Source organism: Verrucomicrobiia bacterium (assembly GCA_035629175.1).
Taxonomy (GTDB): domain Bacteria; phylum Verrucomicrobiota; class Verrucomicrobiia; order Limisphaerales; family DASXHY01; genus DASXHY01.
Genome location: DASPIL010000046.1, coordinates 1 through 57,671, shown reverse-complemented (window position 1 = coordinate 57,671; position 57,671 = coordinate 1). Strand labels below are relative to the sequence as shown.

53 protein-coding genes (1 of these 53 running past the window's edge) are annotated in these 57,671 nt (G+C 59.3%); 12 read left to right on the top strand and 41 right to left on the bottom strand.

The annotated features are described in order from the left end of the window. On the bottom strand, positions 1-328 hold the 5' portion of the coding sequence (locus tag VEH04_07805; GenBank protein ID HYG22669.1) for a bifunctional nuclease domain-containing protein. Its footprint begins 131 nt before the window's first position; only the first 328 of its 459 coding nucleotides appear in the window; its start codon is at positions 326-328; the stop codon falls past the left edge of the window. A gap of 120 nt (positions 329-448) precedes the next feature. Then, on the bottom strand, positions 449-1,864 hold the full coding sequence (locus tag VEH04_07800) for a dihydrolipoyl dehydrogenase (protein HYG22668.1): 1,416 nt from the start codon (positions 1,862-1,864) through the stop codon (positions 449-451). 112 nt (positions 1,865-1,976) lie between these two features. On the opposite strand from VEH04_07800, the gene VEH04_07795 reads away from it, so the two are divergent. Together VEH04_07795 and VEH04_07790 are read left to right on the top strand one after the other, a co-directional pair. After that, the gene (locus VEH04_07795; GenBank protein HYG22667.1) at positions 1,977-2,360 is read left to right on the top strand and encodes a hypothetical protein; all 384 of its coding nucleotides are present in this window, start codon (positions 1,977-1,979) and stop codon (positions 2,358-2,360) included. A 26-nt stretch (positions 2,361-2,386) separates the two neighbouring features. Beyond that, the gene (locus VEH04_07790; GenBank protein HYG22666.1) at positions 2,387-2,872 is read left to right on the top strand and encodes a GNAT family N-acetyltransferase; all 486 of its coding nucleotides are present in this window, start codon (positions 2,387-2,389) and stop codon (positions 2,870-2,872) included. Positions 2,873-2,893: 21 nt separating this feature from the next. Here VEH04_07790 and hisC read toward each other — a convergent pair whose 3' ends face one another. From hisC to VEH04_07770, 4 genes are all read right to left on the bottom strand, one after another. Continuing rightward, entirely contained in the window at positions 2,894-4,003 is a 1,110-nt protein-coding gene (gene hisC, locus VEH04_07785) for a histidinol-phosphate transaminase (GenBank protein HYG22665.1), read from the bottom strand. Further along, positions 3,981-5,174 (bottom strand): AAA family ATPase, encoded by a 1,194-nt coding sequence (locus tag VEH04_07780; protein HYG22664.1) that lies wholly within the window; start codon positions 5,172-5,174, stop codon positions 3,981-3,983. The genes hisC and VEH04_07780 overlap by 23 nt, the downstream gene beginning before the upstream one ends. Further along, complete coding sequence (locus tag VEH04_07775) at positions 5,122-6,174, bottom strand: phosphate acyltransferase (GenBank protein ID HYG22663.1); 1,053 nt, start codon at positions 6,172-6,174, stop codon at positions 5,122-5,124. The genes VEH04_07780 and VEH04_07775 overlap by 53 nt, the downstream gene beginning before the upstream one ends. A gap of 205 nt (positions 6,175-6,379) precedes the next feature. Further along, positions 6,380-7,519 carry a trypsin-like peptidase domain-containing protein gene (locus VEH04_07770; protein ID HYG22662.1) on the bottom strand — a complete coding sequence of 380 codons (1,140 nt, stop codon included), beginning with the start codon at positions 7,517-7,519 and terminating at the stop codon, positions 6,380-6,382. A gap of 107 nt (positions 7,520-7,626) precedes the next feature. On the opposite strand from VEH04_07770, the gene VEH04_07765 reads away from it, so the two are divergent. Both VEH04_07765 and VEH04_07760 read left to right on the top strand, forming a co-directional pair. Beyond that, positions 7,627-8,352 carry a glycosyltransferase gene (locus VEH04_07765; protein ID HYG22661.1) on the top strand — a complete coding sequence of 242 codons (726 nt, stop codon included), beginning with the start codon at positions 7,627-7,629 and terminating at the stop codon, positions 8,350-8,352. Positions 8,353-8,445: 93 nt separating this feature from the next. Next, positions 8,446-8,925 (top strand): redoxin domain-containing protein, encoded by a 480-nt coding sequence (locus VEH04_07760; protein HYG22660.1) that lies wholly within the window; start codon positions 8,446-8,448, stop codon positions 8,923-8,925. A 150-nt stretch (positions 8,926-9,075) separates the two neighbouring features. On the opposite strand, the gene VEH04_07755 is transcribed toward VEH04_07760, so the two are convergent. Together VEH04_07755 and VEH04_07750 are read right to left on the bottom strand one after the other, a co-directional pair. Beyond that, positions 9,076-9,246: a hypothetical protein gene (locus VEH04_07755; protein ID HYG22659.1), complete on the bottom strand. Its 171-nt coding sequence runs from the start codon at positions 9,244-9,246 to the stop codon at positions 9,076-9,078. Then, entirely contained in the window at positions 9,243-9,419 is a 177-nt protein-coding gene (locus tag VEH04_07750; GenBank protein ID HYG22658.1) for a hypothetical protein, read from the bottom strand. Before VEH04_07750 ends, VEH04_07755 begins: the two co-directional genes overlap by 4 nt. A 116-nt stretch (positions 9,420-9,535) precedes the next feature. Between VEH04_07750 and VEH04_07745 the strand changes: the two genes are divergently transcribed. Then, a complete protein-coding gene (locus VEH04_07745) occupies positions 9,536-10,249 on the top strand; it encodes a DUF2959 family protein (protein HYG22657.1) in 714 nt (237 codons plus the stop codon). Here VEH04_07745 and VEH04_07740 read toward each other — a convergent pair whose 3' ends face one another. Continuing rightward, positions 10,250-10,519: a hypothetical protein gene (locus VEH04_07740; protein HYG22656.1), complete on the bottom strand. Its 270-nt coding sequence runs from the start codon at positions 10,517-10,519 to the stop codon at positions 10,250-10,252. 168 nt (positions 10,520-10,687) lie between these two features. On the opposite strand from VEH04_07740, the gene VEH04_07735 reads away from it, so the two are divergent. The 3 genes from VEH04_07735 (at position 10,688) to VEH04_07725 (ending at position 17,050) form a co-directional block, all read left to right on the top strand. Further along, positions 10,688-11,497, top strand: coding sequence for a hypothetical protein (locus VEH04_07735; protein HYG22655.1), 810 nt, complete (start codon positions 10,688-10,690; stop codon positions 11,495-11,497). 222 nt (positions 11,498-11,719) lie between these two features. Next, a complete protein-coding gene (locus VEH04_07730) occupies positions 11,720-16,009 on the top strand; it encodes an EF-hand domain-containing protein (GenBank protein HYG22654.1) in 4,290 nt (1,429 codons plus the stop codon). Between the two features lie 282 nt (positions 16,010-16,291). Continuing rightward, on the top strand, positions 16,292-17,050 hold the full coding sequence (locus VEH04_07725) for a platelet-activating factor acetylhydrolase IB subunit (protein ID HYG22653.1): 759 nt from the start codon (positions 16,292-16,294) through the stop codon (positions 17,048-17,050). 67 nt (positions 17,051-17,117) lie between these two features. On the opposite strand, the gene VEH04_07720 is transcribed toward VEH04_07725, so the two are convergent. The 3 genes from VEH04_07720 to bioF are packed head-to-tail and all read right to left on the bottom strand — an operon-like array spanning position 17,118 to position 21,472. After that, entirely contained in the window at positions 17,118-18,842 is a 1,725-nt protein-coding gene (locus tag VEH04_07720; GenBank protein ID HYG22652.1) for a hypothetical protein, read from the bottom strand. Further along, positions 18,817-20,280: an aminotransferase class III-fold pyridoxal phosphate-dependent enzyme gene (locus VEH04_07715; GenBank protein ID HYG22651.1), complete on the bottom strand. Its 1,464-nt coding sequence runs from the start codon at positions 20,278-20,280 to the stop codon at positions 18,817-18,819. Before VEH04_07715 ends, VEH04_07720 begins: the two co-directional genes overlap by 26 nt. A 4-nt stretch (positions 20,281-20,284) precedes the next feature. Beyond that, complete coding sequence (gene bioF, locus VEH04_07710) at positions 20,285-21,472, bottom strand: 8-amino-7-oxononanoate synthase (GenBank protein ID HYG22650.1); 1,188 nt, start codon at positions 21,470-21,472, stop codon at positions 20,285-20,287. A gap of 218 nt (positions 21,473-21,690) precedes the next feature. Between bioF and VEH04_07705 the strand changes: the two genes are divergently transcribed. After that, a complete protein-coding gene (locus VEH04_07705; protein HYG22649.1) occupies positions 21,691-24,126 on the top strand; it encodes a DUF4339 domain-containing protein in 2,436 nt (811 codons plus the stop codon). A gap of 3 nt (positions 24,127-24,129) precedes the next feature. Here the strand turns inward: VEH04_07705 and VEH04_07700 are convergent, their stop codons facing one another. Further along, a complete protein-coding gene (locus tag VEH04_07700) occupies positions 24,130-24,741 on the bottom strand; it encodes a DUF4202 domain-containing protein (protein HYG22648.1) in 612 nt (203 codons plus the stop codon). A gap of 65 nt (positions 24,742-24,806) precedes the next feature. Between VEH04_07700 and VEH04_07695 the strand changes: the two genes are divergently transcribed. Further along, positions 24,807-26,354 (top strand): AAA family ATPase, encoded by a 1,548-nt coding sequence (locus VEH04_07695; protein ID HYG22647.1) that lies wholly within the window; start codon positions 24,807-24,809, stop codon positions 26,352-26,354. 112 nt (positions 26,355-26,466) lie between these two features. Here the strand turns inward: VEH04_07695 and VEH04_07690 are convergent, their stop codons facing one another. From VEH04_07690 to VEH04_07670, 5 genes are all read right to left on the bottom strand, one after another. Beyond that, the gene (locus tag VEH04_07690) at positions 26,467-27,231 is read right to left on the bottom strand and encodes a 2-phosphosulfolactate phosphatase (GenBank protein HYG22646.1); all 765 of its coding nucleotides are present in this window, start codon (positions 27,229-27,231) and stop codon (positions 26,467-26,469) included. Positions 27,232-27,248: 17 nt separating this feature from the next. After that, positions 27,249-28,100 carry a DNA glycosylase gene (locus VEH04_07685; GenBank protein ID HYG22645.1) on the bottom strand — a complete coding sequence of 284 codons (852 nt, stop codon included), beginning with the start codon at positions 28,098-28,100 and terminating at the stop codon, positions 27,249-27,251. Between the two features lie 82 nt (positions 28,101-28,182). Then, entirely contained in the window at positions 28,183-30,477 is a 2,295-nt protein-coding gene (locus VEH04_07680; GenBank protein HYG22644.1) for a glycosyltransferase family 39 protein, read from the bottom strand. Positions 30,478-30,502: 25 nt separating this feature from the next. After that, positions 30,503-31,036 (bottom strand): adenine phosphoribosyltransferase, encoded by a 534-nt coding sequence (locus tag VEH04_07675; GenBank protein HYG22643.1) that lies wholly within the window; start codon positions 31,034-31,036, stop codon positions 30,503-30,505. Between the two features lie 163 nt (positions 31,037-31,199). Beyond that, positions 31,200-35,003 carry a LamG-like jellyroll fold domain-containing protein gene (locus tag VEH04_07670; protein HYG22642.1) on the bottom strand — a complete coding sequence of 1,268 codons (3,804 nt, stop codon included), beginning with the start codon at positions 35,001-35,003 and terminating at the stop codon, positions 31,200-31,202. 355 nt (positions 35,004-35,358) lie between these two features. On the opposite strand from VEH04_07670, the gene VEH04_07665 reads away from it, so the two are divergent. Then, positions 35,359-35,643 (top strand): YhbY family RNA-binding protein, encoded by a 285-nt coding sequence (locus tag VEH04_07665; protein HYG22641.1) that lies wholly within the window; start codon positions 35,359-35,361, stop codon positions 35,641-35,643. Between the two features lie 22 nt (positions 35,644-35,665). On the opposite strand, the gene argA is transcribed toward VEH04_07665, so the two are convergent. From argA to VEH04_07605, 12 genes are all read right to left on the bottom strand, one after another. Beyond that, positions 35,666-36,976, bottom strand: coding sequence for an amino-acid N-acetyltransferase (gene argA, locus VEH04_07660; protein HYG22640.1), 1,311 nt, complete (start codon positions 36,974-36,976; stop codon positions 35,666-35,668). 72 nt (positions 36,977-37,048) lie between these two features. Next, on the bottom strand, positions 37,049-37,381 hold the full coding sequence (locus VEH04_07655) for an FKBP-type peptidyl-prolyl cis-trans isomerase (protein ID HYG22639.1): 333 nt from the start codon (positions 37,379-37,381) through the stop codon (positions 37,049-37,051). A gap of 63 nt (positions 37,382-37,444) precedes the next feature. Then, the gene (locus tag VEH04_07650) at positions 37,445-38,053 is read right to left on the bottom strand and encodes a DNA-3-methyladenine glycosylase 2 family protein (GenBank protein ID HYG22638.1); all 609 of its coding nucleotides are present in this window, start codon (positions 38,051-38,053) and stop codon (positions 37,445-37,447) included. Next, entirely contained in the window at positions 38,050-38,604 is a 555-nt protein-coding gene (locus VEH04_07645) for a hypothetical protein (protein HYG22637.1), read from the bottom strand. The genes VEH04_07650 and VEH04_07645 overlap by 4 nt, the downstream gene beginning before the upstream one ends. Then, entirely contained in the window at positions 38,565-39,128 is a 564-nt protein-coding gene (gene lepB, locus VEH04_07640; GenBank protein HYG22636.1) for a signal peptidase I, read from the bottom strand. The genes VEH04_07645 and lepB overlap by 40 nt, the downstream gene beginning before the upstream one ends. Before the next feature lie 630 nt (positions 39,129-39,758). Further along, positions 39,759-41,081, bottom strand: coding sequence for an aminopeptidase P family protein (locus tag VEH04_07635; GenBank protein HYG22635.1), 1,323 nt, complete (start codon positions 41,079-41,081; stop codon positions 39,759-39,761). Between the two features lie 85 nt (positions 41,082-41,166). Continuing rightward, a complete protein-coding gene (locus tag VEH04_07630; GenBank protein HYG22634.1) occupies positions 41,167-42,750 on the bottom strand; it encodes an aldehyde dehydrogenase (NADP(+)) in 1,584 nt (527 codons plus the stop codon). A gap of 57 nt (positions 42,751-42,807) precedes the next feature. Further along, positions 42,808-43,707 carry a dihydrodipicolinate synthase family protein gene (locus VEH04_07625; protein HYG22633.1) on the bottom strand — a complete coding sequence of 300 codons (900 nt, stop codon included), beginning with the start codon at positions 43,705-43,707 and terminating at the stop codon, positions 42,808-42,810. Beyond that, positions 43,704-44,954: an FAD/NAD(P)-binding oxidoreductase gene (locus VEH04_07620; GenBank protein HYG22632.1), complete on the bottom strand. Its 1,251-nt coding sequence runs from the start codon at positions 44,952-44,954 to the stop codon at positions 43,704-43,706. Before VEH04_07620 ends, VEH04_07625 begins: the two co-directional genes overlap by 4 nt. Beyond that, entirely contained in the window at positions 44,954-45,202 is a 249-nt protein-coding gene (locus VEH04_07615) for a (2Fe-2S)-binding protein (protein ID HYG22631.1), read from the bottom strand. The genes VEH04_07620 and VEH04_07615 overlap by 1 nt, the downstream gene beginning before the upstream one ends. Further along, positions 45,195-46,322, bottom strand: coding sequence for an FAD-dependent oxidoreductase (locus VEH04_07610; protein HYG22630.1), 1,128 nt, complete (start codon positions 46,320-46,322; stop codon positions 45,195-45,197). The genes VEH04_07615 and VEH04_07610 overlap by 8 nt, the downstream gene beginning before the upstream one ends. Positions 46,323-46,351: 29 nt before the next feature. After that, positions 46,352-47,281, bottom strand: coding sequence for a proline racemase family protein (locus VEH04_07605; GenBank protein HYG22629.1), 930 nt, complete (start codon positions 47,279-47,281; stop codon positions 46,352-46,354). 89 nt (positions 47,282-47,370) lie between these two features. Here VEH04_07605 and VEH04_07600 point away from each other — a divergent pair, with 89 nt between their 5' ends. Beyond that, positions 47,371-48,138, top strand: a complete 768-nt coding sequence (locus VEH04_07600) for an AraC family transcriptional regulator (protein HYG22628.1) — start codon at positions 47,371-47,373, stop codon at positions 48,136-48,138. Here VEH04_07600 and VEH04_07595 read toward each other — a convergent pair. From VEH04_07595 to metG, 11 genes are all read right to left on the bottom strand, one after another. Next, positions 48,121-49,257 (bottom strand): pyridoxal phosphate-dependent aminotransferase family protein, encoded by a 1,137-nt coding sequence (locus tag VEH04_07595; protein ID HYG22627.1) that lies wholly within the window; start codon positions 49,255-49,257, stop codon positions 48,121-48,123. The two genes, VEH04_07600 and VEH04_07595, sit on opposite strands and share 18 nt — an antisense overlap. After that, entirely contained in the window at positions 49,254-49,691 is a 438-nt protein-coding gene (locus VEH04_07590; protein ID HYG22626.1) for a hypothetical protein, read from the bottom strand. The genes VEH04_07595 and VEH04_07590 overlap by 4 nt, the downstream gene beginning before the upstream one ends. Next, a complete protein-coding gene (locus tag VEH04_07585; GenBank protein ID HYG22625.1) occupies positions 49,688-50,881 on the bottom strand; it encodes a PilT/PilU family type 4a pilus ATPase in 1,194 nt (397 codons plus the stop codon). Before VEH04_07585 ends, VEH04_07590 begins: the two co-directional genes overlap by 4 nt. A 9-nt stretch (positions 50,882-50,890) precedes the next feature. Beyond that, positions 50,891-51,373 carry a MogA/MoaB family molybdenum cofactor biosynthesis protein gene (locus tag VEH04_07580; protein HYG22624.1) on the bottom strand — a complete coding sequence of 161 codons (483 nt, stop codon included), beginning with the start codon at positions 51,371-51,373 and terminating at the stop codon, positions 50,891-50,893. Further along, the gene (gene moaC / locus VEH04_07575) at positions 51,370-51,828 is read right to left on the bottom strand and encodes a cyclic pyranopterin monophosphate synthase MoaC (protein HYG22623.1); all 459 of its coding nucleotides are present in this window, start codon (positions 51,826-51,828) and stop codon (positions 51,370-51,372) included. Before moaC ends, VEH04_07580 begins: the two co-directional genes overlap by 4 nt. Further along, complete coding sequence (gene panB, locus VEH04_07570) at positions 51,825-52,610, bottom strand: 3-methyl-2-oxobutanoate hydroxymethyltransferase (GenBank protein HYG22622.1); 786 nt, start codon at positions 52,608-52,610, stop codon at positions 51,825-51,827. The genes moaC and panB overlap by 4 nt, the downstream gene beginning before the upstream one ends. Further along, positions 52,607-53,623 carry a D-glycero-beta-D-manno-heptose-7-phosphate kinase gene (gene rfaE1, locus VEH04_07565; protein HYG22621.1) on the bottom strand — a complete coding sequence of 339 codons (1,017 nt, stop codon included), beginning with the start codon at positions 53,621-53,623 and terminating at the stop codon, positions 52,607-52,609. Before rfaE1 ends, panB begins: the two co-directional genes overlap by 4 nt. Positions 53,624-53,629: 6 nt before the next feature. After that, positions 53,630-54,418: a thiazole synthase gene (locus VEH04_07560; GenBank protein ID HYG22620.1), complete on the bottom strand. Its 789-nt coding sequence runs from the start codon at positions 54,416-54,418 to the stop codon at positions 53,630-53,632. Between the two features lie 98 nt (positions 54,419-54,516). After that, complete coding sequence (locus VEH04_07555; protein HYG22619.1) at positions 54,517-55,173, bottom strand: porin family protein; 657 nt, start codon at positions 55,171-55,173, stop codon at positions 54,517-54,519. A 147-nt stretch (positions 55,174-55,320) separates the two neighbouring features. Next, complete coding sequence (locus tag VEH04_07550) at positions 55,321-55,770, bottom strand: response regulator (GenBank protein HYG22618.1); 450 nt, start codon at positions 55,768-55,770, stop codon at positions 55,321-55,323. Positions 55,771-55,864: 94 nt separating this feature from the next. Further along, a complete protein-coding gene (gene metG, locus VEH04_07545; GenBank protein ID HYG22617.1) occupies positions 55,865-57,424 on the bottom strand; it encodes a methionine--tRNA ligase in 1,560 nt (519 codons plus the stop codon). Between the last annotated feature and the right edge of the window lie 247 nt (positions 57,425-57,671).

Below are 57,671 nucleotides of genomic sequence, written 5' to 3'. Positions count from 1 at the left end.
CGCTCGGGCGCGCATCGATCTCGACGAGCTTCTTCGCAATCTCATTCTGCTGGCGGAGGATCAGCCGCGCGAAATAGGTGGAGTTCTTCAGTTCCGTGATGACGATCCGTTCGACCTGGATATCGAAGCCTTTGAAGATGCTTTGAATCAGGTCGTGTGTGAGGGGCCGTTCCTTGGGGGTGTCTCTCAGGAAGTTGCTGATGATCATTCCCATTTGGGGTTCCACGTTGATCACGAAGACCTTTTCATCATTCCCCACGAACAACGCGCAGCCGCTGTTGGCCGGCAGAATTCCCCGAATTTGAACGGGAACGACATCATTCTTCATGCAGAGAGTCTATTGCTCAAATTCGAAAAAACAAGCCTGCCAGCCATAAGCAAAAGCACGTAGGGAAGGGCTTGTGAGTCCCTCGTCCGTTGCATTTCATCGAGCGCGAAAGCGGCACGATCATCGAACCTGTTCCGCCAGCTCCTCGGCTGGATACGTCCAGATTTCGGCGAGGGTCGGGTGGTAGTGCGGCATCAGGGCCAGCTCGTTGACCGTCATCCGCCGGAACATGGCCGCGATGATTTCATGGATCAACTCACCCCCCATGGGTCCGACGCAACTGCCGCCCAGGATCTCGCCCGTTTGCTGGTCCGCCAGCAGTTTCACAAAACCGTCGGTCGCACCCATGATCAAAGACTTCCCGTGATCGGCGAAGGGATAACTCGCCACGATGTATGGAATGTTCCGCACATGCGCCCGTTTTTCCGTCAGCCCGACCGCTGCAACCTGCGGGTCGGTGAAGACAACCTCGCTGAGGAGGCGGTAATCGATGGAACGCCTCACGTCGGGATGCGCGATGTTGAACGCCGCGGTTTCGCCCTGCTGGATTGCAATGTGCACAATCTCGTGCAGACCCGTGCAATCGCCAGCCGCATAAATATGCGGTATCGAAGTTTGCATGTGATCGTTCGTGCGGATCCGTGAAAACTCAAGTTCCACCCCGATGCGGTCCAGCCCGAGCCCGGCGATGTTGGGCGTTCTGCCGAGCGCATAAAAAATCTCGTCGGCGAGCACCCGCCGCAGTTCGCCTGAGTGCTCGAACGTTACTTCCTTTTGTGAGCCAAGTGCGCGAGCGGACATAAGTTTGGTTCCGGTATAAACCGCGGCGCCTTCCCGGCGAAACACCTGCTCGACCACCCTGGCGGCATCCGTATCCATTTCATGAAGGACGTGCAGGCTCCGCTGGATCAGCGTGACCTTGACGCCAAAGCGAATGAAGAACTGAGCGAATTCGAGTGCGACTGCCCCGCCGCCGAGGACGATCATGGAACGCGGCAGCCGATCCAGTGCGAGCGCGGAGTCACTTGTCAAATAGCCGACCGTGTCCAGGTCCGCCAGCGGCGACGGCGTGATGCGCGAGCCCGTCGCGAGAATGAAATGTGCCGCGCTCAGCGTTCGGGTTGCGCCCGAAGCATCGGCGAGCTCGAGGGAATGTTCGTCGGCGAACCGCGCTTGTGCGCGAATGAACGCGAACTTGCCGCTGTTGAGTTGTTGAACCCGGTAATCAGCAAACTCCTGGATCAGGCTGTTTTTGCGCGCCATTACTTTGGCAAAATCGAAGGTAACGCCTTCCGCGCGGATGCCGAACTTTTCCGGGTGCGAAACGGTGTGCATCACTTCGGCTGCGTGGAGGAGCGCTTTCGTTGGCATGCAGCCGCGCAGAATGCAGAGGCCGCCCACCTCGGAACCGCCTTCGATCACGGCTGTCTTCAATCCTTCCGCTGCGGCGGTCCGCGCCGCAGCATAGCCGCCGCTGCCGCCGCCAATCACCGCGACGTCAAAGTCATACTGGCTCATGCCCGCAGCATGTGGCATCGATGCCCAATCTCAAAACTCAAAAGGTTGAAAGTTGTCTTGCGATCAAAGGGAGGGCACGAACAGGGTTTACTTGGGCTGGCCGCTGTGGTTTCAGTTACGCATGCATTGGATGAGAACTGGCGCACGCGCGGCATTTGGTTTGGCGGTGATCACGGCAATCGCGCTTGCCGGCTGTCGCGCTCCCGAAGCGTCGGAAAAAACGAAGGCAGAGCCAGGGCAGAAAGTGGCAAAGGAATTTAACCCTGACGGAACCCTTCACCTTGTGCGGCGGTTTCATCCCGATGGCACTCCGCTTGGAACGCTCTTCTATTCGAACGGCTTGCCGAACCATGCTCATTATGTTGATCGCGATGGACGGATTCGCCTGATCATGAATTACAGCGCGGACGGAACACCCAAATCCACACGCGAGTTTGATGAAGGCGGGAAGCTTGTTGCCGAACAGGATTTGGACGGCGGCGGTGTTCCGATCGAAACGAATCGCGCGCCTTAAATCCTTCAGGCGCGAAACGACGCCTTATGAACCTAGACCAACAGAACAACGCAGGATCGAAGATCGAATTAGATAACCTTCAAGGCTCTGAAATCGCCGCCTTCCTCGAAGAGCACATCCAGGATATGCGCGCGTTTTCGCCTCCCGAAAGCAAGCATGCACTCGATCTCGCCGGGTTGCGCAAACCGGAGATCACGTTTTGGACGCTCAGGCAACACGGCGTAATCGCTGGCTGCTGCGCCTTGAAGCAGCTTGATGCAGAGCATGGCGAAATCAAATCCATGCGCACATCAGGAATGTTCCGCCGGCAGGGAATCGGCGCGCGATTGCTGACGCACGTCATCAGCGAAGCCCAGGAACGGGGGTATCGACGACTCAGTCTTGAGACGGGTGCGATGCCGTTCTTTGAGCCGGCGCGCAGCTTGTATCGGAAATTCGGATTTCAGGAATGCGCGCCATTCGCTGCGTACAAGCCCGATCCCAACAGCGTTTTCATGACCAGGCTTGTTTGATCGGCCGGCGGTTTTGACGGGTTAAGCGGGCTGCGGGGACAGCACCTTGCGGACAGCCTGCAGGCAGCGTTCGTTTTCTTGTGGGGATCCAACCGAGATGCGGATCCATTCCGGCAGCTGGTACCCGCCCATCGGGCGCACAATCACGCCGAGCCTTTGGAGGTCGTTGAACACGCGCTGTCCCTCCCCCACCTTCACGAGAACAAAGTTCGCGGACGACGCCACGAATTCCAACTGCAGCTCGTTGAATGCAGCCTGATAGAAGAGAAGGCCGCGCCGGTTGTTTTCCCGCGTCTTCTCCATGTGGGCTTCATCATCGAGCGCGGCGATCGCGCCCGCCTGCGCAATGGCATTGATGTTGAACGGTTGCCGCACCTTTTCGAGCGTTGCAATCACTTCGGGCGCTGCGATCCCGTATCCCAGGCGCAATCCGGCGAGACCGAAGATTTTTGAAAACGTCCGCATCAGCAGCACGTTGGCGCGCCCGCCAGCGCGGATGTCCGCCACGAAGTCGGCCGCGTCGTCCAGGAACTCGATGTACGCTTCGTCGATGACGAGCAGCACGTTCGCCGGGACCTTGTCCGCAAAGTCAATCAACTGTGCCCGTGGCACCACGGTGCCCGTGGGGTTATTGGGGTTGGCAACAAACACGACACGCGTCGCTGGCGTGATCGCCTTCAACATTGCCTCCAGGTCGTGCCCGAAATCGCGAGCCGGAACGGTGATGACGTTCGCGCCGAATATTTTGGCGACCAGCGGATAGATCGCGAAACAATATTGGGCGGCCACGACATCGGTTCCAGGTTGCATCAATGCGTGCCCGACAAATTCAATGATCTCGTTTGAACCGTTCCCGAGAATCAGATTCCCGGTGTTCACGTCGAGCTTTTGCGCGAGCTTCTGCTTGAGGTAAAACGCATTGCCATCGGGATACAGGTGCAGGTGGGCGAGCACGTCCCGCATGGCCTGAAGCGCGGCAGGGGAGGGACCCAGCGGATTTTCATTCGAGGCGAGCTTGATGATCGCGGACGCCGGGAGGTTCAACTCGCGAGCGACTTCCTCAATCGGACGGCCCGGCTGGTAAACCGGGAGTTCCTTCAACGCGGGATTAAATGGAATGGTCAGGGACATGTTTGATCGCCTCAACAATCTTGGGAACGTTCACGTTGCGCGCGATGATATCGCGGATCAGTGAAATTTTTTCCGCGTCGTTCGGCCTGGTCTTTACTGTCAAGTCGTGAACCTTGGCCGCCACTTCGTAGCTGTCCTGCGGGACAAGCAGGACGGGAATGGGCATGGCGCGGATGACTTTCAACAATTCAGCTCCAGGCCGCAGATTGCCCGTTAAAACCAGGCCCGCCATTTTGGTTTCGCTCTGCGCATCGAGGCCGGTGCAGGCGGCCAGGATGATGTCCTCGCGATCCCCGGGCGTGATGAGCAGCGCGTCGCGGCGGAAATAATGCATGGCGTTCTTCACGCCCATCGCGCCCACAATGACGTCGTTGACAAGGCTGTTGAGGTTGCGCGGTGCGTTCAGGAGCTCGGCCCCCAATTCTTCGCGCACGAGATCCACGGTCGGACACGAGAGCACGCGCTGATGCGGAATGACCCCCAGCAGTTCAAGCCCGCGCCGCTTCAGCCCGCGGCGGGCGAAGTCGCTGATGTAATCAATCTTCTCGCCCAGGACCTTGTTCAGAATCACGCCGACGATTTCGACGCCTTCCTTTTCAAAGAGCGCCTGGTTGAGCGCGACCTCATCGATGGGTTTTCCAATGCCGCCCTGCGTGACGATGAGCACCTTTGCGCCGAGCGTTCGGGCAACCTGCGCGTTTGAAAGGTCGAACACGGAGCCCACGCCTGCGTGACCCGAACCTTCGCACAGGACAAAATCCTTTTCCCACGCGACGCGATCGAACGCTTTGCGGATGCGTTTCACGAGCGCCTCGTTGTTGGCGGACTCCAGATAGCGCCGCGTGAAGTCCGGCTCTACCGCGATCGGACTCATGTCCACCAGCGGACAATTCATGCTGTAGACGCTGTCCATGAGCACAGTGTCTTCGTCGATTTTCTGTTCCTCCACTTCGACAAACCGCTGGCCAACCGGTTTGATGTAACCGACGCGTGGGAAGTACTGCTGCAGGGCCGCAATCAACCCGAGCGACGCCGTGGTCTTGCCATCGTTTTGGCGGGTCGCGGCAATAAACAAACGCGGCGTGGTGGTGTTCATGACATCGATGGCTGAACGCCAATCATTCGCCCGGAAGGCGGCTGCCCGCGCCTGGATAGAGATGGGAATACTCAATCGACTGGACGCCTACGATGGCGGCCACACCCAGGATGTCGTGCGCATTTGAACCGCGTGAAACATCCGCCGCCGGCCGATCCAGTCCCAGAAGGATTTGGCCATAAGCGTTGGCGCGGGCCATATGGCGAACCAGCTTGCTTGCGATATTGCCGGAGTTGAGTTCGGGAAAAACGAGCACGTTGGCCTGGCCCGCAACTTTGCTGTCGGGAAGCTTGCGTGATGCGATCTCGGGCACGAGCGCGGCGTCGACCTGCAGCTCGCCATCGAAATCCGCTTCGAGCGCGATCTGCTCCGCCTTTTGGCGTGCGAGCGCAGTCGCGGCCTGGACGCGTCCGATTGTGGGATGCATCGCGCTGCCCTTGGTTGAGAAAGAAAGCAGGGCGACGCGTGGTCGAATTCCCAAAAGTTGACGCGCGACCTGCGCTGTCGAGACTGCAATGTCCGCCAATTGATCGACGTTAGGCTCGGGAATCACGCCGCAGTCCGCCATGAACAGGACCCCTTGCTCACCAAAGCGCGAATCCTCCACTTCCATGATCTGGCAGCTCGAAACCGTGTTCGCCTGGGGTGCCATTTTCACAATTTGAAACAGCGGCCGCAGCACGCTGCCCGTGGTGTGGCTGGTGCCGGAAACCAGGCCATCCGCCTGGTGCATTGCCAGCATCATGGCGCCAAAGTAATTGGGTTGCATGACGGCGTCGCGCGCCTCGGGCGGCTTGAGTCCGCGGGAACGTCGCAGCGCGGCAAAGCGCCGGGCGAAGTTATCGAGGTCCTCACTCTCGGCCGGATTGATGACGCGAATGCCTTCGAGGGAGATGTTGAGATCTTCGGCCATCGCTTTGACCTTCGTGCGATCGCCAAGCAGGATTGGCGCACCCAGTTGCAGGGAATAAAACTGGCGTGCAGCCTGGAGAACGCGCGCTTCCAATCCCTCCGGGAAGACGATCCGTTTGGGATGCCGCTGCAATTTCTCAATGATGTTCGCGATGAACCGCATGGGCGTAAAGTACGGGCCGGGCAGCGCCCATGGCAATTGGCAAAATTGGATGGAAGGTGGAGCACCGGCTTGCAGTCGGCTTAAAGGAGCGCGGCATTCGTGCCGCTTAAGCATCAGAACTGAGAGGCACGTGGGAACAGGCCGACGCACGGGATGTGACAGTGCTGAACAGGCTGAAGCCTGCGCTCCTTGCTGCCGCGAGCCATCACCGTGGCGTTTGGGAATCCTGCGTGCTGGCTGGTTTCGAAGGCTGGCCGGGGGGATCGTAGCGCGCAGTTTCCACGCTGACAGAAAGCTTTTCGCGATTGCGCCAGATTCCCAGCGAAACTGTCTGACCGATCGTCTTCGCACGAACCAGGTTGCGCAACTGCTGGGCCGTGACAACCGGATCGCCGTCGATGGTCGCGATGACGTCATTCTCCCGCAGATCGGACTTGGCCGCCGGGCTTTCCGGCACAACGGCGACAACGACCACTCCGTGCGTGATATTGGTCAAGGTTCGACGCAATTCAGGTTCGTCGCTCAAGGACTTGATTTCGACGCCCAGCCACGGGCGGACAAATCGTCCTTCCAGGATTAATTGTTCGCCAATCTCCTTCGCGAGGTTAATGGGAATGGCGAATCCAATGCCGATGCTCATGCCGCGGACCAAAGTGTTCACGCCAATTACTTCGCCCTCGATGTTCACGAGCGGTCCGCCGCTGTTGCCTGGGTTGATGTTGGCATCCGTTTGGAGAAAGTCCTGGTCCATGATTTGTGTGTTCAGGAAAGAGGGGACCACCTGCGAGCGGCTTTTCGCGCTGATGTGCCCGACCGTGACGCTGTAGTCGAGCCGGAACGGCGCCCCGATCGCGATGGCGAACTCACCAACGCGTACGCGCGTGGAATCACCCAATCGCACGACAGGAAGGTCGCCGGCTTCGATCTTCAAAATTGCCACGTCTGAGATCTCGTCAATCCCGCGAACCTGCGCGCTGAACTCGCGCCCGTCGAACAGGCGCACAGTGATGGCGTCGGCATCCCGGACAACATGGCCGTTGGTCAGGATGTAGCCATTCTTGCGGATGATCATTCCCGAGCCGCGGCCTTCCATGGGCTCATCGAAAGGGTCTTGGGACTGACGTTCATTTCGTTTGGGAGGCATGCCCTGCACATCATCGAGGCGGGAAAACTGCGGCGGCTTTTCGGTGACGCTTATGACCACCACTGCGGGCGAAACTGTTTCGGCAACGCGGACAAACGCCTCGTTCAACTGCCGCACGAGATCAAAGTTGGAGCGATTGGTTTGCGCCGGCGAAATTGAGTAAGTGAAAAGAGCCAGCGCCAGCTGCAGCGGGAAAGCCATGACTTTCATGAAGGCTGACTGTGCGGCAGTGGGCGCATGAAGACAAGCCGCCGATCTGCGGAGGAGGACAGCTTGACTTTCATGCCATCGCAGATCAGTTAAGGCGCATGCTCATCTCAATCATTGTCCCTGCCTACAACGAGGAACGTTTGATTGGCGAGACATTGCGGCAGATTCAGGCGGCACAGGGGCCGTTCGCGGGGCGCGCGTGGCAGACGGAACTGATTGTTTGCAACAACAATTCAAGCGACCGCACTGCGGAGATCGCTGAGGCTGCTGGCGCCCAGGTTGTTTTCGAACCCATCAACCAAATCGCGCGCGCCCGCAATCGAAGCGCTGCGGCTGCAAAGGGTGACTGGCTGATTTTCATTGATGCCGATTCGCATCCCAGCGCGGAGCTGTTCGAGGATGTCGCGCAACAAATCGAGTCGGGCAAATGCCTTGCGGGCGGTTCGGTTGTCGCCCTGATGGGGAATCATCCGCGGGCGTCCTGGTTCGCTGGAATGTGGAATACCGTCAGCCGGATGTTCCGATGGGCCGCCGGCTCGTTCATTTTTTGCGAGCACGCCGCGTTTCGAGAAGTGGGCGGTTTCAGCACCGAGCTTTTTGCGGCTGAGGAAATCGACCTGAGCAAGCGCTTGAAGAAACTCGCACGGCGCCGGCGCAAGAAGATCGTGATTCTGCATCGGCACCCATTGAAAACCTCGGCCCGCAAGATCCACCTTTACACGCCGGCAGAGCATGCGCGGTTCATGTTGCGAACGTTGCTGGCGGGAGGCAAAACGCTCACAAACCGGGAAGCGTGCCATACCTGGTATGACGGCAGAAGGTGAGCGGGAGATTCCGCAGGCATTTGACACTCTCGCCGCGGGCGTTATGATTCGCCCGTCCCTGAAACGAATCAAAAACAACAACGCTCAATTACTATGGCAATCTCTGTTGGCTCAAAGGCGCCGGATTTCAGTCTTAAATCGAAACAATCCACCGGCGTGGTAGACGTGAAACTCAGCAACAACGCGGGCAAGAAAAACACGGTGGTTCTCTTCTTCCCGCTCGCGTTCACCAGCGTCTGCACCAAAGAGATGTGCGATATCACCGCGGGCTTGAACTCCTATTCCGGCCTCAATGCGGATGTGATTGCAATCAGCGTCGACAGCCCGTTCGCGCAGGAAGCCTGGGCGCAGAAGGAAAAGATCGGTATCACGCTGGCGAGCGACTTGAACAAGACCACCGCGAAAGCCTACGGAGTTCTGCTGGACGACCTGCTCGGATTTGGTTCGACCGCGGCGCGCGCGGCGTTCGTGATCGACAAGGACGGCGTGGTGCAATACAGCGAACAGACACCAACGCCCAAGGACCTGCCCAATTTTCAGGCGATTCAAGAAACGCTCGGCAAGCTCAAGTAAGCTTTCGGCGAAGACTTTTCCCGGTTTTCAGGCCGTCCTTTGCGGGCGGCTTTTTTGTTTCTCGAAAGGGGGCAACAGAAGGGAGTGAACGACACCTTGTCCCGAAGGCGGATTGTTGCGCGGCTGAGGCGGCTGCGGTCGCGTCGCGGATCAGCGGTTCAATAAGTGGGCGAGAGTGCCGATGGCGCCCATTGCCAGCAGAGCCCAACAGAGACCGCGATAGAAGCGCGCCTCAAAGCTCGCTGTCTCCAGGCGCTCGCGCAATCTGTCCACCTCGCTGACGCCGCCCGTTGTTTCGCAGGCGCTGTGGGTGGCATTCATGTGGCCAAAACAAGACGCATCAGGATCGCGACTTCCAGAAACAAGACAACGAGGAGCGCGGCATCCCATCCGCGAAACTGTGTTTCTTCATGATGATTCACTGGCGCGAGGTTCTCGGTATAGAAATTCCGAACGTGCGCCCCGGGGGAGGAACTTGCGGCGAATGCTTTCATGCCACTCAATAAGCAAGGACCGCGCCTACTTCCCTAAATCTACGGATGGGCCGATTCCCCGGCAATCCACCCCATGTATTGGACATTGGAAACCTGCTTTAAACGGGGAACACGAGATGAAAACTTCAAGCGCTCAATCTTCGACGTGGCTCCTGGCCGGATTGCTTCTGGCTGGCGTGACCGGATGCAGCAGTGTTGGTTATCGGACCGGCGACAAGACAGCCGACAGCCTGCAACGCGCGAGCCGCACGGTGGAGGCCCAAAACCAGGCTCTCGATGAAACGATCGTGGCTTTGTCGACTCTTGTGAACAGTCCGGCCAGTGATCTCAAGCCGCCCTTCAAAGCTTACAGCGCTTCTCTCGACAGGCTCCTCGCCGCGGTGGAGCGCAGCGATGTCGCAATGGCGCAATTGAAGGAAACGAGCGCGGAATATTTTGCCGCCTGGGATGCACAATTGGCCGCGATGAATTACGAAGTGATTCGCAGCACGAGCGAGGCGCGCAAACAGGCCGTGAGCAATCAGGTGGCGTTTGTGTGCAATCGTTACGAAGAAACCCAGGCCGTAGTCAGGCCATTTATGAGCTATTTCAGCGACATTCAGCGCAGCCTGGGGACTGATCTTAACGCTGAGGGGCTGGCGGCGGCGCGGGACGTCGTCCGCAACGCCGAGACAAATACACAGAAAGTTCAGGGAGCGCTGCAACAACTCGCGTCGGACATGACTGAATCCGGGATAAAGTTGTCATCTGTAATCCAGCCTTCGGCACCCCTTGCCGCCACGGGACGGGAGAGACCCGCCGCCGTCGAACAAGCCAACGCTGTCCGTTAATCAGACTTCCGACGTCCCAGCCCGGCTCCGTCGCTTGAGGCGGGACATGATGACCTGGGTCAGGGTGGATTTGAGAAGGGCGTGGGCTTCCGCCAGCGCGTCGTCCAATCGGGCGCATTCTTCGAGTTCAGACTCGTCCTGGGTCTCACCTTGGGCGAGGAGACAGGCTGCTTTGCAGCAATCCGCCCGCAGGGCTTCAATTTCACACGCCAGGCGAGCTGTGCGTCCGATCGGCAATACCGCTTTGTGTTTATTGGCTTTCGCTCTCACGCCGTCACATTGGATTCTGTGCAGGTTGCTGTCACTCAGCCTGCCGCGCTATTTGGATTCAGTGTTTGTCTGACAACCCCATCGGGGTGATTCCTACCCTCCTTAAGCGCTCACCCCGGAGGCGCAGGCTGGTACGGTTCGTGCCTTCGTTGTTCAATTCGACTCGTTATGAAGAATTTGAACAGAGCGGGACAGACAATGGACAGCGTCGTGGGAATGCGCGGATTTCCTTCGTGGATGAACCGCATCCTGAATTCGATCCTGCTGCTGGCGGCTGTCGTGAACGTTCGCGCTGCCGATCAAGTCATCCCCGTTTTGATGACGACCACCGCCACGTACAGCAACGTGACCGTGACCACCAAGAGCAAGGATTACATTTTCATTCACCACGCGGGCGGCATGGGAAACATTCGGGTGGACGATCTTTCCGACGATGCGAAGCGGGTGCTTGGCTACTCGGCGCCGCCGCGAAAATACAAAAAGGTGATCCTGCCTGTTGTGCTCGCTCGGGATGTCCTCCCTCAGGTCGAGGAAAGATTGAAACCCATTCAGGACAGTGTTCGCGAGCAACTGCCGCCCGAATTGCGGGATTTCCAGCCGACACGCCCTTTCTTTGTGGCGCTCGCCGCCGCGGGTGTCGCGATGCACCTGTTCTTTTCATTGCTTTGCCGCCTCATTGTGTTGAAGGCGAAGAAGGTGCCGGGCGGGCTCGTGTGGATTCCAGGTTTGCAATGGATTCCATTGCTGCGCGCTGCAGAGATGTCGGGCTGGTGGTTTCTTCTGCTTTGGTTTCCCATTGTTCCGCTCGTGTGGGCGTTCAAGGTGGTGAAAGCGCGAGGATTGAGCATCCTGATTTCGATTCTCCTCATCCTGCCCGTCACAGGAATCTTTGCGTTCCTCTATCTTGCCTTCGCCCGGGAAAAGCCAGCTGCCCCGGTGCGACCGAAATACGAAAGCATGTCGCTGGAAACGGCTTAACAGCGGAAGACGCGAGCCGTGAAGGTGAAGCCGCTTGACGGTCAAATCACGGCTTCGTTAGGTTCCATCCGATGCGGAGGCACGTCTGAAGACGAAAACCGGTTCCTGCAGGATAGAATGATTGCGCGGCAGGAGACAAAGCCATGGCGGTGCTGGACGAAGAATTATAAGGGTATGGCGGGTGAAGATTCTTCGCCGGGTCGGATGTGGTCCTCACATTTCATGCTGCTCTCGCAAAGTCCGGCGCGGCTCAGCGCTGCGATCGTTTTTCTCTTCTGTTCCCTCGCTTTGTGCCTGGGAGCCGACACCCCCGTGCCAAGGCTCGCGATCGTTCCCGAACAGCCCTCGCTCGCTCCTCTCACAGACTTATTGACGGCGGGATTCTCGCAATTGAGCGGTGTTGCACTGCTCGAACGTGCGGAAATAGAAAAGGTGTACCGGGAACAGGCGCTTTCCGCCGCCAGTCCTGATGTCCTCAAGCTTGGCCAGCTGCTTGGCGCGGATGGCCTGCTGCTCCTTACACGTCGGGAAGCGGGCGAGGCCGCTTCGGTCACGGTGCGGCTGATCGCAGTCGGGCCTGGAGTGATTCTGAGCGCGCAGACACTGCCGCTGGAAGGCGAAAGTTCCGCCGCATGGGCAGCCACGTTCCCGCAACGGCTGCGCCCCTTGCTGCCCAAGCTGATGGTCTTGAAGGAGCAGGCCATTCCTATTTCGATTCTCAATTTGCGTTCCGCGGTACAGTCACCGGCCGGCATTGTTGCAGAAAGCCAATTGAAAGCGCTTTTGATTCAGAGGTTGGCGACCGAACCGAGGCTTTTCGTTCTTGAGCGTGAGCGGCTGGAGTTGCTGAACGAGGAGAAGGAGTTGCGATTGAATTCGGATTCCTTTTGGAGCGGCGCGTATCTTGTGGATGGCGCGATCGACCGGGAAACGTATCAGAACGAAACGCTGACGCTCGACGCGCGGCTGATTCCGCCACGCGGTGGTCTGCCGATGTCGCTTTCAGTTGCGGCACCTCGGACGAATTTTGCAGCGGTGGTGAACGGGCTGGCTGAACAAATTGTTGGGAAGCTCAGCCTGTCATCGATGCCCGCGTGGTCGCCCGCTGAAGAAGCGGCTCGCTTTGTGGAAGAAGCCGAGTGGGCACTGAAGTGGGAACTATTTTCAGACGCGCAAGCTGCAGCGGAATCGGCATGGGCGCTGGGGAAGAGGGACCTTCGCACCGCGCTCGTCCGAGTGCGCGCGTACACGAGTGGTTTGCCGATCGTCTCAGCGCCAGACACGCGCTCGTATGGCCGCGATCGAAGCAGGATCCGTCGCATGCAGGTCAGCGAGCATCCAGATCCTTCGGATTGCGACACTGCCATTCGCGCGCTGAATTGTTATGAGGAGTTCTGGCGGATTTCGCCGGATGGCGAGGCCAGGGTGGAAGGACGGAGCAGGGCAGGGGGGCAGCCCAAACCTGATTGGTACACGACGGGCGTGGAAGCACTTCAGGCTGCCTCACACGTGCTGCAGCAGTTCCATTGGCATCGCCCTGCCTTCAATCAGAATCGGGATAAGATCGCGACGCTGCGCGCAACGGCGCGGCGGGTTGCGCGGCTCATTCTCAGCTCGGAATCAGTGCGGGCCAGTTACTTCGTCGGAGACCGCGTCGCGACACATGACGAGCTGGCCCATTCAATTGCGGGCAGTCCAAATATTTTTGAATGCATTCTCACCTACGGCGCCCTGTGGCAGGAACGGCCCGAGGATTCCCTCGACCTTTACCGTGAACTGATGGCGAGCCCCGTCTTTTCGTTTATCCATGATTCACTTTGGTTTCGACCGCCGCACAATCCGCGGCTCGTTGCGTGGAACGAGGACGGGACAAGGCTGCCGCGGTTGTGGGACGATTTCGTTAAGGAGCTGTCGGCATCGAGCAACGGATTGTTGCGGCTCGAAGCAAAGGCGTTTGCCTTCGCCGATGCTCCAAACGACGACGCGGCGCTGGCCCAGGCATTCACCAACTTTTTCGACGCAGTTTATGCGGAACGGGACACGCTCGTGACGAACAGTGTTGGCGTTCTTTACCTCAATTGGGGAGCAGGTGACTTGATTTCCGGACGAATCGGCAGCGGAGTTTCATCCGCCATGCGCGAGGCACTTCAACAGAGTTATTATTCCGACCACAATGGAAGGATGAGGGCGATGGAACGCGAGTATTGGTCCACCACGATCCCGCAAAAAGAAACGGCTTTTGCCTTCGCGGCTCAAAAGACGTATTTGGCCGCGCTGACACCTTTCGAGACTCGGGAATTCAACAAGGTGTTCTCCAGCCGCAATTACACCCGCGCGCAAGCGGCGGAACTCGTTCCACTTGTAGCCGCATACAAAAGCAACTTGCTGGCTCGAGCCCGAGCCATGCAGGAACGAAGCGCGCGTTCTCGTGCCGATGCGGGCGCGCGATGGGTGGAACTTTTCCTGGAGCAACACCTAACCGGCATTCTTGGGGCATCTACATCGCCGCCCGTGGCAAGCCGTCCGTCCGCGTCCAATGCAGCGCCTGTTGCCACACCGCAAATCGCAGCCGCCCCTAAGATCGCCGCGCGAACTAATATTCTCGAAGTCGTATCCAACATCGTCACGGTTAGCAAATTTCTGCCGCTGCCCGTCGAGGAACTTCAAGGTGATGGGATTCCCGGGGCCGTGATCACCGCGCATCGCTGGCAGGATAACCGCCTCATGCTGGAGCTCGCCTACACCGCGCAGGTTTACACCATGCGCTCCGACGGCCAATGGAAGGGCACGCGTTACGCGAGGCATTCAGCAGTCGCGCTGCTGGAGCCAGACACTGGCGCCTGGACGGTGGCGAGTTGTCCCGAACTTGACGTTGTAGGCCGCGGAAATTTCTATCATCGCAGTGCTTGCCTTGGAGGCGAGCTGTACATGTCCGAGTCAAAAAAGATCCTGAAGTATGACTTTGCGCGAAAGCAGTGGAATGTGCTGCCCATCTCGGACGGCGGAAATTACCAGTTGTTCGTCATCAACAATCGGCTGTTTGCATCGGACGCGCATGTCGTGATGGAAATCCTGGAGGGGGGCCGGAGAACGCGAATCATGGCGAGCCGCAGGCGTACGCCGCCTGTTTCTCTGCTCGATTCGGAACCATTGGATAGGAACATACTTTTCGCCGGGCCAAATGGTGCGATTCGCCTGGCCACGGAAACCAGGCTGTTCAGCTGGAACGGCGCCGATTGGCAGCTCCTTGGCGCCACTCCCTGCATCACGGCGCATCCGGAGATCTTTCCCGAAGGCGTGCTGTTTCGCGGCAGCCTCCCGGATTTCCGGGCGCAGAGTGCAATGGCAAGGCTCCTGAACAGTTCCCCGAGCCCTGAGCTTCTGGTGTCACATCGCCGTACCGAGGCGGACGCGTCATTCGCGCCGCCGTCTTTCGCGTCGCGGATTCGGGCAGCGCCGCCGTCGCCATTTTGGAAGTCACTGCCCAATGTCATCCTGGAAAACACTGCGGCCTCTTTGAAGGGATCAAACCTTTTCCTGCTCGTTGCCCACTCTGAGGCGCAAGACATCAAGGATGAGAAACAGAACGTCATCATTGGCAAACGGATTGTTGCGCGGAATGGTTACCATGCCGCGCTGCATCGCTTCAGTCCCGAACTGCCCTCTCCCCAAACGGTGCATCTGAAGTTTGAATCGGGAGACGCTTCTCCGCCGCTGACTGGCGCGAATGGAATGCGTTCGTTTTATCCTTCAGGTTTGTCACCGAGCTGGATGTTGTGGGCGGGGAACCACGTTTTCTTTGGACTCGAGCAATCAGGCAGTCATGTGACGGGCGGGTATTCCGGGCGTGACTTCACGAACGGCGTCTGGGTCGCGCGCACCGGCGAAATCGAAGCCGCACATGCGCTGCAAAGCCGGATTCAGAGGGACCAAGCACGCGAAGCAAAGGCCGCAGAGGATCGACGCCGCAAGCTGCTGATGACGCGGTTCGATTCCAACAAGGACGGCAGGCTTGCTGGCGCAGAAATGGCGGAAGCGCTGAATGATGACGAATTCGCTGCGCTGGAGCTCGAAAGGATCGATGAAAATTCCAACCGGCGTCTGGATGCGGCGGAGCTGATCGCCTTTGATCTGGATGGCGACCGCACATTGGGTCCACGAGAGCAGAGCGCGATTCATGTGGTGCAACAGGCGCTTGCACGGGCTGCGTTCCGTGATGCAGACATCGATGGTTCAGGAGCACTGACACCCGCCGAACTGTCGAGGTGCGCCGGCGAGCGCTTCTCCGTTGACGGTTTTGATCCCGACGAGAATCGCAATCGGCAGCTCGATTTCGACGAATTCCTTTCCTTGCAACGGCAACTGCTGCGGTCTGCACTGCAGACGTCGGAGGTCCATGGCAAGATCAAGGCAGCATTGACGACGGCACCGCCCGAAAAATTAGGTCCCCAATCTCTGTTCAAGATGCAAGTCGAGGCTCATTGGGGCCATCAACCGCGCCATTCCCAGTAGAATTCGAGGCCCGTAATCGTGCGGATTTGCCGCGTCGGCATGGTTTAACGCCAGCGTTCCGGACGCAGGATCGACCTCAATGCTCCTGGGGCTGGGTTGCCCGGTCGCGCCGGACTGCGCCGCTGATTTGTGTCTGATTTGATATCTGTTCACTTCGCAAAGGACCGGGGAAACCTGGTCCTTTGTTTTTCCCCACGCTCGCGTTGGTTCCAGCGGCGCTCAGGCAGCCCGACTTCGGCGGATTGACATCGCAGCTGCAATCGGCGCAGGCTGCGTTCCGCTATGAAAAAATACGCTTTGTTCCTTCTTCTCACGATTGCGGCGCTGACCGCTTCGAACGGACAGACGGTTGCGACTCCTTCCACGGACAACGCCGCGGCCTCGGCCACTCGCACCAACACTGCCATCGTGCCCGTCCAGCGGCCGGACCAGGGCGCCCGCGCCAGGACAACCGTGGTCCTTCAACGTGCCAAGGATAATCAGGGCGCCTGTGACATCGTTTTCATTGGCGATTCCATAACCCACGGATGGGAGAACGCCGGACGCAATGTTTGGAACAAGTATTACGGCTCGCGCAAATGCCTGAACTTTGGAGTGGGCGGGGACCGCACGCAGCATGTGCTCTGGCGCTTTGAAAATGGCCAGCTCGACGGAGTCAAGCCGAAGGCCGCGGTGTTGATGATTGGAACCAACAACTCGAATCGCGAAGACAATACGGAAGGCGAAATCCTTGAAGGCGTGCAGACGATTGTGAAACAGATGCGGGACCGCATGCCTGACACGAAAATCCTGGTGCTCGGAATTTTCCCGCGCGGAGAGAAGTTCACCCCCCAGCGCGGCAAGATTCTCCAGGTGAACCAGGCGCTCGCCCGGGTGGCCGACGATAAGAACGTGTTCTATCTCGATTTCGGCTCAGAACTCGTCCAGGACGACGGTTCGATCTCGCGCGACGTGATGCCTGACTTCCTGCATCTGTCGGAGCGCGGTTACGAGATTTGGGCGCAGGCGATCGAACCGAAGCTCGCGGAACTCGTAAAGTAACTCGCGCAGCGCAGGTGTCCCAACCTGAACCGTCTCCAGTTTCGCGAACAAGTCCGCAGATTGCAGCTTATTCCAATTCAAGATCCCTGAGCATTTTGGACCTGCGGCTCAGCAGTTTCTCCAGGTACAGCTCCACGGCTTCGATGCCGTACCCAGACGCTTGGAGGGCAGTGCGAATTTGTTCCGGCGTCAGCTGCGCTATCATTCGCGCCATCCAGCGCGCATCGTCGAAGGTCATCTGCTGGAACGCAGCAGTGGGCACGATTGTTTGGAAGTGATGCACTCGAAACGGCGTTGTCATGCGGCCGGGGCCGCGGACAATTCTGGGCGAGGTGAATTCGCTTTCCATTGCTTTAGGATTTTCCCCATGCCGCACGAGCCATCCTGTGCCGCTTCCCATTCCCGCCCCGAGATCGGTGAAGAAAAACCGCAGCTCGGGCCTGCCCTCGACTTCAACGATGCGGAGTCGCGTGTTGTCGAAGCGCGAGTCAAACCAGCCAAGCCATGCGGCCAGCAACCCAGCGCCACGCAGCTCGCGGCGATGCTCATGACCAAGCCCGTCAAAATCCCAGCTTCCAATCGCGTCGCCAGCGCTCTCTTCGAGCTGAATATTTGCGGGACCGGTAACCACATAATCGATTGTGCGTTCGAACTCCTCCCGATAATTTTCAGGATCGTCGGCAGCGCGTCCGCGCGAGGGATTGACCAGCAGCCGCGTTTTCAAATCCGCACCGCTCAGCTTCATTCCGTCCTTTAGAACAGCGTGGTCGACAAAGTCGAACGGGTCGTATTCCGGTTGCAATTGAAGCGAGCCAACTGGAACCCACACGGGTCGCAACGGCAATGCGAGCGGCTTGCGCAGGTTGAACTCCCGAAAGATCCTGCGGGTGTAACGCACCTTTATCGCAGGAGCGTAATCCGTGGGATCGACATGGTAGCCGAGCGCGTGAAAGATGCGGGCTGTGAACGGTTCGGAATTCACGTCGGCCAGCTTGACCTTCAGCTCCACGCCGCCACTCCGCACATTGAATCCTGGCCGCGTTCCAGAGCTTGTCTTCGGCGACTCATATTCCCAAATGGCGTCGGAGAACGCCGGGGCCGTTTTCCTTCCGAACCCGGCATTGAGGTCCTGATCCGAAATGGAATCCGGCCGTTGCCAAAAGTCGGACGGCTTGGGATCGCAGAGGCTGAGATCTGCTGATAAAATTCGCTCTGTATCGAGGATCATGAGATTTCTTGCCGGCGTGCTGCCGTGACCAATCGAGCGATCGCGCGCGCTCCACCACAATTTCCAGGGCGTGAGCACACCCACGCTCGCGGGTATGGGCGAGCGGCGATTGTTCACCATCCCCGCCATCATTTCCCGCAATTGTAGTATGAGAATCTCGCGATCTGCAGCGGCCAATGGTTCAAGGCTTTTTGCTGTTCGCGCGATGTGTTCGAGCGCGCGTATCTCGCGTGACGCGGGAAGATCCGGAGGACCATGAAAGTGCTTCTTCAACTCCTCGCGGCTGGCCTCGTTAAAGTCGATCTCACGGCTGCGGCGTTCCGTCTTGTAGATGCGGACTGCCACTCGTGCGTCGCTCGCCAGCGACGCGGCCGAGTCTGAGATTTGGCCGGGGTGAGTTTCGGGATCCAGTTTCAGCAACGCATTCAATCGCCGCACAAAGTCCAGCTGTTCGATGGCTGACGTCGATGCTGGGTCGGCGGCGCCGCAGTGAAGCGAGAGCAGCAGGCCAAACGCGGCAATTCCAATCCGCCAGGCCTTATCGAAACACTTCAGCGCACGCATCGTGAATTGCAGTTGTGATTTTTCGCACCTGTCGTGGTGTGGTGCAGTAGGGAGGCATGAGCACAAGCACATTGCCGACGGGGCGTGTGAGAACGCCGCGGCGCGCCATGGCTTCGCACACGCGGATGCCTGCCCGTTCCTTCAACGCGAACGGCTCGCGGGTGCGCCAGTCGCGAACCAGTTCAATGCCGGCAACCAACCCGGCCTGCCGAATATCGCCGACTTGCGGGATTTGCCACAAATTCTCCAACTCATTGCGCAGCGTTGCTTGCAGAATTTGGCGCGCCCCCAGGCTGGCTGCCCCATTCAGCAAACCCAGGCTCGCGAGTGATGCTGCTGCTCCAAGCTGATTGGCCGTGAAACTGTGGCCATGAAAAAAGGTTTTGAATTCCTCGTATTCGCCAAGGAACGCATCAAACACGCCGCGGGTCGTGAGCGTTGCCGCCATTGGCAAATAACCGCCCGTAAGACCTTTGGCAACACAAAGGAAATCCGGCTGAACGTCTTCGTGATGCGACGCAAATAGGGAAACCTGCGCAGGCGTCTGGTTGCTCGGTTGTGGTGAACGTGTGGATGACGAAAGCGGTGCGCCAAACCCAGTGCGGCCAAATCCGGTCATGACTTCGTCCGCAATCAGGAGCGTTCCATGATCCCGGGCAATCGCCGAAACGTCCCGGAGCCAATCCTCTGGCTGAGCGATCATTCCTGCAGCCCCCTGCATCAAGGGTTCGAAAACAAACGCCGCGTACGAATTGCCGCGCCTGGCCTGGGCTCGAAACGCGCGGGCGGCGAGGCTGACGCATTCATGGCGGCAGTTTCGGTACATTCGCGCGTCGGCGCGCTGCGGCTTGGCGCGATTGAACGGACAGCGATAACAATAGGGCGCCGGAATTTTGTCCGTCTTGAACAGGAGGCCGGAATAAGCCTTGTGAAAGAGATCGCTATGACCCAGCGACACAGCGCCGACAGTATCGCCGTGGTACGCTCCAGCAAGTGACAGGAAGCGCGGCTCCCGTTTCCTGCCGCGGGTGCGTTTTGTGAATTCGTAGGCCAGTTTCAACGCGACTTCCAATGCAGTGGAGCCGTCGTCGCTGAAGAACACCTTTTCAAGTTTGGTTTCGCCGATTCCCCGTGGATTCGCGACGCGAACGAGTTGCTTCGCGAGCAGGCTGGCGGGTTCATTGGCGAGGCCGAGGGCTGAACTGTGCGCAATCCTGCCGAGCTGGCGGCGAATGGCTGCGTTGATTCGTGGATGCTGATGGCCGTGAAGGTTCGTCCATATGGACGAATTGGCATCGAGGTATTCCTTGCTCTTCACGTCGCGCAGAACCGCGCCCCGGCCATCCACTATGACGATGGGTTCCTGCCTGAGCCAATCGCGCATCTGCGTGAAGGGATGCCAGACATAACGTTGATCCAGTTGAGCGAGAGGATGCATGGCGTTATGCGACGGCGGGATTTTGCGAGATGTCACGGAGCGCGGCGACCAGGATATTGATGTCCTCCGCGGTGTGGGACGCGGTCACGGTGACGCGCAATCGCGCCGCTCCGCGAGCGACGGTCGGAAAGCGAATCGCAGGCACGTAAATGCCGTGCTGGCGCAATGCATCCGCAGCTGCCTGCGCTGTCCGTTCGTCCCCGATCATGATTGGAACGATCGCACCACCGTCGCACGTCGATTTCGACACCGCGGTGTTCAGTTCTGAGACGCGCTGTTGCAAGGTCTGGCGCAGGCGATCTCCGCGCGCTGATTGAATGATGCTGAGGCCGGCCGATGCAGCGGCGGCAGCCGCGGGCAGGGGAGCCGTGCTGAAGACGAAACTGCGGGCACGGTTTATCAGGGTTTCAATCAGGCCTCGGCTGCCGCAGATGTAGCCGCCGCTTGCGCCCAGCGCCTTGCCCAGTGTGCCCATTTGGATTTCGACATGATCGCTCACACCGAGTTCGTCCGCGACGCCGCGGCCCTGGCGTCCGTGAATTCCCGTTGCGTGCGCCTCATCCACCATGAGCCATGCGCCATGCTTCTCCTTGAGCGCGACGATTTCCTTCAGCGGCGCCCGATCACCATCCATGCTGAAAATGCTTTCCGTCACGACAAGGACGGAACGCGGAGCGGACGCAGACTGCGGCGCTGCCCACCGCAGTTTGTTTTCGAGATCATCGAGATCGTTGTGTGCAAACACGCGCAGCTTCGCACCTGAGAGCCGCGCGGCATCAACGATCGAAGCGTGAACGAGCTTATCCAGGATCACGATGTCGTCCCTGCCAATGATGGCCGGGATCGTTCCTATGGCAGCTGCAAAGCCGCTGGGAAAAGAAAGCGCCGCCTCGGTGCTTTTGAAAGCTGCGAGTTCGGCTTCCAGTTCATGAAACGGCGCGAGAGACCCGCAGACGAGCCGCGATGCGCCCGAGCCACAACCAAAACTTCGAAGGCATTCCATGGCCGCGTGCTGCAGCATGGGATCATTCGCCAGGCCAAGGTAATCGTTAGACGAAAAGTTAAGGAACGACTTCCCCTCGATGAGGAGGCGGGTGGATTGGGGTGAATCGATGCGCCGGAGTTCGCGATACATATTCTGTTCGCGAAGCGCACCGAGACGGTTCTGCAATTCGGCATCAAAGCGGTTCACATTGATCCTGTCTTCGCGTTGACAGTAAGGCGAATGAGCCGTCGGCGGCAAATTGGAAACGGAATTCGATTCGAGCGTGGCGCAACAGGTGTATCCCGACGAGTCGGGACTATATCGCTGCGTTTCCACGCCGGCTGGAGGTCATACACGCCCGGCAGCAGAACACACTGCCAGCTTGCTGTTGATGCGTGCACGGCTAAGCTCTGTGACACCCATTTATGAATTTCAATCTGTACCGGGAGGGACGGCCTGTTGAAGCCACGACGCTTGAGTTGTTGCGTCAGCGGCGCGCTTCCGGCGAGCTGGATGAGACCGCGCTCTTATGGCGCGAGGGCATGGCGGATTGGGAGCCGATCGACGTTGTCCTCTCCAAGGAAGGAGCCACGGCACCACGGGTCATTCCGCCGCCCATCCCCCGCGCAGCAGGAGCGTCAAAACGATCGAAAGTCATAGGAACCATCGTGGCAGTGGTTCTCGTCATAGGATTTGTGGAGGTCGTCTGGGTTTCTCGGAACGTGATGGACTTCGTCCGTGATGTGCGCAACGGCGGGGGATCAGATGCAGATGCGGTCCGACTTGCACAACAGCCAATTCCAGTTTCCACGAACGCGCTGACTCAGAGCGACGTCCAGCGGGAGGCACGCGCATTTCGATATCGGCAATACGTTCAGGGTTACGAGGAACGCGGCGCGCGAGTTCCAGAAATTGACTCGAAGGTTCGGGAGTTTCTGAACGAATGGCTCGCCGTGCAGTATGGAGACCGGGAGAACGACCATGCGCTCCGCCGCCTTTTGCACGAACTGCGCGGCGACCCGCGCTGCACTGATCCGCTTGTTCTGGCGATCATGGCTTTGAACACGGTGGATCGCACTGAACACCGGGAATTACTCCAGCGAGCCGTGACAGGTTTCGAAAAATCCAGGCATCGGGCGTATCCGAAGTTCTATGCGACGATCACGCTGGCACGACTGCTGGGTGCGGGTTCCCAGGTTTACGTTCCGTTGGAGAACGGGGCCATTCGGCATTACCAGGAGGCGCTTGCGGATGGAAGTTTCGTGCCCGGCGACCAGCCGGCCATCGCGGACATGCTCATCGAAGGCAATGCGACCACGCTATTCAGGCGGCACAGCGGAACGATCGTCGAGATCACGCGCGCGGCCGCATCGAAGTTTCCTTGGCTCGCCCATGTGTTGGAGGGAGAGCACGAAACGCGCGCGGCGTGGCGCGCCCGCGGCGGCGGTTATGCCAGCAGTGTGACTGCCGAGGGCTGGGCAGCATTTGGTGAGCATCTGTCCCGAGCGCGCGCGCAGTTCACCGAGGCGTGGAAGTTGAAACCCGATTGGGCGCTTGCTCCCGGGCGGATGGTTTACGTGACCATGGGTGATTCGGGAATTGAAGAGATGCGGACGTGGTTTGATCGTGCTGTCGCGGGGCAGGTGGATCATCCCGATGCCTGGTCGAACATGCGATGGGGACTGCGGCCGCGCTGGCATGGAAGCCTCGAAGCGTTGCAGGAACTGGGCGTGACAGCCATCAATTCGGGAAGATTCGACAGCGATGCTCCGCGCATGTTTCTGGACTGTGTCCATGACATCGAAGCGGAGCTCGAAGTTCCGCGCGGCGAACACATCTATGGGCGGGACGATATCTGGCCCTCGCTTGAGCAAATGTACAATGGATACATCGGCCATCATGCGAACACGAAGGAGCTTCGCGGATGGCGCAGCGCTTACACTGTGGTTGCGTCCCTCGCAGGGCGCTATGACGTGGCCCGCACGCAGTTGACGGAACTGAACTGGGAATTGAAGCCTGCGACGCTCAGTGGCTGGAGCCGGGATCTGACCTTGTTGCCAGGGGAAATTGCCCTGCGAACGAGCGCTCTTGCCGAGGAAGCCGATCGGGCGGAGGCGCTTCGCCGCGCGGGCAGTGTCGAGGCCGCGCTGCACGCATACGAAAAATTGTTGGCGGGTGAAATTGCTGATGAGAGAGCGCGCCGATTTGTTCAACTCCGAATTGAATCGCTCAAAGTGGAACAGCAATTGGCCACCGGAAACTGGGTCAGTTTTGCGCCATCCAGTGCCGCCGATCCGCTATGGAACGTCGTGCATGGTGAAGTTCGGCCGCTCAATGAAGGTTCCTTTGAGGCACGTTCCGGTGCGGATGGATATCTCCTTTATTCAAGGGCGCGGGTGGGACCGGTTTTCACGATGCGCTTTGATTTCGAGGTGGTGAGTTCCGCGACGGGTGATTTCCAGGCTGGCCTTGTCCTGGGCATCCCCGATCCGGGGTCGGCGCAAAGCTGGTATTCGTGCCGGGTGCGAAAGCGGGGTTCGAATGCCGCTGTCTATCTGTCCCCCGCGTTTACGAAGACCCAGACTCGCCGCCGGGTCGTGCTTAACGAGGGCAAAAATTCGCTCGAATTGCGCTTCGACAACGGGCGGGCTGTGGGCGCGATCAACGGCACGGAGATCTTCCGCCGCGCGAGTTCTCCGTCGTTCTCGAGCATTTTGCCCGAGGAAAGCATGCTCGGATTTGGTGCTTACAACGAGGGCGCCGAGGAAACCATTCGCTTCACGAACGTGCAGGTGCGGCGGCATGCGGAAGTAACGGAAGGCACCGCAGGGGAGACCGCCGTCGAGGAGCAGGGGGAGTGAGGTTCAAGTCCCGGCAAGCGCGCGAGCCAGCAGGTCCTTTTCACGCGGCGCGTAATTGAGTTCGAGGGCTCGCGCGCGACCCGCCTCTGACATTTTTGCCCACGACTTCTTCAACGCATTGACGACCTTCTCCTCGGTGCTGCGATTTGCGAGATCAGTGAGCTGATGTTCCAGGAAAACAAGGCACAGCGCATCCTCCAGCACCTGGGTTTCGTGGTCCGTCGCGAGATCCTTCTTCAAATTCAACGCGTGCACGCGTTGCACGATATCATCAGGGTAGCCGGCGGCGCGCAGGATTTCGGCGGAACGTTCGGCGTGGAATTGCTTTAGCTTGTGCCGCCATTGAAGGTAGCCGCCTTTCGTAAGCGGGAACGTGTTGCGAGGGATCATCCAGCGGCACAGGTGCTGGCAACGCGCGGCAAGTTGCAGTGGTTCCGACGCATTGGGGGACAGCCGCAACACCCAGCCGGTGAGCCATTCCGAATACACAAGTTCGCGAGGGCGCGGTGTACCGTTCACGATCTCGTGGTTGGGATCGCGCGCGTTTTCTTCATCGAAACGCTGCAACGCGGCGGCAAATCTTTTTCCGTCCGCTATTTGAGTGGATTCGCTCACGTGCCGGTCTTATTGCAAAACAAAGATTGTGTGGCAAGAGTGATCCTGAAAACGAACCAACAACTATGCGCCCTTTGAATTCGACCGGCCCGCTTTCACCTGAGGAATTTCAACGCCAGCTTTCTGAATTCGTGCGGCAACGGTTGCAGGGCAGGGGTGGCAATGAGCCGCAGTTTCAAGATCCGCCTGCCGATGCATCGGCCGCTGCGAAGGAGTTCAAGTTCAAACACAAGCCGCGCGAAGTGAAGTCGTTCCTGGACCGCTTTGTCATCAAGCAGGATGAAGCGAAGAAGGTGCTCAGTGTAGCGCTGTGTGATCATTACCACCACGTTCGCCTTGCGATGGAAGGCAAGGCCGCGCCGCATTACGCAAAACAGAACGTCATCCTCGTTGGCCCCACGGGCGTCGGCAAAACCTACCTGATCCGGAGTGCCGCCGACCTGATCGGCGTGCCGTTTGTGAAGGCCGATGCCACCAAGTTTTCGGAGACGGGCTACGTTGGCGGCGATGTGGAAGACATGGTTCGCGACCTGGTCCGGCTGGCGGACGGGGATGTCAGCCGCGCTCAGTACGGAATTATTTATATCGACGAAATCGACAAGATTGGCGCAGCCAGCAACGCGAGCAGCCGGGATGTCAGCGGGCGCGGCGTGCAGACGAACCTGTTGAAGTTGATGGAGGAAACGGAAGTTCCCGCGCGCTCGCCAAACGACATTGCAGGGCAGATTCAGGCGATGATGGACTTGAGCCAGCGCGGCCGGAAATCCCCTAGCACGATCAACACAAAGCACATCCTTTTTATCGTGAGCGGCGCCTTCGATGGTCTTGAAAAGATCGTGCGCAAGCGCCTGCGGGAGGCATCGATTGGGTTCGCGGCGAAGGAGAAGGGAATGGATCCATCGGAGCTCATTCTGACGGCGGCGCAGACGCGCGACTTTATTGAGTTCGGATTCGAGCCTGAGTTTATCGGACGGCTGCCTGTGCGCGTGGTGTGCCACCCGCTGAACAGCGACGACCTCTACATGATCCTCAAGAATTCCGAGGGGAGCATCATCCGCCAGTACGAGCAGGACTTCGCTGCGTATGGAATTGAAGTGCTGTTTTCAGATGAAGGACTTCGGAAGATCGCGGAACTTGCCAGCCTTGAGCAGACGGGCGCGCGCGGATTGATGACTGTTTGCGAACGCATCTTCCGCGAAATCAAATTTGAGCTTCCCTCAACACCCGTGAGGCGGTTTGTCGTCACTGCGGCATTGGTGGAGGATCCTGTCGCTGAACTGCAGAAGATGGTGTCCGATCCGCACCAGGAGGAGCGGCTCGTAGCCCGGCAGGTTGTGGATGAATTTGCGCAGCGTTTCTCGGAGACGCATCGCATTTCCATTCGGTTCACGGAATCGGCGAGCGACTTCCTTGTGATGCAGGCGATGGAAAAGGGGCAGCCTGTGCGGGATTTGTGCGCCGAGCGATTCAAGGATTTCCAGTTTGGCCTGAAGTTGATCGTGCAGAACTCCGGTCCCCGGGAATTTGTGCTGGATCGCGATGCCGCCGAGACACCCGACAAGGTGTTGAGCGACTGGGTGGTCGCGAGCTACCGCCCGCCCGGAAATCCGTGATCTGCGTCGCTCAGGCAGGTTCCATCGTAGCTGCGCTTGAGAGCCGACAGAAGGGAACGGGCAGGTTGCCAGTTCCGGGCTGAAAACACACACTTCGACGGATACTTCCGCATTATTTTACGCGCACAATCCGGCCATCCTGTAGCAGTTGCGCCGCAAAATTCCAGATGTCGCGCTGCATCGAAAAGGCGACATCGTCCCGGAGATCAGGGTTTGACAGCAGCTTGCGGCCATTGCGCGCTTCCGAGGCGGCGGCCAACAGGTTGCCCTGCCCAGCTCGAAACAACTTCAAGGCCATCAAGGCGGCGTCGGAAACGCGCGCGGTTGCTGCGTCGTTCCAGAGCAAGTCACACAGTGCTCCCGCGCCTAGCACATCCTCCAGCGCGGTTTCCTCGAATGTGCCGCTGCAAATGATGATCAACGACTCGCTCGCATTCTGGCGCACGGTTTCGGCTGTCGCGGCCAGGTTGAGGAATGAGGCGGCCCAGACGGAGGCGGCATGGGCGCATGAGCGAAGCGCGCGGGTGCCGTTCGTGGTTGTGGAAACAATTGTTCTGCCGCGCACCCGTGCCGGCGTGAACTCCCGCGGCGAATTGCCGAAATCGAAATCGACTCCACCGGATTGCGCCGCTTGAATGCGCACGCCGTCCCTTTCGCCCGCAAGCAGCACCGCGGGATTGCGCGCGCGGAGTGCGACGGCTTCCGCAATTTCGCCCACGGGAATCACCGCTTCGGCGCCGTTTCCCAGCGCATTGATCATGGAACTCGTCGCGCGAAAAACATCAAACACCACGCAGGCAGTTCCCGCGAGATTCCGTTGTTTCAGTTCGTTGAAGTCGGCGGGCGTGAAAAGAACTTCCAAGGTTTTCAGATTCATCAAGTCAGGCGGCTTGTTCAGGCATTTCGTTTCGTGCGCATATAATGAAACAGATACTGCTGCGCGTAACCTGAATTCGGGCCGAAGTGTGTTTCAGAAAATCGCAGCAATCGTTTCGCCGAGGGACGGCGTCGCGGAAAGTACAGCTGGCACAGGGCCTTGATCACCCACACATCCACAGGAAACGCGGTCGGAAAACCGCATGCGAAAAGCAGCACGCAATCGGCGATCTTGCGGCCGACGCCCGCCAGCTGCATCAGATCGCCGCGAGCAGTTTCCAGTGAAGTGGAATGGAGGGCTGCCAGGTCGATGCTGCCCGAGTCCACCGCCCGAGCCGCCGCGAGCAGGTACGGCGCGCGAAATCCCATTTTACACGCGCGCAGCTCTCCCTCGGTCGCCGACGCGATCTGCGCCGCAGTAGGAAACGCAAAAGCCGGATTCGCATCGAAGGAGGGAATGAGGGTTCCAAAACGTGTGCAAAGCAGAGCCACGATCTGCCGGATCTGCACGATTTGCTTTGTCGATGAAAGGATGAATGACGCCAGGCATTCCCATGGATCCTGGCGAAGCAATCGCAAGCCGCGGCATGACGTAACAGCCTGGCGCATGGGCTCGTCGTCAGGAAAAGTTTGCAAAATCGCCTCGAGGGTCACGTCCAGCTGCAGGTAATGACGCAGCCAATGCCAATCCTGCACAGGCACGGCGGTTTCTGCTAAGATCGTACCGGGCCCATTCACGAGGCGCACGCAGCGGCCATCGATGATCCCGTTCCAGGCTTCATCCTTGAATTCCCAGCGAAACGCCTGGCCTGAAACAAGGGTCGCTGCGAGATCGTATTGGTCCACCACGAATGAGTGCTGGTTTCGCATGATGGCTACCGTGCGCGGGTCATTGGCGATTTACGTTCGAACGGACGCCGTGGATCGAGCCGCTCGCAAGACCACGCGCCCTTCACTTGAGCGACCGGCATTCGAAGACCTGGTACGTGTGAAAGATGCGTCCGCGATAACGGGCATGAAATTGGCCGAGTTCCGTGACGGATTCGAAATCCTCAAGCACCGAGGCAGGGGCGGGTTTTCCGCGATGGGAATGCAGAAGGAGATTTGTTTCGCCGCCCAGCCATTTGAAGAACCACCCATCCACGAGTGGAGGTCCGCCGAGCTCGCGCACAAAGAGAGCATTCTCACCACGGCGTCGTTGATCGCGATAGCCCGGCCAGAAAAAATACTGGTTCTTTGGCGTGCTGCTGCGTTCGGCATACACAACCGGATTCCGGCTGACATTGGTTTTCGCCTCGTCGATGTAAAAGCTGAACAAGCCCGTCTGCTGGTAGTGGCCGCAGATGATGAACACCGGCTGGCCGTCCTTGCGAAACTCCTGGCGCAGCCTCTCGATCACGCGGCCTGAGTCGCTGTAACTGCGCACGCGTGTCATTGGATCCATTTTCGGCGGAAGGGGGCGCCCCGCAAACTTGCTGACGAGATCAGCCTCGTGCATCAACACGACCGCAAACGCGCCGAGGGATATTCCAAACGTCAGTGCAGGACGAGCCCAGCGGCAAACCTCGGGCCATCGGTCACGCCAGTACAGAACCATCAGGCAGAACATCGGCAGGATGGCTGGCGCGATCCAGTTCGGAAGGATGCGGGTGCGAAACGACCAGAAAAAGTAGACGAGGAACAATGGCGTTCCCATCGAGAAAAGGAAGATCGCGAGCGGGTTCGTTCGCATCCGTTTCCAAACGGCAATCGAAGCCCAGATTGCACCAACGAAAAAGATTGGGTTCAGAAGCGCGAATTCGACGCCGAGAAATTCAAACGTCCTTGGATTCCATCGGCGATCCAGTCCTGCATTGTCGGCAACGTGCACCACGGTGATCCAGTCACGCTGCGCATTCCAGATGATCACGGGAAGCGTGCAGAGCGCGTTGACGAGCAATGCGACATAGGGTCCGGGGCGCTGCAGGTGGACGCGCGCGGGTTTCCAGGCAATGAAAAAAACCGCCCAGCAGAGCCATTGCAACAGCGCGGTGTATTTGCTGAGAAATCCCAATCCCATCCAGAGTCCGGCCCATGCCCAATCGGACGTTCTGCCGTGCGGTTGTGTTGCGCGCCAGCCCGCGACCATCGCAAGCGTCCAGAAGAAGACCAGCAGTGGATCAATGGTCATCAATGTCGCACCCACGCTGAGCAAGGGAGTGGTGGATGAAACGAGCAACAGGACGAAACCGGCAAAGCTGCTGACGTGACGCCGAAAGAACTGGAGCAGCAACAGGCTCACCGCGGCCGCGAGAACCGGCGAAAAGAAACGGACGCCGAGTTCGGTGTCGCCCCAGATTTGGGTTCCGAGCCATTGCGTCAGCGCGATCATCGGCGGCTTGCTGAAATAGGAAAGCGCCAGGTGCTTGGACCACGTCCATTGGTAGGCTTCATCGCCGCTCAGTTGAATTTCGCCGCCCGAGATGTAGCTGATGCGCAGGAGGAGAAGGACGGTGATCACCACATACCCGAGGCGAAGCCAATGCGCATCCATTTCGGATGCCGTTGCTTCAACCCTGCTCGAATCGTCTGAGGGCCGGACTGCAGGGCGGATCAACGATGGCAATCGATTCCACCAGATCGGAAACCATCTGCGCCCGAACGCTTGCCACAGCGCATTGAACAGCCAAACGCCCGCAGCGCCGTAACCCGCACCCACGATGGCACCCAGCAGGACGTCGCCAGGATAATGCACTCCGTTGTAGAGTCGGGAAAACGCAATGAGACAGGCAAGCGGAAGGAAAAACCAGAGCGAGCGGCGGAAGTAGATGAAAAAGATCGTCGTCGCGCAGAACCAATTCGCCGCGTGAGCCGACGGCATGCTCCGGCGGCTTGCCTTTCTTGGTGCCACGTCGGCCACTGCTTCCGTGATTTCGGCATCCTCGGATGATTTCAATTGAGGCGGTGCCTTGGCGCCGGGCTGGCGAATGTCGGAATGGGTTACGTACGGACGAGCACGGCCTGTCGCCGATTTGATCGTGTTGATCACGAAGCCGTCGCCCGGACCGACGATGAGAATGATCATCAGCAGGCAGATTCTTGCGCGGGCCTCTCCCTTCCAAAGCATCGCAATCCCCGCGATGACGATTGCCGGAAAAAAGAACGCGTTGCCGCTGAGGAACGGCATGACGACGTCGAAGACGGGGTTGCTCAGTGTTTGATTAAAAAAACGGAGCAGACCGAGGTCGAGTTCCTGCAGCCAATGCACGGCGAGATTCGGTGACGAAACTGAATCAGTAGACTACGAGCGAGCGAATGCGGCTTCCCTTCAGACGATCGCGGCCGTTAAGAAATTTCAACTCGATCAGAAACGACACTTCCAGGATTGTGGCCCCCAGTTTTTCAACGAGCGCGACTGCTGCGGCTGCCGTGCCGCCTGTGGCCAGCAAATCATCGATCAACAGCACGCGGGCGCCGGGTTGCAGTGCATCGACATGCATCGCCACGGAATTCTTCCCGTATTCCAGCGCGTAGTCCTGTTCCAGCGTTTTGAACGGGAGCTTCCCTTTCTTTCGAACGGGAACAAACCCTGCCTCGAGCCGGATGGCGGCCGCCGAGGCGAAGATGAACCCGCGCGCGTCAATGCCGACCACGGCATCCACTTCGCCGGGATTGAAGCCATCGATCATGAGATCAATCGCTGCGCTGAAAAGCTTTGCATCCGCGAGGACTGGAGTGATGTCCTTGAACTGGATCCCGGGTTGCGGAAAATCCGGAACGTTCCGGATGGCGCGTTCAATGTCAGCGACGCTGGGGCTGGTAATCATGCGTCCGTTGTTGTGAAGAAAACTGGCGGACGGTGCAAGGTGAAAATCCGGGGCACAGGTTTCCTCACCTGTCCACCCTCCGCAGTAGCCGCTACGGAGGACGGGCAATACGGCGGACTTCGAAGTCTGCGTTACGCCTGGCGGCGTGAACGATGCGTTTTATTTAGTATGCAAGAAGCCGAAAGTATTTGCCCGGGTCGCCATCCAGGGGAAGCCCGACGTTCTGCACTGCGCCGTTACCTTGAATCACATGCTCGTCATTCCACACTACGGGCGCCGCGAGGTTGGTGGTCGATTGAAGGAGGTAATGGACTCCGGCCTGCGTCGCAAAATCCATCGAAAGGTTCGCGCCGTTTAACGACGTTGTGACCTGCGGTGGTTGGATCGCCTGAACTGAAATCACACCGGTTCCCGTCAGCTGCGTCGCATCCCAAATCAATCCTGCTGGCAACGATGGCAGATTGACGCTCGTGAACGTGCCAGACTGGGATGTTGCATTGATCAAATCGAACGTGTCACCGATTTGAAGTTCGGGACCGGCATTCGTAACCACCAGGATTCCGCTGCGCGTAAACAAACCCGTGACATCCAGCATGTCGTTTGTGGGCATTGATCGATCCAGTTCCATCACAAGCGTGCTGCCCGCATTCAAATTAAGGTTGTTGGTAATCGTCAGGCGGCCGATCGGATCGCCGGGCGACAGTCTTGCGCCGGATTGAATGGTCACTGCGCCTCGCGTGAAGCCTCGTCCGCCCAGCGTTGCGCCGCTCGCAACCGTGATGGGGCTCGTTCCATTGAAACCATTGAGCCGCAGGGTTCCCGCGGACACCGTGGTTGTGTTGGTGTAGGTGTTTGTGGATGACAGCGTGAGCGTGCCTGCTCCCGCCTTGATGACCCCGATGGGCGCGCCGTTGGCAGATGCGAGGATCGGACCGCTAACCAGGTGATTCCCGTTGCCGCTGAAGTTTAACGTGCGCCCGCCGGTGAGTGAACCGACGTAACGGTTCGTCGAGGCGAACACCAGAAGACCGGCATCGGATTGAATGTTGAACATGTTGCCGCCGACTTCGATGGATATCGGACCCGCAAGGATGTTTGTGCCCGCGAGATTCTGTATCGTCGGCACCGCGTTATTGCGGCAATTGATTGTCATCTGCGCCGGAACCACGACATCCCCGCTCGATCCGTCCAGTTGCAACGTCGAGCTGCCGTTGTTGTTGTTGCGGATGAGAATGCTGCCGAAGCTCTGCAGTGCGTCAGGATGGGCGGCGCGGACGATCCCGTCATTGACTGAGGTGCTGGCGGAATCAATGGTGAGGGTTCCCGAAAAGGAGTTGGCGCCGCTCAGGATCAACGTCCCCGTGCCACCTTTCACCAGGCCGTTCTGGCCACTGAGCGGGACCGCAACGTTCGCTGTTCCCTGGTTCACCACAATGGAGGCGGCACTTGCAGTTGCTGAATCCAAAGACAAATCGCTGCCGTTGGTCGTGATGAGATTCCATGTTTGAGCACCCGAGGTGTCCCCAAAACGAAGGGTGCCGATCGTGCGCGAACTGTCGAGGTTCACGGTGCGGTCGGAGAAGATGTTCAACGTGCTGAAGTCGGCTGTGAAGCTGGGACCATTCGCGATAAACCCGCCCTGCCACCGCCCAGGTTCGCTCCACAAGCCGTCTGCGTTCGAAATCCAGGTGCCGCTGCCGCTGACCACAGGCATTGAGATCGAAAGAACCGCAAACGCACTTGCCCCAGCATTGTCCGTGACGCGGATCGTGAAGTAGTTGGTGCCGTTATCAGCCCCCGTTGGCGTGCCGGACAGCGCGCCATTGGGAGAGACGTTGAGCCACGCGGGCCCAATAACCTTGCCATAGGTGAGTGTGTCGTTCGGATCGGCATCAATCGCGAGATCGCCAATCCAATTGGTGTAAGCCCCGCCCTGGAGTGCGTTCCCGCCCGCGACGAAATGGGTCAGCATTTGGGGCGGCTGGTTGGTTTGCAACGCGGCGATCTGTGCAGGGCTGAGCGCTGAGCTGGCAATGATGACTTCGTCCATCGCGCCGGAAAACAGCGGATCGGCAACAAACTGGCTCTCCCCGAGAAAATTCATCCGCGGGCTGAAGCTCGCGGGCGAACTCGAGATTCCGCTGGCAACCCCCACCTGTGTGCCGTTGACATACAGACGGGCGGTGTTGCCCGCGAGGGTGATTGCGACGTGCTGCCATTGATTCGCGACAAGCGCCGGCGCCTGCACCATTTGCTCCGTGCCGCCGTTTCGAATCGCAAACCGCAACGTGCCGCTTCCCGAACTCGGCGTGAGGAACATGTAATGCGTCGTGCTGTTCCCGAAGTCGAAGATGCGCTGCCAGTTTGCGCCGCCGTCCCATTTTATCCAGGCGGCAAAGGTGAAGGCGTTGCTGCTCGCGATATTCTGGGGCAGCGTGACCTTCGTGTTCACGCCGTCGAATACAAGCGCCTGGCCCGCAGGACCGTTGGTGTAGACAGGACCGCCGGAAACCAGCGCGTTGTTGCCGTGGCCGGAACGGTCCAGGGAATTGCCGTCGAATCCCAACTCGGCGAAGCTGCGCGTTCCGTTGTTTGGCAGCGCCTGGACGTGCGACAAGGGAGCAATGTGAGCGCGATACATCGTGCCCATCGGGGTCAGCCCGCCTTCGTCGTAATGGGTCTGGCGCACGAACTCCACGCGGCTGTAAACGGAATACCGTTCAATCCAGGGAGTGTCGTCCATCATTCGGATCATCGCCTGAATCACTGCCGCATTCTGTTCATAGGTGGGATCTGCGCCGCCCGTCCAGTTCGCGCCGTTGTTGAACTCGGTCAGCCAGATCGGACGTTTGGCGATGTCGTAAATTGTCTTGAGAAAATTGTAGAGCTGATTCGCAGCGCCCGCCGCGTCCCCGTTGTTCCCGTAGCTGCGATAGTAATGAATGGGAACGTAATCCACCCGCACGCCAGCGGCGTCGGCCTTGTTCAGGAAATCCGTGATCCAGCCCTGGCCGCCGTCCGTGACCGCGGGAGCGCCGACTCGCAGTCCCGTGCCGAGAAGGTCGCCCCAACGCGCGACAGCGTCATCAACCGATCCCGGCGGGTTCAGATTTTCGTAGGCGTCTTCGACGGAGTTGTTGGGTTCGTTGTATCCAAGCAGGTGGTTGATTCCGCGTGTCTGCCAGTTCTGGTTCAAGTCTGGCCAGTTCGGCTGCTGCTTGATCGCCACGTATTCGCGGTCGCGTGTGGAGTTGGCGTTGATGCTCCAGTTGTACCACCAATGCGCATTGAGTTCGGAGGGCGAAATATCCGAGGCGCCTTTCTTGGTCACCCAGCGCCATGGAAACACGCGGACGAAACGCACTTTGTCATCCAGCGCGGACGGTAAAAGGCTCACCTCCAGGTCGCCATCCTGGGCCACATAATTGCGGCTGATCCCTGTGCCGTTGTCGTTCTGGGCCAGCGTTGCGGTGTAGCCGCGCTTGAGCCGAAACGAGCTGATCGCCTGGCTCATGGATCCCAGGTTTGCCGAGTTGTAGGCGGTGTAAGGGCTGAGGGTTCGGGAGGCACCAGTAAAATGCGGGCCAGCAAAGACTTCGAGAGGCTGGAGGTTCGAGGGGTATGGGATGATGACGGACCCTGTTGAATACTGGATGACGCGGACGTTGTTATCGACAACCGCATTCGCCCCGTTTACGCGCACCTGACCTAGGTAGCTCGACGCAGCGACCGATGGAATTATCCCCGGGAGAAACAGCCAGGAGTCGCGCGAGTTGAGGTGAATCAATGATGTTGAAAGCGGCGTGTTGGACGCCGTGAGCCACAACTCGCTGCGTCCGCTCATTTGGACGATCGTGTTCGTGAGCGAAGCAAAAGTCGTGGTTCCGTTCGTGAGAGTGAGGCTGGTCTGTGCCGTCACAGGTACAGAAAGGAAAAGGAGGAAAACGAATGCGCGTGCGAAATTCATAACGTATCAATCCCATGCGGCTGTGCGGGCTCGAGCCAATCGCGCAGCGACGAGGGTTTGGCAGGATACATCGGGGAGGCGAAGAGGTGAATACCCCAATAGGGTGAAAGGAATTTGAGCGCGGAGCCGATTGCCCACGGTTGCCGGAACGCCGATTTGCATCCGGCTTGCAATATTCGAAAACCGATCGTGTCCCGATTGAGAGGGATATCCGCTGCCAAAAACGAGGGCCACCCCTTCACGAATTCGAACGCCCCTGCGAAAAATGGACACCCGAAGCCGATTGAAAATCGGCGCTCCAGTCCAGCGCTTCGTGCTGCTGGCATTTTGGCTGCGGGATGTTTAGACTGCCGCGATGCTTGAACCTCTTGGCAATCCCGAGATCCGCAAATTGAAGGCCGCCGCGCAACGGCTTGAGCCCGTCCTGAAAGTGGGCAAGGCGGGCCTGAGCGAAGGATTTGTGCGGAGCGTCGACGAGGCTCTGTCGCAGCATGGTCTCATCAAAATCAAGTTTGCCGAATTCAAGGAGCAAAAGAAGGAACTCGCCCCGCAGCTGGCGGAAAAGACATCCAGCCACTTGATCATGCGGGTCGGCAACGTGGTCGTGCTCTATCGTCCGAAACCCGCGGCTGAGGTCTAGCCGCGAGCGCCTGCCCTTCACCTCAGGCGGCGGTGATAACAGGCGCCGCTGTGGCGCGCAGCTTTTTCACCAGCACCTTCGAGTTTCGTCCGCTTTGATCGTACTTGTCGCGGCGGCTCGGCGGCAGATCGTCACGTGTTCCTTCCGCAAATCCGCCCTTGGATTGGAAATATGTGAACGCCTGGGTCGAAAGCGTCAGCAATTCGTTGAGGTTCAACTCACGCGCCTTGGCCTCGACGAACTGGATGAGCTTGCGTCCAATTCCCTGGTTCTCGTGTGAAGGATTGACGTAAAGACACGCGAGTTCCCCTTTGCTGTGCTCGGGATACACGTGCAGCGCGACACACGCGACGGGATTGCGATCGATCTCAAAGATATAATAGTCGCCGAGCGATTTCTCGATCACTGCCCGCGTGCGCTTCACCAGCTCGTCCGATTCAACCGCTTTCTTCGTGAGCAGTTGAATGGCGCGAACGTCCTTCTTCTTCGCGGGGCGAATTTGCTGGTACTCATTCGCGTATATTAGCGTCCCGATTCCGTCGTTCGAAAAGACCTCTGCCAGCAGGCCTTCGTCGACGCGTCCGTTAATGATGTGCACGCGCTGGACTCCCGCAGTGCAGGCCACTGCGGCGTGTTGCGCCTTGGAAAGGATTTCCGCGGGAAAACCGGCCGTGTTCTGCTGGAGAAGCTTCTTCAACTCCGCCACGAGCATCTGGCGGATCAACAAATCATTGTACCGCAATCCATCGTGCGCAGTGATGAATATCAGCTTCGTTGCCTTCAGCGCTTCCGCAATGGCCACGGCGACGCCGTCCGAATTCACGCGATACGTCTTGCCGTCGCCATCAAAGCCCAGCGGCGGAACCACGGGAACGATGCCCTGGCTCAACAGCGTTTGCAGCAGTTCGGTATCGACGCGCTCCACCTTTCCCGTGTTGAGGTGGTCAATGCCCTGGATGATGCCCAGCGGGTGTGCGATGACTGCGTTCGTGCAGGCTGCGCGCAGGTCGTTCGCCGAAAGACCTTCCAGGATTTCGTGCGTGAGGCGGTTGGCTGCATCCATTGCGAGTTGCAGCGTGGGAAGATCCGTGATGCCTGAGCCATCGAGGTTGGAAGCGCGCACGTTGTGCTTCTCTGCAGCCGCGCGAATTTGGGCGGAGGCGCCATGAACGAGCACGACGCGGATGTTCAACGAACGGAGCACTGCCACATCGAGGAGAATGTTGGCAAAATTCTCGTCCGTGACGATGACCCCATCGACCGCGATGATGAACGTCTTTTCCCGGAATTGCGGGATGTATTGGAGAATGCCGCGGAGGTCTGTCAGTTTCACGTTAGCTCAATTCGAATTCTGGCGGCAGATAAGTAAAGGGTTTGGAAATGGATTCAACCCATTTCTGCGCGCCTATTTCACGGCGAGCAATTCGACTTCGAAGATCAGCGTGGAATTGGGCGGGATTGCTCCCGGATATCCGGCTGCGCCATATGCGAGGGCGGGAGGAATCGTCATGCGCACCTTGTCGCCGACCTTCATTGTCGCGACGCCCTGATCCCAGCCTGCAATGACCTGGCCGGTGCCGAGCACAAATTCGAACGGCTGCTTGCGATCCACCGAGCTGTCGAACTTCTTTCCGTCGAGGAACGTTCCGGTGTAATGAACGGACACGGTTTGTCCGCGGCGCGGCTGGGGACCGCTGCCAGTCTGCAGTGTTTCAATTTTCAATTCTTGAGCAGGCATGCGGCAGTCTCCGCCGGGATACGTGGACCCGTCAATAGGTTTGGAGCGTATCGCGCCAGGACACTACAGTTCCAGCGCGCGCCACAAGTACCAGGCGGCGGTGCTGCGATGGGGCTTCCAGCGTTCGCCTTCCTTTAGAAGTTCCTTCGGGGTCGGCAGATCCTTCCAGCCATGGATCAACGCAAATCCTTTCCGCACGCCGTAATCGCCAACAGGCAGAACGTCGGGCCGGCCAAGCGTGAAGATCAGCAGCATCTCGACCGTCCAGGGTCCGACGCCTCTGACGCTGGTGAGTCGTTCCAGAATTTCGGCGTCCGATAATTTTCGCGCTGCCGCGGCAGTGGGCACAATTCCGCTGAGTGCTTTTTCCGCGATGTCACGGATTGATGCAGCCTTTGCCGCGGACAATCCGGCCGCGCGCAACTGGGCGTCGGGCGTCGCCAGGATGTCCTCGGGTTTTGGAAAGCGCTTTCCGGGATACAACGCGAGGACCCGCCTGAGAATGGTCATGGCGGCAGTGCCGTTTAGTTGCTGATGCGTGACGGCAGACACGAGCGCCTCAAACGGAGAGCGGCGCGTCTTCGGTTTGAGAGTGCAGGGCCCGACGCGCGCGATGAGCTTTGCCATCGTGGGATCCGTCCGCCGCAGGTATTCGACAGCTTCAGGCGTCATGCTGCGCTGCCAAAGGAGGAAACCAGGCGTTCACCGTGGGGCAGCCAATCCAGCAGTGACAAGGTTTTGACTGTTGCGATCTTGGAGATCAGCCACTTGCCCTCAACCTTCTTGAACGTGAAGTTCACCTCCTGCAACATGGCCCGCTCCCCGTTGATGAAGGCATCGACGGTCAGGTTCGCCACGGCGGTTTCGCCATCGGGTTGCAGCTCCACGTGGATGTCCAGGAACTCAATGCGAAGATTCTTTAAATTGGCATGGGCGGCGAGCAACCCCTGGCGGATTTCCGTGCGGCTGTTGATTGATTGCCGCCCGATGTAGCCGCGCACATCGATTTCAAGTTCGACGTCCTGGGTGAAGTAACCCCCGACGCTGTCGACGGACAAAGCGCGGCTGATGTTTCCCTCATCACCCTCGAACGACACCGTTTCAGCGAGGTCGGCGAGGTTTGACTTGATCACACGTTCGGGGCTGGGGAAGAAGTAGCGCCACGCCAGTATGCCCACGGCGACTACGACCGCGATCGTGATGATACGAATAGATTTTTCCATAAAAGGACCTTGCCAATGATTCTGCGCCGCTGCGCCTGGCCTTTGACGTGCAATTCCTCGGGCATCGTCCGGTTATCGCCCACAACATAATAGTGACCGGGCGCCACGGTCTGCGGCGCAATGGTCCAGGAGGTTGGAAACCCGGGAGTGAGATAAGGTTCCGGCAAAAGTTCGTCATTGATGAATACCTTCCCATTGCGGAACTCAATGGTCTCGCCGGGCAGGGCGAGGACGCGTTTCATCAGCAGGCGGTGTTCGCCCGAGTGTGCAATGGCAACCACGTCGTATCGGCGCGGGTCGTGCCAGCGATACGCGAGGCGGTTCACGAAGTTGACCCCATTGTCCGCGTAGGTGGGCAGCATGCTCGGACCCTGAACCTTGATCGGGACGGCAACGAACTTGTAAACCAGCCAGACGCCGGCCACGAGAAAGAGGATGCGGACGAGCGTAAATGCCGGGTTGCGCCCGATGGTGATGATCTGCAGCCATCGCAGCAGCGTAGAACCGTTGGTATCCTTTGCCATGTGCCTGAACGCGAATGAGTCTCAATGTTCCTCCATCCTCGCACAAGTCCATTCGATGCCGAAAGGCTGGGCAACCACGAATCATGCAGCACGGCAGAGCGCAAACAATACGGGAAGAGCGAATTACGCTAATTTGCCCGAACTGAAGCCAAGGCGGACAGAGGGATTTTTTAACCACGAATCACACTAAGCACACGAACAGAGGGCACTGCCTTTAAGATTCAAATCTAACCACGGATGGACAACGGGTACACACGGATTCTTCAACCCACCATGCAGGTAGGGCAGAGCTCACTGGGGTCCAAATCTGGCTCGCCTGTGACGCCTGCCGACATGGAAGTCGGCGACACAGTCCCGACTCGTCGGGAGAAACCTCCCCTACGATCTTCCTCTTCTCTTCGTCGCGGCCTTCGCGTGAGGCTATTTGGTTGACCACGGACAGTCGGTATAACCACGAAAGACACAGCGTTTTGACTGCTCGAGACGCTGAATTCAGGAGCTTGCTGCGTTTCGTGTGGTTCGAGTGATTCGTGGTTGCCTCCTCTCGGCAATCAGTGCGACGGCGGGAGGACTGCACGATGGGCTCAAAAAGGTTCGTCCGGGCTGATGCGCGGCGCGAGCGCAAGGTCGCTACCGACGCCTGCGGGCCGTTCGCGACGCGCGCGATCCCCGCGCCATCAGGGCTTCGATTTCGTCCGCTTCAACAGGAATCTCCGCCATCAAGTCGACGGGACCGTTCCGCGTCACGACCACGTCGTTCTCAAGTCGCACGGCAAGGTTTTCCTCAGGGATGTAGATGCCGGGCTCGACGGTCATTACCCAGCCTTCCTGCATCGGCTCTGTCGTGATGCCAACGTCATGAACGTCGAGACCGAGAGGGTGGCCAAGGCCGTGCATGAAATATTTTTTCAACGCGGGCGAGTCCGGATTTTGTCGTTTCACTTCGCGCAGGGTGAGCAGTCCGAGATCAACGAGTTCCTTCTCGAGCAGTTGCTCGCCTTCCTTTTGCCACTCCTTGATGTGCTTTCCGGGTTGAAGGTTTGCAATGGACTGCCGCAGAACACGCAGGACCGCATCGTAAACCGCGCGCTGGCGGCGCGTAAATTTTCCATTCACCGGGATCGTGCGCGTCAGATCTGCGTTGTAATTGGCATAACAGGCGGCGACGTCAAGCAGGAGCATATCGCCATCGCGGCACTCCTGGTCATTGGCGATGTAGTGCAGGCAGCAGGCGTTTCGTCCGCTTGCAATGATTGGCAGATAGGAGAAACGCGCCCTTCCCCGAATGAACTCGTGCGCGAACTCAGCCTCGATGTCGGATTCCGAAATGCCGGGTTTGGTGAAGCGCGCCACGCGCGCAAAGGCCTTGCCCGTGATGTCACAGGCCGTGCGAAGGAGATCGATCTCGATCCCGGATTTCACCGCGCGCAAGCGATGGAGCAGGGGCGCAAGGCGTTCATAACGGTGCAATGGATATTGCCGCATCGTGTCGGCGATGAACCGCGCTTCGCGGGTTTGCACTTCAACCACGGCGCGCTTGTGCTCGTTGCTGTTGAGGAAAACCGACTGGGCCTCGCACATGAGCCGATGCAACTGGCGTGGGAATTCACTGAGCCAATGAATGGTTTTAATCCCTGTGACGGCTCGTGCTTCGTCCTTTGTCAGCTTGTGCCCTTCCCAGAGTTGATTCTCGGAACTCGGTTCGCGGAGGAACAGAATTTCGCGCTGCTTTTCGTCGTCGGCATCCGGAAAGAGCAGGAGAATGGTTTGCTCCTGTTCCACGCCTGTGAGGTAAAAGAGATCGGAGTTGGGGACCATCGCCAGCGTTCCATCCGCATTGGTCGGGCAGACGTCGTTGGCATTGACGATCGCGAGTGCCATGGGCGGCAGGAGCGGTTTCAGGCGACCCCGGTTGCCAATGAACAGTTGCGGAGAAATCGGTTCGTGACGCATAAGTTGCGCGCCAAAGTTCAAAGTTCGAAGTTCAAAGCGCAACCTTGAAATCTTGGAAGATCGCGAACGACGCGGAACCGTTCGATCAACCTTGCTGCCACTGGCCATCCACGAGGCGCCACACGTTCAACGGATTTCCTTCCTTCAATTCATCGGGAAGCGCGGCATCGGGGAAGCCCTGGAACGAAACCGGGCGAACGAAGCGTTCGATCGCGCGCGAACCCACCGATGTCGTGCGCGGGTCGGAACAGGCGGGATACGGTCCGCCGTGGGTCATCGCATGGCACACCTCAACGCCCGTGGGAAATCCGTTGCAGACGATCCGTCCCGCCTTGGCGACGGCTGCCTGGATCAGCTGGCGGTGATTGGCCAGATCCGCTTCGGTCCCATGAAAGGTGGCCGTCAGCTGGCCTTCCAATATCTGCGCGCCCTTCAACATTTGATCGGCCGAATCGCATTCAACGAGAAGTGTCGATGGACCAAAGACTTCATCCATCAGCGACGGATGCTTCAGGAAGTTGGAAGCATCGGTGGCAAACAACGCTGCGCCCGCCTGTGGATTTTCGCCAGTGCCTGCAGCAGCTTGCGCCAGCACGCGCACGCCGGTTGCCTGCGAGAAGGTGCCCACGCCCTTTTGATATGCCTTGCAGAGATCGGTGGTCAGCATGGAGGCTGGCGGCGTGCTGCGGATCAGTTCCGATAACTTCCGGGCCAGGACATCGGATCCGGAACCGCGCGGAACAAACACGAGGCCGGGATTGGTGCAGAACTGGCCGACACCCAGGGTGACAGAAGCGTGCAACCCGGCCGCCAATTCCTCCGCTTTTTGGCTGAGCCGTTCAGGCAGCACGAACACGGGATTGATGCTTCCCATTTCAGCGTAGACCGGGATGGGCTCGGGTCGCGCAGCGGCGGCATCCATGAGCGCGCGGCCGCCGGATCGCGAGCCAGTGAAACCGACGGCCTTGATGAGCGGATGTTTCACAAGCGCAACGCCGACCTCGCGCCCTGGGCCGAACAGCATGGAAAACGTTCCGTCAGGAGCGCCGATTTCCCGCGCCGCCTGCTGCACGAGCAGTCCCACCATTTCCGACGTGCCAAGGTGTCCGTGGTGCGGCTTCACGATGACGGGACAACCTGCGGCAAGAGCCGAAGCGGTGTCGCCGCCAGCCACGGAAAAAGCCAGCGGGAAATTGCTCGAACTGAACACCACCACGGGCCCGAGCGGAGTGAACATGGATCGCAAGTCAGGTTTCGGCACGGGTTTGCGATTGGGATCGGCGTGATCGATCCGCACGTTCATCCACCAGCCGTCTTCGATCAGGGTGGCGAAAAGCCGCAGCTGGCCGCAGGTGCGGGCGGTTTCGCCCTGGAGCCGGCCCAACGGAAGGGCGGTTTCCAGATGCGCGCGTTCCTGGATCGCCGCCGCGTTCGATTCGATCAACTCCGCGATCCGCCGCAGGAGGGCTGCGCGCCCCTTGGCAGGCCACTGTGCGAACTGCGCGAATGCAGAATCGGCAAGCTCGGCCGCGCGATCCACGTCGTGGCGACTGGCCCAGTGATAACCGGGGTCAAGCCTGGCGCCCGTGGCGGCGTTGACTGCAGGCGTTGCTGTTCCCGTCGCTGTCGCGCGGCCATTTCCCAGAATCGAGAGTCCTTCCAGTTTCATATCACAGTCTGCTGCTGCTTTGGCTGAATTCAAATCGGGTGCGTTGCACACCAGCCTTCAGATTACGGGACGGTTGTCCAATGCAACTTTCAGGGTTTTCAACGCAGCCTCGCGTTCTGCGCCTGCCATGATGAGTCGCGGACCCCGCACGCGTTCGTTCCCCATCCCGACTTCCTGCTGCACCAGTTTGATCAACTGCACGAACTTCGGGACTGTATCCATGCGCAGCAACGGCAGGAACCATCGATACAATTCCGCGGCGCGCCCAGCCTCTCCATTCAAGGCCATTTCATACAGGCGCACCGATTCACGTGGAAAGGCGTTGACGAGTCCTGCGATCCAGCCGGCGGCGCCTGCGAGAACGCCTTCCACGATGAGGTCGTCGACGCCGACAAAGATTTTCAGGCGATCGCCGCAAAGAGCCTTCACGGCTGTGACACGACGAACATCCGCGCTCGATTCCTTCACGGCCTCCAGATTTGCATGTTCCTGGCTCAGTTCCTGGATCTGTTCCGGGAGAAAGTCGGTTTTGTAAGACACGGGATTGTTGTAGAGCATGCAGGAAAGATTCGTCGCACGGATTACCGCTTGCAGGTGCGCCTTCATCTCGCGCCAGTCACTGGTGTACACGTAGGGCGGCAATACCATCAAACCCGAGCATCCGGCCTGTTCAGCGGCTTTGGCGAGCTCGACGGCTTCCAGCGTGCTCAATGATGCGATGCCTGCCACAACAGGCGCCTTGCCGTTCAGAGCGCGCGCGCAAGTCTTCAGGATGTCGGCTTTTTCCTGAAAGCTGAGCGTCGCGCTTTCGCCAAGTGATCCGAGCGCGACAATTCCCGTGCAGCCATTCTCGACAAGCCAGCTTGCGTGTCGCGCTATGAATGCGTGATCCACACTGTAGTCCGGCTGGAACGCCGTGGTCATTGCCGGGATAACACCTTGCCATTTCATTTTCATATTTGGTTTTCGATTAAAGATTCGACGCGCGCGGGAAGCACTGGCGGGCGAACGGAATCCGCCTGCCATCCGAGCACGTATTTCGCTGCTGTGCCACAGATGCGTCCCTGGCAGGCGCCCATGCCGCAACGCGTCTGCAATTTGGCGTCGCGCCAGCTCTTGAACTGCCGCGCACGGCCGATTGCGACGTCTTCGCAGCGGCACAGGAGAGTGTCATCCGCGGCGAGCTGCGTGACCTCGGCGCGCAGCGCAAATGCCTTTTCCAGCGCCCGCTGGAACGCGCGCCAACGTGGTTGCTCCCGCGCAAGCCTTGCCGCTTGCGACTCGCGGCCTGCCGCGGCGTGCCCTGCAATCTGGCCGGAAATCAAGGCAGCATCAGCGCCCGCGATCCCCGTGATTTCGCCAGCGCAATAGATCGAGGGAATGCTGGTTTGCTGGAATTCATTGACCCGCACGAAGCCGCCTTCGAGTTCACATCCAACGAGAACCGGCAGCTCAAGGTTCGGCACCAGCCCAAAGGCACACGCCAGCGCATCGCATGCCTCTGTCCAGGTGCGTCGTCCATCCGTGAGGGTGACGCTTTCAACAGCCGCGGTGCCTTCGGCTTTTGTCACCCAGGTGTTGAAACGGTAGGGGACGTCTATTGTGCGCGAACGAATTCCCGCGCCCTGAAGCAGTTTGGACGGATGCTTGACCAGTTCGCTGGCGAAGCCGAGCACGTTGGACATCGGCGCCTGTTCGGCAACGATCGGAATGCGCGCGCCCGCCTTCTTCAAACCATCCGCAACGGCAAGCAACAATGGCCCGCTGCCGGCGATCACGACCCGTTTTTCCGCAATCGGCCAGCCGTTCTTGACGAGCGCCTGCAGTCCACCGGGACCGAAGACACCAGGCAGGGTCCAGCCGGGAAACGGAAGGAACAATTCACGCGCGCCCGTTGCAAGGATGAGTTTCTTCCAGCGTACGGCAACGGTGCCCTGGGGACGCTCTGCCTGCAGCACGCCTGGACCAGGTGCGGCGACAACGCTCGCCTGATCGAGCAGAGTGGCGCCGCTCTGGCGAAATCGTTCAACCCAGCGCCGCGCCAGAGGCACAGATTTCCGGGTATGTTCACCGCGCCAAATCTGGCCGCCGAGCCATGGCGTGTCGTCGACAAGCGCAACCGCGCTGCCCGACTCTGCCGCCACGGAGGCTGCTGCCAACCCCGCGGGCCCGGCGCCAATCACAACGATGTCGAACTCGCGCATCACAGGCCGGTCCTCACATCCATGCCTTCCGCGCAAGTCACCTGGCAGCTTCGGCAATGCGGCTGGCCGTTGATCGTGACACGGCATTCCATGCAAATGCCCATGCCGCACAAGGGCGCGCGAGGCTGGCCGGAAATCGACTTGCGGAAATGCGGCACCCGCGCAATCGCAATGGCTGCAGCGAGCACAGTTTCCTTCGGCACATTGATCGAAACGCCATTGATCCGCAGGTTGACGCGTTCATTCATTCGCACCTCCAGCGTTGGAAAAGCGCGACGGCAGATAGGGTTCCGCGGGGATTGCAGTCTTTCTGCCAAGCAACTGATCCGCAAGCAGCCGGCCTGTTCCGAGCGACGTCGTGATCCCCAGGCCTTCATGTCCCGTCGCGAGCCAGATGCGATCGCTCACAATGCTGGGCCCGATGATTGGGAGCTTGTCAGGAGTGGCGGCGCGATGCCCGGTCCAAACGCGTATCGATGACAATTTCCGGAGTGCTGGCAGATATTCAATGGCGCGGCTCAGCATGCGATTGAGGATTCCGCTGTTCACGGAGGCGCTGTCATCGTCGAACTGTCGTGAAGATCCGATCAGCATCTGGCCCGTTTGCCGCGGTTGAATGTTGAATGCAACGGAATCCTTGCCCATGGAATGTGCGCTCTTCAGATATCCGAGTTCCACGATTTGGTGATGCACAAAGCCCGGGTAACGATCCGTGATCAGCAGGTGGCCCTTGCGTTTGCGAACGGGTAATCCTGGCGTGAGGGCAGGGGACCATGGGCCCGTGGCACTCACGCTGCGATCGGCCGAGAGCTCGGACCCGTCGGACAACTTGACCCCGCCGTTCTGCAGAAGCGCATGCACGGTTGTGCCGAGCCTGACCTCTGCACCGTCACGTTTTGCGAGGTCTAGCAGGTGGCCTGCGGCCACGGGCGGATAAATCACTCCGTCGTTCACCACGCGCAATCCCCCAGCAAGGCCGGCGCGCAAATTGGGTTCGGCCGCTTGAATGGAGGCGCTGTCGAGAACCTCCACCTGCACGGCTCGCTCAGTGTAGAAACGTTCCTTCCGGCGAACCTCCGCCATTTCCTCGTCGTCGGCTGCAACCCACAACGTTCCGCACGCCTCGTATTCAACAGTGGCGGGGAGCGTGGGACGCAGCGCCAGCCAGAGCTGGCGGGAATAGTGCGTGAGCGCGAATTGCGGTTCGGAATCGTCCATGACGACGATGTGCCCCATCCCCGCGGCAGTGGTTCCGCCGCCAACAGGGCCGCGGTCGAGCACCAGCACCTTGAGGCCGTTCCTGGCGCATTCCGATGCGCACGCGGCTCCCACGATGCCAGCGCCTACGATGATCACATCCCAGCTCATGAATGCTCCAACGCGCGGGGGAATTGGAGTTATCGGATGCCCCAGCAGAACGGGTCGCGCTCGTCGAGGATTTGGGTGATTTCCGCGTTCACGTGTGCGGTGCCAGTAATGACGGGCGCCACTTTCCCGGCATCGCGATCGAGCCAGGTGTAACGCCCCGTGAAGGTGCTGCCAATGATGCTTTCCTGAATCCACGGTTCGTTCTCGCCCAGCTTTCCGTCCGCGGCAAGGCATGCGAGCTTGGCACTCGTTCCCGTTCCACAGGGCGAACGATCGTAGGCTTTGCCGGGGCACTGCACGAAGTTCCGCGATTGCGCAAGCGCTCGCTGCGGCGGGCCGAACAATTCGACATGGTCCACTTCGGGAAAACCCTGTGTGTTGACTGCCTGCCGCACGCGCCAGCAGTAGTCCGTCATGGCATCAACACGATCAAGCTGCAAAACCTGTCCATGATTCTGGATGAGGAAGAACCAGTTGCCGCCCCAAGCGACATCGCCCTGCACAGGTCCGATTCCGGGGACTTCGACAACCACGCCCTTGTGCGCCCGCCAGCTGGGAACATTTGCGACAGAAACCTCGCCATTGGGATGCAGGGTTGCCGACACAATTCCAACGGGCGTCTCGATGCGATGTTCGCCAGTTTGAATGCGGCCGAGGTGGGCGAGAGTGACGACCAATCCGATCGTGCCATGGCCGCACATTCCGAGATAGCCGACGTTGTTGAAGAAGATGATTCCCGTCACGCACGAGGAATCTTCGGGTTCAACCAGGATTCCGCCGACCACGACATCGGATCCGCGCGGCTCGTTGACGACCGCGGATCGGAATTGGTCAAAGGCGGATTGAAACCGATCGCGGCGTTGCGCCATGGATCCGCGTCCCAGATTGGGACCGCCGCTGACGACGATGCGTGTTGGTTCGCCGGCAGTATGCGAATCAATGACCTGCAGTTTCTGCACGTTAGGATGCATGGTGATGCGGGATCATATTCCAGTTCGAAGCGGCGTCTTGTTGATTAGGCGAGCAGTCACTAGGATTTCGGCACAACATGGCGAAGGACCCGTCCAAATTGCGGCATGAACTGCTCTCCCAGCTTGCGGAGCCGCTGGTCGGGGAGGCGCTGTTCGATTGCCTTGCAGACCTCGTGTTCTTTGTGAAGAACAGCCGTTACGAGTATGTCGTCGTGAACCAGGCGCTGGTGGAACGCTGCGGCCTGCAACGCAAGGAGGAGGTGCTCGGCCGCCGTGCGGACGAAGTTTTTCCGTCGGCCCTCGGCCAGACGTATCGCGCCCAGGACGAACGCGTGCTGCGCAGCGGCGAAGCGATTCGAGATCAGCTGGAGCTGCACTTTTATCACTCCGGCGGGCGCGGGTGGTGCGTGACCAACAAGCTGCCGCTGCGCAACCGGGCGGGTGAAGTGATCGGGCTCGTTGGCATCTCCAGAGACTTGCCGGCGGGGCAGGAGAAGGGCGGCGACTATGCGCAAGTCGCGCGCGCGGTGCAGCGCATTCAATCGCGCTACCACGAACCCCTGCGGGTGCGTGAACTGGCCGCGCACGCGGGGCTGTCGGAATACCAATTCGAACAGCGGGTGCGTCGCATTTTTCAACTCACCGCAGGCCAGCTGCTGCAGAAGACACGGATGGAACAGGCGGTGCGGCTGCTGCGCGCGAGTGACCGGACCATTGCCGAAATCGCGCTCGACTGCGGTTATTCGGATCAAAGCGCCTTCACGCGGCAATTCCGGCAAACCGTCGGTTTGTCGCCGACCCAATACAGGCGCGGAGAACGCAATGCTTTATGCACGCAAGCTTGAGCCGGGTTTGTTGCTTCGCCGGCGATTCGCATTCCAGCGCGTTAGGGTTTGAACCAATGTTTGCAGTTGCGCCTGCGAATGTTCGCTCGACAGCACGAAACGAAAATACCCCTCGGGCGGAGCGCCCGGATATTTCAGAAAAGGTGGATAGATTCCCGCGGCAAGCAACCCGCGTTTCAAGGATGCCGCCTGGTTACGCTTAGAGACGACGACTGGGATGATTGGCGCAGGCGTATCCGGAATGTCGAAGCCAGCCTGGCGCAAAGGCTGTTTTACCGAGGCGACGTTTTGTTGCAGCCGCCGCCGCAATGCCGGCGCACGAAGGAGTCGAATTGCAACCCTGGCTGCCTGGGCGAGCGGCAATGGCATCGGGGTCGATCCCGCAAAGAGCGCGCTTGCCTGCAATATCTGGCTGCAGAGTTCCTTGGAGCCGATCACTGCCCCGCCGTAAACGCCGAACGCCTTGCTCAACGTCACACATTGAACAATGGCTGTGCGTGGAACTCTCTCCGCCTCGAGTGACCCTTTTCCAGTGGCGCCCAGCACGCCTGCACCGTGAGCGTCATCCACAACGATCCACGAATCGCGAGGAAGCAAACTCCTGTAGCGGCGCAGCGGCGCGATCGTTCCGTCAAAGGCGAAGAGTCCGTCGGTCAACACCACGGGGCGCATTGTCGGACCGATCCGTTTCAATGCTTGCGCAAGGGCATCGGGATCGCGATGCCGAAAGCGCAGGATGGGACAATCGAAGAACCGCGATGCATCCTGCAGGGCAACGTGTGCCCGTTCATCGATCAACACGTGGGAGAATCTTCCAGCCCAGGCCTGTGCCACGACCTGTGGCGCGGCGTATCCAGTGGCGACGAGCCGCGCGTTGGGCGCGTGAAAGAAGTCCGCAAGCTCCGACTCCAGTTGACGGTAGACCCGATGGTCCCCCGTGGTGCGCCGCGAGGCGGCGACGTTCAGCCCGATCTCGCCGATCGCGTTGCCCGCCGCAGTCAAGACAGAGGGATGGCTTGCGAGACGGAAGTAATCGCAGCCGGAAAAAGAGATCAGCTTGCGTTCGCGGAACCGCACGGAGGTGCGATCGGCCTGCTGCAGTTCGGCTGGCATGATCATTCGGCGGGCATCTGAATGAAAACAATGTCGCCGGGACGCAGCGGGATATCGGTGCCGTTGAGAAGGCGTGAGGGTTCAATTCGAATCTCTTCATTGCTGCGCCGAATCAGGATCATGACGGGATCAAGATCCGACTGGTAGACCGCGCCGAGGATTGCCTGCGCGAGCGTCAGGCCTGTGCGCCACGCGACCACCGGATGCTCCACGGGGCCTATGAATGTGACATTCGAGGGAAGATTCGGCACCACGGATTGTGTGGTGTCGGAAGGCTGTTGCTGGTTCAATTGCGCGATGGCATCCCGCTGTCCCGCAAGGTAGGCGGCGCGCGCATGGGCTTGCGCTGCCGATTTGGACATGCACCCCGAGAGGATTGACGAGCCGCAAATGAGAAAGGCAGCAAGGATGACTGCTGACCACGTTTTCAGAATGATCATTCCAGTTTTTTGAGGATTCGCTCCAACCCGCCTTCTTCGGGTTCAATTTCAATTCGGCCTCCTCGCGCCGGTTCGATCCGGGTGGCGCCAGGTTCCACAACCTTCGGCGAAGGCGGGGGCAACGACGCAGGTGCGGAGGCGGATTCTAAAACCGGTGCAACGTCCGGCATGTCAGCTTCTGGCGCTTCAGAGACTTCGCCGCGATGCCATTGTTTGCGCTGGTCCAGCCATTGTCGGTAACGCTGGAACGACCACATCCCGTGGTCTGCGCCTGTTTCGATCGCGGAGATGATTTTGAAAAACTCGCGATTGCGGATGAAATTCCTCACAGCGTGCGTTGCGATCAGGACCTCGCATTCGGGGACGCGCAGGTGGATGTCGGAACGGAAATGCAGCCGCTGCGAAACCACCGCGACGAGACAATCTGCGAGCTGAGCGCACACGGCGTTCTGGATCTCGGCGGGAAAGGCTCCTGCCACACGCTGCAGCGCCTCCGCGCACGTGGAGGAATGCACGGTCGCAAGAACCAGGTGCCCCGTTTCCGAGGCGCTCAATGTCAGGCGCATGGTTTCCGGATCCCGCATTTCACCAACCATCACAACATCAGGATCCTGCCGCAACGCATCGAGCAAACCCTGTTCGAAGCTCGGCGTGTCACGGCCAACTTCCCGCTGCCGGATGTAGGCTTTGCGCGGACGGAAATGATATTCCACGGGACTTTCAATGGTGACGATGTGCCGAGTGTCGCGCAGGTTGATTTCCTGGATCAACGCCGCGAGGGTCGACGATTTTCCAGAACCTGTCGGTCCGCTGATGAGGATGAGGCCATGTTGATGCGTCGTGAGTTTTTTCAGGTCGGGATGCAGGTTCAGCTGCTCAACCGTGACTTGCGCGGCGGACAGAAGCCGGATCGCAAAGCCGATGCCGCGGGCGGATTGAAGCACATGGATGCGGCAGCGCGCGCCCGAAATGCTCCGTGAAAAATCAGCGGAACGGCGTTGCAGAAATCCAGGCCAGTTGGCATCGCCGATCAAGGCCCTTGCGAACGCGAGCAGGGTTGCCCCGGGGATGGGCTCGCCGGCTGTTCGAAGCGACCCGCGAATGCGGAGCGCGGGTGGAAAACCCGCTTCGAGATGGAGATCGCTCGCGCCCTGTTGTTGTGCCGAAGCGATGAGCGACTCGAGATCCATCGGAACCTTTCAGCAGCTGGTCGGCACTTCCTGCAGCACTTCCACGCAATGAGGAATCGCGCCCGCCACAAACCCCAGGCATTCGACGGCCCCGCTCGGCTTTCCCGGCAGGCAGATGACAAGCGCCTTGTCGACCACGGCAGCAAGGGCGCGGGACAGGATCGCGTTCTTTGTGATCTTCAACGATTCCATCCGCATGACTTCGCCGAACCCTGGAAGTTCACGCACGGCGATCTCACGCACCGCTTCGGGCGTCACGTCCCGCAAGGCAACACCCGTGCCGCCAGTGGTCAGTATCAATTGGCAGCCTTGCGCAATCTGTTTGCGAATCGCGCGCTGGATCTCGCTTTTTTCATCGGCAACAAGCGTTTCCGCCAGGACATCCCAGCCATGGCCTTCCGCAGCTTGTTTCACCGCCGGCCCGCCAAGATCGTCGTACAGACCCTTGGAGGCGCGATCGGAAATGGTGATGATGCCTGTTGCGAGTTTCATTTCTTGGTTTTGGAAACGAGATGGATGTCCGAGATGCGCATCTGCTTGTCCACCGCCTTGCACATGTCGTAAATCGTCAGGGCGGCGACGCTGACTGCGGTCAATGCTTCCATTTCAATTCCTGTTTGCGCCGCAATCTTTGCGGATGCCGAGATCACGATGCGATCCTTGCTTTTTGGAATCTCAAAATTCACCTCGCAATGGGTGAGGGGGAGAGGATGGCAGAGCGGGATGAGTTCGCCGGTTTTCTTGGCGGCGAGAATGCCAGCCAGTCTTGCCGCCGCGAGCACGTTGCCCTTGGCCATGACTTGAGAATCGATCAACGCAATCGTCGACTTCTGCAATCGAATTTCCCCGCGCGCCACGGCTTCGCGCGTCATCACAGGTTTGCTGGAAACGTCGACCATCATCGCATCCCCGCTTCGGTCAATGTGTGTCAGTCGTTTCGCTTTCATGCAACGTTTCGGGGAGCTTCCAGGTTCGTCCGCCAGTTTTGAACAGCGGCGCGAATATCGTTCCCTGTACGCACAGCGGGCGTGACGAACTTTGGCGTGAACCATGGAAATGCGCCGATGAGATCGTGTGTCACGAGGATTTGTCCATCGCAATCGGGCCCCGACCCGATGCCGATCGTTGCGAATGGGAAACGTTCCGTCACTTCCCAGGCGACAGGCGGCGTGACAAGTTCCAGCACCACCGCAAACGCTCCCGCTTCAGCCAGCGCTGCCGCGTCGTCGAGCAGTTTCAAGCGCCCCGCATCATCGCGCCCCTTGATCCGATACTTGCCTCCCTCCTCGACGACATGCTGTGGCAGCATTCCAATATGGCCAACAAACGGGATGCCTGCGGCACGGATGGCGAGGACCTGCGGCAGGATTTCGCGGCCCCCTTCGGCTTTCACATATTCGGCGCCCGCAGCAACCAGTGCCCGGGCATTGGCGACAGCCTGTTCGGGCGTGTCGTAGCTGCGATAGGGAAGGTCGGAGCCGAGCAGCGCGGAAGGTTTCGCGCGGGCGGCGGCGCGGGTGTGATGCAGCATTTCATCCATCGTGACATGCGTCGTGTCGGGATAACCGAGAACCACCATGCCAAGCGAATCACCGACAAGGAGAAGCGGGATCCCGGCTTCATCGAGCAATCGCGTCATTGGAAAATCGTACGCCGTGAGCGCGGCAATCCGCCGTCCACGCGGCTTCATTGCGTGAATCGATTCCCATGTCATCTTCGCGGTGTTCATGCTCTTCGAAAGCTGGCAACGAGTTCATCGACGGCGGCCGTCGCAGTGCCAATTTTCCCAACCACAATTCCCGCCGCATGGTTCGCGAGGATGGCGGCTTCGAGCGGCGAAGCTCCTGCGGCGATTGCCAGGGTAAACGTCGCGATCACGGTATCGCCCGCGCCGGACACGTCGAAGACCTCCTGCGCGACGGTCGGAATATGCACCGGCGGGTGATCGCGCTGGCACATGAGCATGCCGAGTTCGCCGAGCGTGATCAGCAGCACGACAGGCCGCAGTTCGCGCAGCAGGCAATCGGCCGCCCGCAGCAAATTCTTGTCGGCCAGCGGATCCGCCGCGCGCGTTTCGTCTGGAAGATTCGCGAGTTCGAACGTTTCCTTCCGATTCGGCGTGATCAGGGAAAGGCCGTTCAAATTCAACAGGTGAACGGGTTTTGGATCGAGACTCAACCAGGCTCCATGGCTGCGGCAGAGCTTTTTCACCTCGTCCAACAACGCCTGGCTCACTACGCCCTTTCCGTAATCGCCGACAATGACAGCGTCCGCGCGACGCAACTCGGACTGGACCCGCGCCAGGAGCTGTTTCCGTTGTCCCTCCTCCAGGCCATCACGGCTTTCACGATCGATGCGGACGACCTGTTGCTTGTGCGCAACGATGCGCGTTTTGAGGCTGGTGGGACGGGAGCGGCGACTCACGATTCCACTGCACCCGATCCTTTGTTCAACGAGAAGCCGCTTCAGATGCCCCGCCGCTTCGTCGTTGCCGACTCTGCCGAACAGTTCTGCGGCCACGTTCAACGCGGTCAGGTTGCGCGCGACATTGGCGGCGCCGCCGGGCATGAAGCTCTCTCGCTCGAATTCAACCACGGGAACGGGCGCTTCCGGCGAGATGCGGGCGACGCTGCCCCAGATGAAGTGATCGAGCATCAGGTCGCCGATGACGAGCACGCGCGTGCTGCTTGCCTGCTCCAGGATCTGGCGCACGCGGCGAGGCGAAAGGGAATTACGTTGCATGCGCGATCAGTCCAGGAATGCCGTGAGGGGGCTGGTGGCACTGGCGGTTTCCTGCGTCGCGGCGAGGCCCGATTCGTAGGCGGCGCGCCCTGCTTCAACAGCCATTCGGAACGCGACCGCCATTCGGTTGGGATCCGCAGCGACCGCAATCGCGGTATTCACCAACACGGCGTCCGCGCCCATCTCCAATGCCTCGGCGGCATGGCTCGGCGCGCCAATCCCTGCATCGACCACCACTGGAACCGTCGCCTGCTCCAGAATGATTCGAATCTGGTCGCGGGTCTGAATGCCGCGATTCGAACCGATGGGCGAACCGAGCGGCATCACGGTCGCGGTGCCCACATCCTGAAGCCGCTTCGCCAGCACGGGATCCGCGTTGATGTACGGCAGCACCGTGAATCCTTCCCTCACAAGAATCTCAGCCGCCTTCAAGGTTTCGATTGGATCGGGCAGCAGGTAGCGCGGGTCGGGGTGGATCTCGAGCTTCACCCATTTAGGAAGGCCTGCGGCGGCGGCCAGCCGCGCGAGACGCACCGCCTCCTCGGCATTCATGGCGCCGCTGGTGTTCGGCAGGAGCAGGTACTTCTTAGGGTCAACAAATTCCAGGATGTTGGCAAAGGGATCCTTCTTCCCGCTGAGGTCAGCGCGGCGCAGGGCCACGGTTACCATTTCAGTACCGCTGGCGGCCAATGCATCACGCATGGCTTCAGGCGACGAAAATTTTCCCGTGCCCAGAATCAGGCGCGACTGGAAGGTCTTGCCCGCAATCGTGAGCGGCTTGTTCGAGAGCGACATCGCCCGGACTGTATCGTCCGCAATTGTTTGTTGTCCATTTTCCATTTTAATCCGCGACCCGATCCAAGGTTGCCGAAGGTGACCACGGCGGTTCGGACTCAGAATTTGAAGTCGAAGGCGATGCTGACTGAATGAGTTTCGATTTCACCGAATCGAATTTCGCCGGGCAGATTGTCGGCCTCCCATTCAGGGGCGCAGCTTGCAAAATACCGATACTCAAGACTCAAACCCATGCGGTCATTCAACTGGTAACGAATCCCGCCAAACGCCTGGTATGCGAACACCGCGTCCACCTCGCTGCCATCAATGCGGGTTCCGTCGAGGACGATGTCGTCGACCGCGAGCGTCGAAAACGAAACGCCCGCGCCTCCTCCCGCATACGGAGTGAATCGGCATTGCGTCGGCCATTGAAACCGAAGATTTCCCAGCAGCGGGGCCTGCGAGAACACCGCGTCAACGCGGTCGGCGTCCGTGATCGAATGAATTCCGGCAGCCATGAATCCGGTTTGAATTTCGGGTGCGAACCAGTCTGTCAGCTGATATCCGCCAGCGATTCCAAAGCGCGCGCCGGGATCGAACTCCACACTGCGGCCTCCGCCGGTTGAGCCAAAGAATTCCTTCAATTCCGCGTCGGGGCTCCACGTGCCGCCAACGTCGCCTCGGATGTAAAAACGGGTTTCCTGAGCGTGTGCAGCGTTCAACGCCGCTGTTGTGGAAAGGGCTGCAATTGCGAATCGGAGCGCAGTTGTTTTCATGGTGATCAGATTTGTTGTTATGATGACGGGATCGAAATAGGAGCGCGGACGACGATTGTCAATGGCGTGGGAGGGGAAACCGGCAGTACCGGCTTCTAGATTTGGCACAGCAGGAATACCTGCAGGCTTCAAAGCGCGAGCACTCGTTCAGCACTTCGGCGGCAGCTTCGGTTTGCGGCACATGTCCCAATAGGCAAACACCAACTGCAGCGTCTTCACCATGGCGTCGAAGCCGATTGGCTTGAGGATGTAAGAATTGGCCCCGAGTTGGTACGCGGTTAGCACGTCTTCCTCGCGGTCCGATGCGCTGAAGACAATGCGCGGGATTACGTTGCATTCCTTGTGCTTCTGAAGCCACGCGAGCAGCTCGAACCCATCCATTTCCGGCATTTTCAACGCCATCATCAGCAGGCGCGGAAACTTGTGCTTCTCGCGGTCCGCGTACGGCGGATTGCCTTTGAGGTAATCGACAACGTCCGTGCCGCTGTGGCTGATGTGAAATGGGTTCTTGAAACCAGCAACGCGAAACGCCCGCTGCATCAGCAGGACGTCATTCTCGTTCTGCTCGGCGATAAGAATGGGAAACTCTTCGTTCATGGTTGGAGAGGCGCGGGGCAGGCGCGCCGCCGCACACAGTGGCTTCCATTTCGGCGTGGGTCACGGTAGGGATCGACCCTATCCAAACCCGCGCTCATACGTCCTTGCGGGGAAACAAGGGCACGGGATCAGTGATTTCGTGACCCGCGGCAAGTCCGCCCCACGCGGCCGCAGCGAGCTGGTGCGGCTCTTCGGTGAGGCCCAGCTGACGAAAAATTTTCGTGGCCGTGTCTGGAATGAACGGCCAGAGGAGCAGCGCCAGGATGCGGCACGTTTCCGCAAGGTTATACAGCACCTCGTCGAGCCGTCCCGCCTGCGCAGGATCCTTTGCAAGCTTGAACGGCGCGGTTTGATCGACGTATTGATTCGCCCGCGTGATCAGCGACCAGATCGTTTGCAGCGCGCCCTGGAGCTCAAGTTCCTCCAACTGACGCCGCGTTTCAGAAACCGCCTTGTCCGCATCGCCCTGCAGTTCGTTGGAAAGGGCAGGGACCATGCCTTGGCGATACCTCTTCAGCATCGAAAGCGAACGATTCACGAGATTTCCCAAACCGTTTGCGAGTTCAGCGGAATAGCGCGCCTTGAATCCGGAATCAGTCCAGTTGCCGTCGGGTCCAACAGCGAGTTCGCGCAATGCGTAAAACCGGAAGGCGTCAACGCCCCACTCGTCAATGACAGCCACGGGATCCACGACGTTCCCCGTGCTCTTGCTCATGCGCTGGCCGTCCTTCTGCCACCAGCCGTGAACCACGAGCTTCCGCGGCAATGGCAGCCCAAGGGCCTTCAGCATGATCGGCCAATATACCGCGTGAAATTTCAGGATGTCCTTGCCAATCACATGGATGTCAGCGGGCCAGAGTGCCTGCGCGGGATGGGCCGGCTGTGGCGCTGCGGAGCCAAGCGCCTGTGCAATGGCGGGATCGGCATGATCGGCAGGAACGCTGATGTAATTCACCAGCGCATCAAACCAGACGTAGGTGACATAGTTGGAATCGAACGGAAGCGGAATGCCCCAATTCAACCGCGACACGGGGCGGCTGATGCAAAGGTCCTCGAGCGTGTTGTTTTTCAGAAACCCCAGGACCTCGTTGCGGCGATAGCTCGGGAAGATGAAGGATGGATTTTGCTCGATGTAGTCGATCAGCCATTGCTGCTGGTCTTTGAGCCGGAAGAAATAATTGTCCTCCTGCAATTCCACGACATTGCCGTAGGCGGGATCGAAGGTGCCATCGGGCCGGCGATCCTTTTCCGTCAGGAATGTTTCCTCCCGGGTGGAGTAGAAGCCTTTGTAAGTGGTTTTGTAGATGTGTCCTGCCGCGTTGACCTTGTCGAGGCATGCCTGGACGACTTTCTGATGGCGTTGATCCGTTGTGCGGATGAAGTCGTTATTCGAGAGGTTCAGCCGGCCTGCAAACGTCTTCCAAATGGCGGCAAGTTCATCGCAGTAGGCTTGCGGCGTTTTCTGCTGGGCGAGGGCAGCCTGCTCGACCTTTTGGCCGTGTTCATCGAGGCCCGTGAGGAAGAACACTTCGGCGCCGAGGCTGCGCTGCGCGCGGGCGATCACATCGGCAATCACCTTCTCGTATGCGTGGCCGAGATGCGGCTGGCCATTGACGTAATCAATGGCCGTGGTGATATAGAATCGTTTGGTCATGCCGCGGCAGTTTGGCGAACGGGATCGCAAAGCGCACTGAGAAAAACGGAAAGCCTCCCCTCGCCCGCGACACAGGAGCGGGAGGGGCTGGGGGAGAGGGTGACGTGGTCCGGTCCTGAAATAGGTTGTCACTCATATGGCAAAACGAGCAGGGCAAAATCATGGTATTCGGTATAGCGAGGCGTTCAAGATGGGCGTTGTGCAGAAGATTGAAGCGGAGGATTTGCCGCTGGAGCACGTGCGGCGA

Coding starts and splice junctions, on each gene's coding strand:
- VEH04_07800 (HYG22668.1), bottom strand. CDS start 1,864: ATGCCACATGCTGCGGGCATGAGCCAGTATGACTTTGACGTCGCGGTG.
- VEH04_07795 (HYG22667.1), top strand. CDS start 1,977: ATGAGAACTGGCGCACGCGCGGCATTTGGTTTGGCGGTGATCACGGCA.
- VEH04_07790 (HYG22666.1), top strand. CDS start 2,387: ATGAACCTAGACCAACAGAACAACGCAGGATCGAAGATCGAATTAGAT.
- hisC (HYG22665.1), bottom strand. CDS start 4,003: ATGTCCCTGACCATTCCATTTAATCCCGCGTTGAAGGAACTCCCGGTT.
- VEH04_07775 (HYG22663.1), bottom strand. CDS start 6,174: ATGCGGTTCATCGCGAACATCATTGAGAAATTGCAGCGGCATCCCAAA.
- VEH04_07770 (HYG22662.1), bottom strand. CDS start 7,519: ATGGCTTTCCCGCTGCAGCTGGCGCTGGCTCTTTTCACTTACTCAATT.
- VEH04_07765 (HYG22661.1), top strand. CDS start 7,627: ATGCTCATCTCAATCATTGTCCCTGCCTACAACGAGGAACGTTTGATT.
- VEH04_07760 (HYG22660.1), top strand. CDS start 8,446: ATGGCAATCTCTGTTGGCTCAAAGGCGCCGGATTTCAGTCTTAAATCG.
- VEH04_07755 (HYG22659.1), bottom strand. CDS start 9,246: ATGAATGCCACCCACAGCGCCTGCGAAACAACGGGCGGCGTCAGCGAG.
- VEH04_07750 (HYG22658.1), bottom strand. CDS start 9,419: ATGAAAGCATTCGCCGCAAGTTCCTCCCCCGGGGCGCACGTTCGGAAT.
- VEH04_07745 (HYG22657.1), top strand. CDS start 9,536: ATGAAAACTTCAAGCGCTCAATCTTCGACGTGGCTCCTGGCCGGATTG.
- VEH04_07735 (HYG22655.1), top strand. CDS start 10,688: ATGAAGAATTTGAACAGAGCGGGACAGACAATGGACAGCGTCGTGGGA.
- VEH04_07730 (HYG22654.1), top strand. CDS start 11,720: ATGCTGCTCTCGCAAAGTCCGGCGCGGCTCAGCGCTGCGATCGTTTTT.
- VEH04_07725 (HYG22653.1), top strand. CDS start 16,292: ATGAAAAAATACGCTTTGTTCCTTCTTCTCACGATTGCGGCGCTGACC.
- VEH04_07720 (HYG22652.1), bottom strand. CDS start 18,842: ATGCGTGCGCTGAAGTGTTTCGATAAGGCCTGGCGGATTGGAATTGCC.
- VEH04_07715 (HYG22651.1), bottom strand. CDS start 20,280: ATGCATCCTCTCGCTCAACTGGATCAACGTTATGTCTGGCATCCCTTC.
- VEH04_07705 (HYG22649.1), top strand. CDS start 21,691: ATGAATTTCAATCTGTACCGGGAGGGACGGCCTGTTGAAGCCACGACG.
- VEH04_07695 (HYG22647.1), top strand. CDS start 24,807: ATGCGCCCTTTGAATTCGACCGGCCCGCTTTCACCTGAGGAATTTCAA.
- VEH04_07690 (HYG22646.1), bottom strand. CDS start 27,231: ATGAATCTGAAAACCTTGGAAGTTCTTTTCACGCCCGCCGACTTCAAC.
- VEH04_07685 (HYG22645.1), bottom strand. CDS start 28,100: ATGCGAAACCAGCACTCATTCGTGGTGGACCAATACGATCTCGCAGCG.
- VEH04_07675 (HYG22643.1), bottom strand. CDS start 31,036: ATGATTACCAGCCCCAGCGTCGCTGACATTGAACGCGCCATCCGGAAC.
- VEH04_07670 (HYG22642.1), bottom strand. CDS start 35,003: ATGAATTTCGCACGCGCATTCGTTTTCCTCCTTTTCCTTTCTGTACCT.
- VEH04_07665 (HYG22641.1), top strand. CDS start 35,359: ATGCTTGAACCTCTTGGCAATCCCGAGATCCGCAAATTGAAGGCCGCC.
- VEH04_07655 (HYG22639.1), bottom strand. CDS start 37,381: ATGCCTGCTCAAGAATTGAAAATTGAAACACTGCAGACTGGCAGCGGT.
- VEH04_07650 (HYG22638.1), bottom strand. CDS start 38,053: ATGACGCCTGAAGCTGTCGAATACCTGCGGCGGACGGATCCCACGATG.
- VEH04_07645 (HYG22637.1), bottom strand. CDS start 38,604: ATGGAAAAATCTATTCGTATCATCACGATCGCGGTCGTAGTCGCCGTG.
- lepB (HYG22636.1), bottom strand. CDS start 39,128: ATGGCAAAGGATACCAACGGTTCTACGCTGCTGCGATGGCTGCAGATC.
- VEH04_07635 (HYG22635.1), bottom strand. CDS start 41,081: ATGCGTCACGAACCGATTTCTCCGCAACTGTTCATTGGCAACCGGGGT.
- VEH04_07630 (HYG22634.1), bottom strand. CDS start 42,750: ATGAAACTGGAAGGACTCTCGATTCTGGGAAATGGCCGCGCGACAGCG.
- VEH04_07625 (HYG22633.1), bottom strand. CDS start 43,707: ATGAAAATGAAATGGCAAGGTGTTATCCCGGCAATGACCACGGCGTTC.
- VEH04_07620 (HYG22632.1), bottom strand. CDS start 44,954: ATGCGCGAGTTCGACATCGTTGTGATTGGCGCCGGGCCCGCGGGGTTG.
- VEH04_07615 (HYG22631.1), bottom strand. CDS start 45,202: ATGAATGAACGCGTCAACCTGCGGATCAATGGCGTTTCGATCAATGTG.
- VEH04_07610 (HYG22630.1), bottom strand. CDS start 46,322: ATGAGCTGGGATGTGATCATCGTAGGCGCTGGCATCGTGGGAGCCGCG.
- VEH04_07600 (HYG22628.1), top strand. CDS start 47,371: ATGGCGAAGGACCCGTCCAAATTGCGGCATGAACTGCTCTCCCAGCTT.
- VEH04_07595 (HYG22627.1), bottom strand. CDS start 49,257: ATGATCATGCCAGCCGAACTGCAGCAGGCCGATCGCACCTCCGTGCGG.
- VEH04_07590 (HYG22626.1), bottom strand. CDS start 49,691: ATGATCATTCTGAAAACGTGGTCAGCAGTCATCCTTGCTGCCTTTCTC.
- VEH04_07585 (HYG22625.1), bottom strand. CDS start 50,881: ATGGATCTCGAGTCGCTCATCGCTTCGGCACAACAACAGGGCGCGAGC.
- VEH04_07580 (HYG22624.1), bottom strand. CDS start 51,373: ATGAAACTCGCAACAGGCATCATCACCATTTCCGATCGCGCCTCCAAG.
- moaC (HYG22623.1), bottom strand. CDS start 51,828: ATGAAAGCGAAACGACTGACACACATTGACCGAAGCGGGGATGCGATG.
- panB (HYG22622.1), bottom strand. CDS start 52,610: ATGAACACCGCGAAGATGACATGGGAATCGATTCACGCAATGAAGCCG.
- rfaE1 (HYG22621.1), bottom strand. CDS start 53,623: ATGCAACGTAATTCCCTTTCGCCTCGCCGCGTGCGCCAGATCCTGGAG.
- VEH04_07560 (HYG22620.1), bottom strand. CDS start 54,418: ATGTCGCTCTCGAACAAGCCGCTCACGATTGCGGGCAAGACCTTCCAG.
- VEH04_07555 (HYG22619.1), bottom strand. CDS start 55,173: ATGAAAACAACTGCGCTCCGATTCGCAATTGCAGCCCTTTCCACAACA.
- VEH04_07550 (HYG22618.1), bottom strand. CDS start 55,770: ATGAACGAAGAGTTTCCCATTCTTATCGCCGAGCAGAACGAGAATGAC.
- metG (HYG22617.1), bottom strand. CDS start 57,424: ATGACCAAACGATTCTATATCACCACGGCCATTGATTACGTCAATGGC.